The sequence below is a fragment of the Actinacidiphila glaucinigra genome (assembly GCF_900188405.1).
Taxonomy (GTDB): Bacteria; Actinomycetota; Actinomycetes; order Streptomycetales; family Streptomycetaceae; genus Actinacidiphila; species Actinacidiphila glaucinigra.
In genome coordinates, this window is the sequence record NZ_FZOF01000006.1 from 1 (window position 1) to 56,158 (window position 56,158).

Consider the following 56,158-nt stretch of genomic DNA (forward strand, 5'->3'; position numbering starts at 1 on the left):
CGGGGGTGGTGCCGGTGCCGTCCTCGACGTACAGGTGGATCCCGCAGGCCTCGGCCGCGGCCCGGCGTACCGCCTCCAACGGAAGTTCCAGGCCCCGTGACAGACCCTCCAGCGTGGACTGCTGCGGCATCCGGGCCACCCGCGCGGTCGTCGCCAGGTGATGCACCGTCGACCGCGGGACACCACCGCGCCGCGCCACCTCACCGTACGACCAGCCCCGCTGCTCCAGCCGGCGCTTGATCAGTTCCTGCAGTGCGTTCACCACGGGATGGATTCTTCCTGCTAGCACGTCGGTTGACCCGTCCGAGTGAGGTCGAGTCTACAGCGGGCCCACCCACCCGACCCGGACCCACACCCCCCCACCTGCACCTTCACCCCGGTGTGCCACGCCGTACGGAGCGAACTGCCGCGAAATGCTTGCCGCGGGGCGGGCCAGGGGCTAGCGTCCAATGTCATCAGACAACTCGTCCGATGACTATGGACGACGCGGCGCGGACCCGCTTCCGCCCACCCGCCCCACCGGGCTCCCCCGCGAAGGCGGTCCGCATCCCGGAATCCCGGCGGCGATTCCGCGCTCCCCCGGGCGGTTTTGTCCGGCGTCGCCAAAACTGCCCTCCCTTCTCCGAATCCCGTACCTTCAACGCTCCGGGACGCGGCGCGTCACGCCCGGCGCCGGTCACGTCGGACGGAATCTAGAGGTGATCAACGCCCCCGAAACCCGGTTGCCCAAAACTGGCCGCTTTTGCCCCATCCGATCAAGTGATTCAACGTCATGGGCATTGCTCTCAGCACATGCCGACAGCAGATATATGCATGCTGCCTCGGCTCCCCCGGCCGGACCGCCGTCCGCACGCTGATCACTTGCAGCAGAACCCGGGAGTGGTATGTGCGACGAATTCTGCGGGCCCGCCCTCGCGGCATGGCTCGCCCGAGGAGCCGACGGGACAAGGCGCCGCCTCGACGAGTGGGCGCGTGCCAGGAACGGGGTGGCGCTGCTGCCGGTCGGCCACCGGTGGGACGCCGTCAGGATCCCCGAACGGCCCGGCCACCAGGTCCTCGCACGGCTGCGGGACAGCGCCGCGCCCGTCGGGCCCGCCATGTGGGACCGGCGCTGCGGCTTCCTGTACTTCCTGGTGCCGCCCCGTGCCGGGGACGTCTGGTCCCCGCTCGGGCTGCGCTTCCTGACCCGCGGCGGATGGCTGGCCGCCGCCGACCCGCGGCAGCCCGCCCGGCACCCTGCCCTGTGGCTCTGCTCCGGGGGCGACGCCGAACTCACCGGCCCGGCATATCTCTACCTCGCCTGCCTGGAGGTGCTGACCGCCGGCGCCCGCCCCCTGCCGCGGGTGTCCGCGCCCCTGTGAGCCGGCCGCCAGCCGTTCACGTCCGCAGCGCCCGCCCGCCGCGCACGGCGCCCACCGCCCGTGCGGTGCGCACCATCCGGCGCACGGCGGGGTGGCGGCGCAGGGCCCCGGCACGGACCGGGCTGCCCCCGGGCAGCCGCAGGCTGGTGAGCCGGCGCCGCTTGAAGTACTGCGGGTGGCGCGGCAGATGACGGCGGAGCCACTCCTCGGCCTCCGGGCGCAGCGCCGGGTGGAGACGGGCCTGCATGCAGTACCCCACGGTCCGCAGCAGCGGGGCCAGGGTCGCCTCCACCACCTCGACGGTCAGGGCCGGCGCACGGCCGAGGAGCCCGGTGTCCCGCTCCAGGTCGGGAAGGGCGGCGTCGACGAGGGTGAGCGGAACGCGGTCCGCGTTCTCGTACGGGGCCATCCGCTCCAGCAGCCGTCCGGTGCCGACGCGGGCGGCGGGGATGCCGTGCAGGGCCGCGGCGGTGACCAGGGCGGCCGAGGAGCAGCCGACGACCAGCGCGGGACGGAACCGCGTCAGGAGCGCCTCGGCGGCGACGGGGCCCTCCAGGACCGCCAGTTCCACGCCGAGTTCGGCGGCGGTCCGGCCCAGCGAGTGCGCCAGGTCCCGGGGCGCGCCGGGGCCGGGGGCGTACAGCAGCGAGGTGTGACCCGCCGCGACCGCGCCGCGGAGCATGCGCGCGTGGAGCCCGGCCTCCTCGCGTTCGTCCACGAGGCCGCTCGCGCTCAGGTGCTCGCCGAGCAGGAGGGCGGTGTGCCGTTCCGGAACCGGCGGGACGAGATCCGCGTCCGCCATCCCCTCCAGCGTGCGCAGCAGGACGTCCCCGGGGACGGCGACGGGCTCGACCGCGTGCTCGGCGAGCAGCATCGGGCGCAGCCCCGGCAGCAGGTCGACATGGAGCAGCCGCACGATGCGGCAGCTCAGGCCCGCGGGCAGCCGGTCGGCGGTGGGGCCGTAGCCCGTCAGACCGGCGGCGTACACATGGACCGGGCTCTCGGCGAAGATCTCGGCGACCGAGCGGGCCGGCGGGGAGTGCGGCGCCTCGCAGACGAGCTCCACGGGGCCGTCGCCCAGGTCCCAGGCGAGCCGCAGCGCCCGCTCCCACAGGGTGAGGTCCTCCTCGCGGGGCGCCCAGTCCGCCGGATGGTGCGGGGCGATGGCGGCGTTCCAGGAGCGCACGGCGTCGAAATCGGGGCGCAGGGCCGCGAAGCCAGGCGTGCGGTCGAGGGGTGTGGCGAGCTCGGGGACGGCCGAGACGTCGCTCACCACGAGAAGACGGCGGCGGCCCTCACGGGGTCCGAACAACCCCGCCCGGATGGCCGCCGTGACGGTCGCCGCCGCGTACAAGGTGGCGGCGAAGAAGATCTGGGTCATCGACTCGTCCTTCGTGTCACCGCGCGCCCGGCGCGGCTTCCGGTCCGGGGCGCGGCGCTGCCGCTCGGCCATCAGCATCACCGACCGGCTCCCGCCGGTCCAAGCCACGGCGCCGGATGTCACCGGTCCGAGTGAGCGGGGGCCCGGAACGACCCGCAGCGCGTGCGCCGGAAAAAACTTCCGCCGACGTGTCGATCCGCGCGCCGCCCGTTCGACGCGTAGGCAGGAGCGGGGAGGATCCCCTCCGGTACACGAAGAAGGAGAACGCGATGCGTTTCATGTCCCTGATCCGGATCAACGAGGACAACGTTCCCGAGGGCGGTCCCGACGAACGGCTGATGGAGGAGATGGGCACGCTCATCGAGGAGATGTCCAAGGCCGGGGTGCTGCTGGACACGGCCGGTCTGCGGCACACCTCCGAGGGGACGCGGCTGCACTGGGACCACGGGAAGCTGTCCGTCGTCGACGGGCCCTTCACCGAGTCCAAGGAGTTCATCGGCGGCTACGCGATCATCCAGGCGAAGTCGAAGGAGGAGGCCGTCGAGTGGACCAAGCGCTTCCTGCAGATCCACGGCGACGCCTGGGAGATCACCTGCGAGCTGCGGCAGGTCGAGGAGGCCCCGGAGCTCTCCTGAGCGCCGCCGCCGGCCGCCGGTTGCCCTCGCCGGGAGCGGCTGCTCTGATGGGTGGCTGTGACGGCTTCGGCTCCCGCTTCAGGCACCGATGACGCCCGCCGCGCGATCGAGGCGGTGTGGCGGATCGAGTCGGCCCGGGTGATCGCCGGTGTCGCGCGGATCGTGCGCGACATCGGCGTCGCCGAGGAACTCGCCCAGGACGCCCTGGTCGCCGCGCTGGAGCAGTGGCCGGTGGCCGGCGTCCCGGACAACCCGGGCGCCTGGCTGACGGCCACGGCGAAGCACCGCGCGATCGACCTCGTCCGCCGCAAGGAGGTCTTCGCGCGCAAGCTCCGGGAACTGGGCCACACCCTGGAGGAGGACGGGGCGTACGAGCCGGACTTCGCGGCGGCGGAGGCCGCCGCCGACGGCGACATCGAGGACGACCTGCTGCGGCTGGTCTTCACCGCCTGCCACCCGGTGCTGTCCACCGAGGCCCGCGTGGCGCTCACGCTGCGACTGCTCGGCGGTCTGACGACCCCCGAGATCGCGCGCGCCTTCCTGGTCCCGGAGGCGACCGTCGCCCAGCGCATCGTGCGGGCGAAGCGGACGCTGGCGAAGGCGGACGTGCCCTTCGAGCAGCCGCACGGGCCCGAGCGCGTCGAGCGGCTCTCCTCCGTCCTGGAGGTCATCTACCTGGTCTTCAACGAGGGCTACTCGGCGACCGCGGGCGACGACTGGATGCGCCCGGCCTTGTGCGAGGACGCGCTGCGCCTGGCCAGGGTGCTGGCGGGGCTGATGCCCAAGGAGCCCGAGGCGCACGGCCTGGCCGCGCTGCTGGAGATCCAGGCCTCGCGTTCCGCGGCCCGTACCGGCCCCGACGGGCAGCCCGTCCTGCTGGCCGACCAGGACCGGCGGCGCTGGGACCAGCTGCTGATCCGGCGCGGTTTCGCCGCCCTGGCCCGCGCCGAGGCGGCGGGCGGTCCGCCGGGCCCGTACACGCTGCAGGCCGCCATCGCCGCCTGCCACGCCCACGCCCTGCACTCGCGGGACACGGACTGGCGGCGGATCGCGGAGCTGTACGCGGCCCTGGCGCGGCGCACGCCGACCCCCGTGGTGGAACTCAACCGGGCGGTCGCGGTCACCATGGCGTACGGGCCGCGGGAAGGACTCGCGCTCGTGGACCGGCTCATCGACGAGCCGGCGCTGCGCGGTTACCACCTGCTGCCGAGCGTCCGCGGTGATCTGCTGGAGCGCCTCGGCCGGCACGCCGAGGCCCGCGAGGAGTTCCTGCGCGCCGCCTCCCTGACCCGCAACGAGCGCGAACGGGCCCTGCTGGTCGAACGCGCCGCCCGGGCGAGCCTTGCGGCCAAAGGCCGCTAGGCCGTCTCGTGACATGCCCTCCCCCCACCTTCGGCCGGGGGAGTTGTCGAATCGTCCGAGTCAGCCCACTGAGAGGACGACTCTCCGCCTCGCGACGCACCGCACCCGGGGGCACCTCCCAGCGTCGGCTGGGGCAGCCCCTGTTGACGACCCGGCCTAGGGGGTCGGCGGCCGGGCTCCGGACGACGGGCGGCGGGCGCGGCCACCGGTGCTGTCGATGGCCTCGACGACGGGATGGCGGTGGGCCTGGGGCCCGCGCAGGGCGTGCAGCATCACGAACATCATCAGCGGGCCGAACAGGGCCACGGCAAGGATGAAGATCGCGCCGATCGGCACGCCCAGCCCGACCGCGACCACCACCGCCGCCGCCGCGACGAGCCCGAGAAGCCCGTAGTGGCGGCCGGTCACCCTCGTCCTGTCCATCGCGGCCTCCCGCGGTCTCGCCGACGGCCCGCTTCTCATCGTACGGCGGCAGCCGCACGCCGCATCCGCACACCAACGCCCCCTGCCCGCGGCCCGGGTGACGGACGGGCCCGCGGCGACGGCGCGCGCCCCCCGAAGTCACGCGCGGACCACCGCGCGCCCTCACCGAGGGCCGCCGGGCGGGTGGACATACATCCCGCTCATGGGATCATCCTGCGGTGCGCCGCCCGCGGCGCGGCGGGAACCGCGGCCCGCGCGCGGGGCGTCGCCACATGCGGCCGCCGCGTCACCGGAGTCCGGAGCGTCCCTCCGCACGGTCCCCGCCCCACGCGTACGACCGCGCGCAGGACACCCATCGTCGTCGACACACCCGAGAGGGGCAGGGCATGACCGGAACGGCGAGCCGCTACCTCTACCTCACCCGGCACGCCGAGGCGCTGCCGGACCAGAGCGGCCTCACGGAGAACGGCTTCCGGCAGGCCGGACTCCTCGGCGAGCGGCTGCGCGGCTCCCCGATCTCCTCCGTCCACCACGGTCCGCTGCCCGGGGCCGCCCGATCCGCGGCGCTGATCGGCGAGCGGCTGGGAAGCGGGGTGCCCGTGACGGCCGACGATCTCGCGGGGGACTACCCGCCGTACTTCCCCGCGGAGTCCGAGCTGCCGCCGGACAGCGCGTACTACCTCTCCCGCTTCCTCGACCACTTCTCCCCCGAGGAGCGCGCCTGGGGTCCCCAACTGGCCGCCGGGGCGCTGACCCGGTTCGCCGGGCCGATGGCGGCGGGCAAGGCGGCACACGAGCTGCTCGTGACGGGCAACTTCCTGATCGGCTGGCTGGTGTCGGCGGCCCTGGACGCACCCCGCTGGCGCTGGCTCAGCCAGAACCACGCCCACGCCGCCCTGACGGTGATCCGCTACACGCCCGGCCGCCCGAACTCGGTGCTGCTCCTCAACGACATGCGGCACCTCCCCGAGGAACTGCGCTGGACCGGTTTCCCGGCCGAGCTGCACTTCTGAGGGCGGTCGCCCCGATCCCCCGGCCGGCCACCGGGCACGGCCCCGCGGCGAGCGCCGGCGCGCGGGCCCGGCATCCGGTCGGGGGACCTTGTGGCCTATGGCAGCGGCAACCCGGGCAGTGTTAGAAATGTCGACATGGTCGACGTTTTCGACCGATTCGGGGCGTGTCAATGCGGTCACTGACCGAGAAGGGCCCGCGGAGCGTCGCCGGACAGGTTTTCATCCTGCAGGTGGCGGTCGTGGTGCTGCTCGTCGCCTGCGGCGTGTTCGCGCTCGTCCTGCAGTCCCGGCACGACAGCGAGCGCGAGGCCGTCACCCGTTCCACAGCCGCGGCGAGCACCTTCGCGCGCTCCCCCGGCCTGGTCGACGTGCTGAAGGAACCCGACCCCGCCAAGACCCTCCAGCCGATCACCGAACTGGCCCGCAAGGAGGCCGGGGTCGACTTCATCGTGGTGATGGACACCCACGGGATCCGCTACACGCACCCGATCCCCGGCCGGATCGGCGAGCGGTTCGTCGGCACCATCGAGCCGTCGCTGCAGGGCGAGGTGTACACGGAGAGCGTGCACGGACCCCTCGGCCACGAGGTCCAGGCGGTGGTGCCCGTCTTCGACCCCGTCGACGACCCGGACGGGCGGGTCGTGGCCCTGGTGTCGGCCGGTATGAAGGTCGAGAACGTGACCGGTGTGGTCGCCAGGCAGCTGCCGATCATCCTCGGCGCCGGCGCGGCGGCGCTCGCCCTGGCCATGGGCGGCACGGCACTGATCGCCAGGCGGCTGCGCCGGCAGACCCACCGCCTGGACCCGGCCGAGATGGCCCGCATGTACGAGCACCACGACACGGTGCTGCACTCCGTGCGGGAGGGCGTGCTCATCGTCGACGACGAAGGACGGCTGCTGCTCGCCAACGACGAGGCCAGGCGTCTGCTCGACCTCGCCCCCGACGCCGAGGGCCGGCGGATCACCGACCTGCCGGGGCTCGACCCCGGCACGGTGGAGCTGCTGACCTCCCGGCGGGTGGCCACCGACGAGGTGCTCCCGGCCGGCGACCGCCTGCTGGCGGTGAACCAGCGGCCCACCGACGGCCACGGCGGCCCCAAGGGCTCGATCGCGACCCTGCGCGACTCCACCGAACTGCGGGCGCTGTCCGGCCGCGCCGAGGCCGCCAGGGAACGCCTCAAGCTGCTCTACGACGCGGGCCTGGGCATCGGCACCACCCTCGACGTGGTGCGCACCGCCGAGGAGCTGGCCCAGGTCGCCGTGCCGCGCTTCGCCGACTTCGTCACCGTCGACCTGGCCGACCCCGTGCTGCGCGGCGAGGAGCCGAGCGGCGCCGCCGGCTCCGACATGCGCCGTACGGCCGTCAACGGCGTCCGCTCCGACGCCCCGCTCTACCCGCTCGGCAAGCTGATCGACTTCCTGCCCTCCACCCCGCAGGCGCGGGGCTTCGGCAGCGGCCGCTCGGAGATCGTCGCCGACCTCTCCGCCGACCCCGGCTGGCTCGCCCAGGACCCCGAGCGCACCGACCGGGTCGTCGGGTACGGCATCCACTCGCTGATCGCGGCCCCGCTCAAGGCGCGCGGAGTGGTGCTGGGCATCGCCAACTTCTGGCGTTCGGAGAAGCCCGAGCCGTTCGACGAGGACGACCTCTCGCTCGCCGAGGAGCTGGTGGCCCGGGCCGCGGTCAACATCGACAACGCGCGCCGCTACACCCGTGAGCACGCCCTCGCCGTCACCCTGCAGCGCAGCCTGCTGCCGCGCGCGCTGCCCGAGCAGAGCGCCCTGGACGTGGCCCACCGCTACCTGCCCGCGCAGTCCGGCGTCAGCGGCGACTGGTTCGACGTGATCCCGCTGCCGGGCAACCGGGTGGCGCTGGTGGTCGGCGACGTCGTGGGCCACGGGCTGCACGCCGCCGCGACGATGGGGCGGCTGCGTACCGCGGTGCACAACTTCTCCACCCTCGACCTGCCGCCCGACGAACTCCTCGGCCACCTCGACGACCTGGTCGGGCGCATCGACCAGGACGAGTCCGGCACCAACGTCGGGGCCGGCGTCATGGGCGCCACCTGCCTGTACGCGATCTACGACCCCGTCTCGCGGCGCTGCGCGATGGCGCGGGCCGGGCACCATCCGCCCGCCCTGGTCCGCCCCGACGGCGGCGTGGAGTTCCCCGACCTGCCCGCGGGACCGCCGCTGGGCCTCGGCGGCATGCCGTTCCAGACCGCGGAACTGGAGCTGGCGGAGGGCACCCATCTCGTCCTGTACACCGACGGGCTGATCGAGGACCGCACCCGGGACCTCGACGTCGGCATGGAGATGCTGAGGCAGGCCCTGGCCGCGCACCCGGACCGGCCGCCCGAGGAGAGCTGCCAGGCCGTGCTGGAGGCGCTGCTGCCGGGCCGCCCCAAGGACGACGTGGCGCTGCTCATCGCCCGGACCCGCGCCACCCCCGCCGACCACGTCGCCGAGTGGGACGTGCCCGTGGATCCCGCGGCGGTGTCGGGGATGCGGGCGGCCGTCGCGGCGAAGCTGGACGAGTGGGGCCTGTCGGAGCTGGCCTTCGGCATGGAGCTGGTGCTCAGCGAACTGATCACCAACGCGATCCGCTACGGCTCCGCGCCCATCGGGGTGCGGCTGCTGCTGGACCGCACCCTGACCTGCGAGGTGTCCGACGGCAGCAGCACCTCGCCGCACCTGCGCTACGCCGCCACCACCGACGAGGGCGGCCGCGGGCTGTTCCTCGTCGCGCAGGTCGCCGAGCGCTGGGGCACCCGTTACACCCCCGAGGGCAAGGTGATCTGGGCGGAGCAGCCGCTGCCCGCCTGGGCGGACCGCGCCCTGGCGGCGGGCGCGCGTCTGACGGGCGCGGTCGACGCCCCGGCGCGGTGAGACCTCCCGTCCCGGGGTCTCAGACGGGCGTCTCCGCCAGCACACGGGCCCGGCACCGGGCCGGGGTGCCCCAGGCGGAACGCAGCGCGCGGGCCTTGGTCAGCCACAGGGACAGGTCGTACTCGGCGGTGTAGCCGAGGGCGCCGTGCAGTTGCAGCGCGGTGCGCGCGGCCCGGTACGCGGCCTCGCCGCACGCCGCCTTCGCGGCGGCGACGTCGGCGCCGGCGCCGGTCACGGCGGCGCCGTGCAGCAGCGGCCGGGCGAACTCCAGGGCGATCAGGGTGTCGGCCAGCCGGTGCTTGACGGCCTGGAAGGAGCCGACCGGGACGCCGAACTGGTGGCGCCGCCGCACGTGCTCGACGGTACGGGCCAGCAGCGCGAGCCCGACGCCGAGCGCCTGTGCCGCCGTGACGAGGGTGGCCCGGTCGGCGGCGCGGGCGGCCGCGGCCGTGACGGCGGGCCCGGTGGCGAGGACCGCGGCGGTGTCCTCCCGCGGCAGCGCCAGGCGCCGCACGGGGTCGAGGGAGGCCTCGACCGGACCGTGTTCGCGGGCCAGCAGCAGCCGCTCGCCGCTCACGAGCAGGACGCCGTCGGCGGCGTCGGCGTCGAGGGCCCGGCCGCCCTCCGGAGCGGCGAGACCGAGCAGGGCCCGCCCCGCGGCGACGCGGGGCAGCCATTCCTCGGCGGGCCCCGGATCGGGCAGCGCGTCCAGGAGCGCGGCGGCGGCCACCGTCTCCGCGAGCGGCCCGGGCACGGCGTGCCGCCCCAGCTCGACGAAGGCGAGGGCGAGCTCCACGGGACGCGGGCCGAAGCCGTCGTACGCCTCCGGCACGGCCAGCGCGAACAGCCCGGCATCGGCCAGCCGCGCCCACAGCCGCCGCCCCCCGCCGTGCTCCCCCGCCGCCCAGGCGCGAGCCGTCTCCGGCGTCCCGGCGGCCGCGAGCATGCGGTCCAGTGTGCGGACGAAGTCCGCCTGCTCGGCGGTCGGCAGGAACCTCATCGGCGGCGTCCCTTCGGCAGCCCGAGCAGGCGCTCGGCGACGATGTCGCGCTGGATCTCGTTCGTGCCCGCGTACACCGGCCCGGCGAGGGCGAACACCCAGCCCTCCGCCCAGGGGCCGCCGGCGGCCTCCCCGAGGGGACCGAGCAGGTCCAGTGCGGTCTCGTGGAGGGCGATGTCCAGCTCGGACCAGAAGACCTTGGTGAGGCTGGACGCCCCGGCCCGCGGCGCGCCGCCCTCCGCGGCCCGGGCGGCTCCCGCGTAGGCGGCCAGCTGGTACGCGCGGGCGCCGATCAGCGCGTCCGCGACGCGGTCGGCGGCGGCCGGGTCCGCGTCCCCGCCGCGGGCGTGCCACAGGGCCGCCAGGCGCCGGGCGGACGCCGTGAAGCGGCCGGGGCTGCGCAGGGTGAGGCCGCGCTCGTCGGCCGCCGTGCTCATGGCGACCCGCCAGCCGTCGCCGGGGGCGCCGACGACATCGGCGTCGGGCACGAAGACGTCGTCCAGGAAGAGTTCGGCGAAGGCCGGCTTCCCGTCGAGGCGGGCGATCGGCCGCACGGTCACACCGGGCGCGTCGAGCCCGAACATCAGGTAGGTCAGCCCCTGGTGCGGCCGCGGCGCCTCGGGATGGCTGCGGAACAGCCCGAACGCGCGGTCGGCGAAGGCGGCGCGGGAGGACCAGGTCTTCTGGCCGCACAGCAGCCAGCCGCCGTCGGTGCGGGTGGCGGTCGAGCGCAGCGACGCCAGGTCGGAACCCGCCTCCGGCTCGGACCAGGCCTGCGCCCAGATCACCTCGCCGCTCGCCATGGGCGGCAGGACACGGTCGCGCTGCTCCTCGGTGCCGTGTTCCAGGAGGGTGGGGCCGAGCAGGCTGACGCCGTTCTGGCCGACCCGGCCCGGCGCGCCGGCGGCGTGGTACTCCTCCTCGAAGACCAGCCACTGCACGAGCGTCGCGTCGCGCCCCCCGTAGGCGGCGGGCCAGGAGACGACCGACCAGCGGTCCGCCGCCAGCCGGCGCTCCCAGGCGCGGTGGGCGGCGAAGCCCTCGGCCGTCTCCAGGGAGGGCAGCGGGACGGCGGGTACGTGCGCGGCGAGCCACTCCCGGGCCTGGCGCCGGAACAGCCGTTCCTCCGGGGTGAAGTCGAGATCCACCCGCTCCCCCTTCCCTAACAAGTGTTTGGTAGATTAACGTCGGTGGCGTGACTCCACCACCCCCGTACCAGCCGGGCCACGCACTGCTGGCGGACCGCACCGCGGTCGTCACCGCCGCGGCGGGCGCCGGCATCGGCGGCGCGACGGCCCGGCGCCTCCTGGAGGAGGGCGCCCGGGTGGTGGTCGGCGACGCCCACGCGCGGCGGCTGGCGGAGTGCACGGCCGCCCTGACGGCGGAGTTCGGGCCGGAGCGGGTCGCCGGGCTCCCCTGCGACGTCACGGACGAGGCCCAGGTCGCGGCGCTGCTCGACCTCGCGGAACGGCGGCACGGACGGCTGGACGTCGTGGTCAACAACGCCGGCCTCGGCGGCACCGCCGAACTGACCGAGATGACCGACGCGCAGTGGGGGAAGGTCCTGGACGTCACCTTGAACGGCACCTTCCGCTGCACCCGCGCCGCGCTGCGCCGGATGAAGGCCTCCGGTACCGGCGGCGTCATCGTCAACAACGCCTCCGTCGCCGGCTGGCGCGCCCAGGCCGGGCAGGCGCACTACGCCGCGGCCAAGGCCGGCGTCATGGCCCTCACCCGCTGCGCGGCGGTGGAGGCGGCGGCGTACGGAGTGCGGGTCAACGCCGTCTCCCCCAGCCTCGCGATGCACCCGCACCTGGTGAAGGTGACCACGCCCGGCGTGCTGGAGGAACTGACCGCGCGCGAGGCCTTCGGCCGCCCCGCGGAACCCTGGGAGGTCGCCAACGTCATCGTCTTCCTCGCCTCCGGCTACTCCTCGTACATGACCGGGGAGGTCGTCCCGGTGAGCAGCCAGCACGCATGAAGCGAGAATGATCCCCGTGCCGAAGACCACGCCGAAGACCACACCTGGGAAAGCGCCCGGGAACGCGCCGAAGACCGCGCCGAGGACCGCCAGGAGCCCCGCGGGCGGCGGAGCCGCCTCCGACGGGCGCCGCGCGGAACTCCTCGCCATCGCCGCCGGGGTGTTCGCCGCACAGGGCTACGACGCCACCACTGTGCGGCGGATCGCGGACGAGGCGGGGATGCTCGCGGGCAGCCTCTACTACCACTTCGACTCCAAGGAGTCGATGCTGGACGAGATCCTCTCGGCCTTCCTGGACGAGCTGTGGGCCGGGTACGAAGGCGTCATGGCGGCCGGCCTCGGCCCGCGGGAGACCGTCGAGGCCCTGGTCACCGCGTCCTTCCGGGAGATCGACCGGCACCTGGACGCCGTCGCGATCTACCAGCGGGAGGCCAGGCAACTGGCGTCCTCGCAGCCGCGCTTCGGCTATCTCGCCGATTCGCAGCGCAGGTTCGAGCGCCTCTGGCTCGGGACACTGGAACGCGGCGCCGCCGCCGGAGTGTTCCGCACCGACCTCGACCTGAGGCTCGCCTACCGCTTCATCCGCGACACCGTCTGGGTCGCGGCGTCCTGGTACCGGCCGGGCGGGCAGCACAGCCCCGAGGAGATCGCCCGGCAGTACCTGTCCATGGTGCTGGACGGCGTCACCGTCCGGGAGTGACGGAGCCGCCCCCGGTCCACCACCCGGTCCCCACGGAGGAGCAGTCATGGCCGAGGCCTACATCGTCGAAGCGGTCCGCACCCCGGTCGGCCGGCGCGGCGGCGGGCTGTCCGCGGTCCACCCCGCCGACCTCGGCGCCCATGTGCTGAGGGCGCTGGTGGAACGCTGCGGGGTCGACCCGGCCGCGGTCGAGGACGTCGTCTTCGGCTGCCTCGACCAGGTCGGCCCGCAGGCGGGCGACATCGCCCGCACCAGCTGGCTGGCGGCCGGGCTGCCCGAGGAGGTCCCCGGGGTCACCGTCGACCGCCAGTGCGGCTCCTCCCAGCAGGCCGTCCACTTCGCCGCCCAGGGCGTGCTGTCCGGCACCCAGGACCTCGTCGTGGCGGGCGGTGTGCAGAACATGTCGGCCATCCCCATCGGCTACGCCAACCACCGCGCCGTCGAACCGCTCGGCATGACCGGGGGCCCGTTCTCCGGCTCCGAGGGCTGGCGCGCCCGCTACGGGAGCACCCCGGTGAGCCAGTTCCACGGCGCCGAGCTCATCGCCGCGAAGTGGGGCATCGCCCGGGCGGACATGGAGGAGTTCGCGCTGCGCTCCCACCGGCGCGCGATCGACGCGATCGACGGGGGCCGCTTCGACCGCGAGCTCGTCCCGTACGCCGGTGTGACCGCCGACGAGGGCCCGCGCCGGGACACCTCCGCGGAGAAGATGGCCGCCCTCAAACCCCTGGTCGAGGGCGGCCGGCTGACCGCGGCCCTGTCCTCCCAGGTCTCCGACGGGGCCGCCGCCATGCTCATCGCCTCCGAGCGCGCGGTCCGCGAGCACGGCCTCACCCCGCGGGCCCGGGTCCACCACCTGTCGGTGCGCGGCGAGGACCCCGTCCGCATGCTCTCCGCGCCCATTCCGGCGACCGCGCACGCGCTGAAGAAGACCGGGATGACCATCGACGACATCGACCTGGTCGAGATCAACGAGGCCTTCGCCCCCGTCGTCCTGGCCTGGCTGAAGGAGACCGGCGCCGACCCCGCCCGGGTCAACGTCAACGGCGGCGCCATCGCGCTGGGCCATCCGCTCGGCGCCACGGGCGTGAAGCTGATGACCACCCTCCTGCACGAACTGGAGCGCACGGGCGGGCGCTTCGGCCTGCAGACGATGTGCGAGGGTGGCGGCCAGGCCAACGTCACGATCATCGAACGGCTCTAAGGCGCCGGGGCCCGCCCCGACCGCGCGGGGCCGTGGAGGGGACCGCCCGCCATGTGGTCGGGCGGTCGGCGCGGTTGGTGCGTTCGGTGCGGGCCCGCGCCTTGCCGGCCTGGGGTCGATGCCGCGCCGGGGTACGCCGTGCGGCACCACGGGTTGCCGTCGGCGCGGGCGGGACGACCGGGAAGCCGACGACCGCACCGGGCCGGACGCCCACGCACCGGCCCCGGCGGGCGCGCTCAGCGCCGGCGCGGTGGCGTGCGTACCCACCCCGACCCGCCCGGCGCCGACTCCCGGCGCGGCGTCGGACTCCAGCTCACCACCCGCTCGTCACTCCCCCTCCGCCCGCGCCCCGTACACCCGCCCGGGGGGCTCGGCTGCCGCGAGCAGCCGCACGGCGGCCTCCCCCGCCTGCGCGGGCGTCCAGCGGGCACCCCGGTCGGCGGTGGGGCCCGGGCGCCAGCCCTCCATGACCGTGACGCGGCCGCCCTCGGCCTCGAAGACCCGCCCGGTGACACCGGCCGAGGCGGCCGAGCCGAGCCAGACGACGAGCGGCGAGACGTTGTCCGGCGCCATGGCGTCGAAGGCGCCGGCCGCGGGCGCGGCCATGGTCTCGGCGAAGACCGCCTCGGTCATCCGGGTCCGGGCCGCCGGGGCGACGGCGTTGACCCGCACCCCGTAGCGCGCCAGTTCGGCGGCGGCCACCAGGGTCAGGCCGACGATGCCGGCCTTGGCCGCCGCGTAGTTGCCCTGCCCGACGCTGCCCAGCAGCCCGGCTCCGGAGGTGGTGTTGACGATCCGCGCGTCAGGGGCGCGGCCCGCGCGGGTCTCGGCCCGCCAGTGCGCGGCCGCGTACCGCAGCGGCAGGAAGTGGCCGGTGAGATGGACCCGCAGGACGGCGTTCCAGTCGTCCTCGTCCAGGTTGACGAGCATCCGGTCGCGCAGGAAGCCCGCGTTGTTGACCACGGTGTCCAGCCGCCCGAAGGCTTCCAGGGCGGTGGCGACGAGGGACGCCGCGCCCTGCGCGGTGGCGATGTCGCCGTCGTGGACGACGGCCTCACCGCCCCGGGCGCGGATCTCCGCGGCGACCTCGTGGGCGGGCGCGGCCGAACTCCCGGCGCCGTCGGGACCGGCGCCGAGGTCGTTGACCACGACCCGTGCGCCCTCGGCGGCGAACGCCAGCGCGTGCGCCCGCCCCAGACCGCGCCCCGCGCCGGTGACGGCGACCACGCGCCCGCAACAGATGCCCGTCGTGCCGCCGTCCCGCGCCGTCATCCCGCCCATCCCGCTCCCCTTCCGTCCCGGGCCGCGGCGAGGAACGCCGGGGCCTCCCCTCCGCCGTGCAGGTGCAGGCTGGCGCCGCTGATGTACCGGGCCCGGTCGGAGGCGAGGAAGACACAGGCGTCCCCCACCTCGGCCGGCTCGGCGAGCCGGCCCAGCGGCACCGTGCGGCCCACTGCGGCGACGCCGTCCTCGTCGCCGTAGTGCAGGTGCGCCGACTCCGTGCGGACCATGCCGAGCACCAGGGTGTTGACGCGGATCAGCGGGGCCCATTCGACGGCCATGGAGCGGGCCAGGCTCTCCAGACCGGCCTTGGCGGCGCCGTAGGCGGCCGTCCCCGGTGAGGGCCGGCCGCCGCTGACGCTGCCGATCATCACGACCGCGCCGCCCTCGGGCTGACGGGACATCACCCCGTGCACGGCGAGCGTGGCGTTGAGCGGCGCGAGCAGGTTGAGCTCGACCACCCGCGCGTGCCGTTCGGCGCCCGCCTCGCCGAGCAGCCGGTACGGCGTCCCGCCCGCGTTGTTGACCAGCACGTCGATGCGCCCGTACGCCTCCGCCACCGCGCCGAGGACCTCGGCGGCGGCGGCCGGGTCGCGCAGGTCCACGGCCCGGAAGTCGGCCCCGTGGGGGGCCGGCCGGGGCGGCGGGCGGCGCGCGCAGACCACGACGCGGGCACCGGCCTGCGCGAACGCGCCGGCGATGCCGGCGCCGACCCCGCGCGTGCCGCCGGTCACGACGGCGACCCGGTCCGACAGATCGACAGTCATGCTCACGCCGGAGTACCTTTCCCCTAACAAACGTTTGGTGGAAAGGTAGCTGATCCACGGATGACTGTCTCCACCTCGCACCCCGAACCCGGCGTCACCGCCGTCACCGTCGACCACCCGCCCGTCAACGCCCTTCCCGTACGCGGCTGGTACGCGCTGGCCGACGCCCTGCGCGCCGCCGGCCGCGACCCGGGCACCCGCTGCGTCGTCCTGCGCGCGGAGGGCCGCGGGTTCAACGCCGGTGTCGACCTGAAGGAGATGCAGCGCACCGCGGGCCACACGGCCCTCATCGGCGCCAACCGCGGCTGCTACGAGGCCTTCGCGGCCGTCTACGAGTGCGAGGTGCCGGTCGTCGCGGCGGTCCACGGCCACTGCCTCGGCGGCGGCATCGGCCTGGTCGGCAACGCGGACGCCGTCGTGGCCGCGGAGGACGCCGTCTTCGGGCTGCCCGAGCTGGACCGCGGCGCCCTGGGCGCGGCCACCCACCTCGCGCGGCTGGTCCCCCAGCACCTGATGCGCACGCTCTACTTCACCTCCCGCACCGTCACCGCCGCCGAACTCCACCGGCACGGCTCGGTCTGGCGGGTCGTGCCCCGCGGTGAGCTCGACGCCGCGGCCCTGAGCCTCGCCCGGGAGATCGCGGCGAAGGACGGCGAGCTGCTCCGTCTCGCCAAGGCGGCCATCAACGGCATCGACCCCGTCGACGTCCGCCGCAGCTACCGCTTCGAACAGGGCTTCACCTTCGAGGCCAGCCTCACCGGCGTCGCGGACCGGCACCGCGACGCCTTCGTGTCCGGAACCGGCTCCGGCCCCGGGGGGCGGCGATGAGCGACAAGGTCATGACCGCGGACGAGGTGGCCGCCGGGCTCCGCTCCGGAATGACGGTCGGCATCGGCGGCTGGGGCTCGCGCCGCAAGCCGATGGCCCTGGTGAAGGCCGTCCTGCGGTCCGGCGTCACGGACCTGACCGTCGTGTCCTTCGGGGGCCCGGACGTCGGCCTGCTGGCCGCGGCGGGCCGGATCCGCAGGCTGGTCACCGCCTTCGTCACCCTGGACTCGATCCCCCTCGAACCGCACTTCCGCGCCGCCCGGCAGCACGGCGGCCTCGAACTCACCGAGCTGGACGAGGCCATGATGATGTGGGGCCTGACGGCGGCCGCGCACCGGCTGCCCTTCCTGCCGGTGCGCGCCGGCCTCGGCTCCGACGTGATGCGGGTCAACCCCTGGCTGCGGACGGTCGTCTCACCGTACGGCGACGGGGAGGAGCTGCTCGCCGTTCCCGCGCTGCGCCTGGACGCCGCCCTGGTGCACCTCAACCGCGCCGACGCCCGCGGCAACGGCCAGTACCTGGGCCCTGACCCGTACTTCGACGACCTGTTCTGCGAGGCGGCGGACGCCGCCTATGTGTCGTGCGAACGCGTCGTCGACACCGCCGACCTCCTCAAGGCGGCCGGTCCGCAGTCGCTCCTGGTCAAGCGACAGTTCGTCACCGGGGTGGTCGAAGCCCCGCACGGCGCGCACTTCACCTCCTGCGTCCCGGACTACGACCGCGACGAGGCCTTCCAGCGGGAGTACGCCCGGGCCGCCGCCGATCCCGGGACCTGGGCGGCCTTCGCCGAACGCCTGGTGTCCGGCGCGGGAAGGGAGCGGCCGTGAACCCCACCCGCGCCGAATACGCCGTCGTGGCCTGCGCCGAGACGTGGCGGGGCGACGGCGAGGTCCTGGCCGCCCCCATGGGGCTGATCCCCTCCTTGGGCGCGCGCCTGGCCCGGCTGACCTTCGCACCGGATCTGCTGCTCACCGACGGCGAGGCCCTCCTCCTGGACGCGGCGGGCGAGGTGGAGGGCTGGTTGCCCTACCGGCAGCACCTGGCGCTGGTCACCGGCGGACGGCGGCACGTGATGATGGGCGCGAGCCAGCTCGACCGGTACGGCAACCAGAACATCTCGTGCATCGGCGACTGGCACCGCCCGACCCGGCAGCTGCTGGGGGTACGGGGCGCGCCCGTGAACACGCTCAACAACCCCACCAGCTACTGGGTGCCGCGGCACTCGCCCCGGGTCTTCGTCGAACGCGTCGACATGGTGTGCGGCGTCGGCCACGACAGGGCGGCCGCCGCGGGCCCGTCCGCCACGCGGTTCCACGACGTCCGCCGGGTCGTCAGCGACCTCGGCGTCTTCGACTTCGAGACCGCCGACCGCACCATGCGCGTGCGTTCCCTGCACCCCGGGGTGAGCCCGGCCGCCCTCCAGGAGGCCACCGGCTTCCCGCTGCCGGCCCCCGCGGACCCTCCGCGCACCCGCGAGCCCGGTGCGGCGGAGCTGCGGCTGATCCGGACCGTCCTCGACCCGGAGGGGCTGCGCGAGCGGGAGGTGCGGGCCTGATGGAGACCGCGCTGACCCGGCTCGCCGGGGTCCGGCACCCCCTGGTGCAGACCGGCATGGGCTGGGTCGCCGGGCCCCGCCTGGTGTCGGCGACGGCGAACGCCGGCGCGCTCGGCATCCTCGCCTCGGCCACCATGAGCCCCAAGCGGCTGCGCGAAGCCGTACGGGAGGTGCGGGAGCGCACCCAGGGGGCGCCTTTCGGGGTCAACCTGCGGGCGGACGCCGGCGACGCCGCCGAAAGGGTGCGGGTCATCGTCGAGGAGGACGTCCGCGTCGCCTCCTTCGCGCTGGCCCCCTCCCGTGAGCTCATCGCCCGCCTCAAGGACGCGGGAGTCGTGGTCATCCCGTCGGTCGGGGCGCGGCGGCACGCCGAGAAGGTCGCCGCCTGGGGTGCGGACGCCGTGATGGTGCAGGGCGGCGAGGGCGGCGGCCACACCGGGAACGTCGCCACCACGGTGCTGCTGCCGCAGGTCGTGGACGCCGTCGGCATCCCCGTGATCGCGGCGGGCGGCTTCTTCGACGGCCGCGGTCTGGCGGCCGCCCTGGCGTACGGCGCGGCGGGCGTCGGCATGGGCACCCGCTTCCTGCTCACCTCCGACAGCCCGGTGCCCGACGCGGTCAAGGCCCGCTACCTGGCCGCCTCGGTGCGGGACGTCGTCGTCACCGACCGCGTCGACGGCCTGCCGCACCGCATGCTCCGCACCGACCTGGTGGCCGCCCTGGAGCGCTCGGGGAGGGCGGCCGCACTGCTGCGCGCGCTGCGGCACGCGGCGGCCTTCCGCCGCGTCTCGGGGATGAGCCCGCGCGCCATGGTGCGCGACGGCCTGGCGATGCGGCACGGCAGGAAGCTGACCTGGAGTCAGACCCTGCTCGCCGCCAGTACGCCGATGATGCTGAAGTCCGCCATGGTCGACGGGCACCCGGACCTGGGGGTGATGGCCGCCGGGCAGGTCGCGGGCGTGATCGGCGACCTGCCCTCGTGCGCCGAGCTCGTCGCACGCGTCATGGCGGACGCCGAACACGCCCTCGCCCGGCTCGCCGGGCTCGCCACGCCCGCTTGAGGGCCCGTGACGGGCCCTGCCGCGGTCGCCCGGCCGCGGAGGCGGAAGCTCTCTGCCCGCGGCCGGCCACGGCCCCGGCGGATGGGCCCCGTGCCCCTTCCGACCGCCGACCGCAGCCGTCGCGGGAGCGGCAATGCGTCGCCGAGCGGGTGGAGCCGTTCCCGGAGACGAGCGCCGCCGACACCGAGGCGGCCCTCTGCGACGGGCATGCCGCCCCTCACGGCCGAGTGGAGGCGCCCCGCTGACCGTCGTCCCCGGCGACGGCGCCACCCGGGCGAACGGGCCCCGGCGAGGCTCACCCCACCGGTCGAGCCGCCCCCGGGGAGCGGCGCGCCGCCTTGATCACGTGCGTCACGGCTGTTGCCATGACGCACTATGGCGACGACGCATGAGCTGACGTCACCGGATGCCCGGCCCCGCGCGCGCCACGCCGCACCGCCGCGCAGCCGCCCGCACTCCGAGATCCGACTGCTCGCCTGTCTGGCGGCACTCTTCACCGTGGTCCAGCTCCTCCTGGTCGTCGCGCCCGGCATGGGCCTCGGCTGGGACGAGTCGGTCTACGTCAGCCAGGTCTCCCCGGACATCCCCTCGGCCTTCTTCAGCGCGCCCCGCTCCCGGGGCGTACCGGCACTCGTGGCCCCTCTGGCGCTGCTGACCGCGTCGACCCTCGCGCTCCGCGTCTATCTGGCGGTCCTGTCGGGCGCGGCGCTCTTCCTGGCGCTGTGGCTGTGGCGGCCGCTGCTCGGCACGCGGGTGGTGGCGCTGGGCGGGCTGCTCTTCTCCGGGCTGTGGGTGACCCTGCTGTACGGCCCCCAGGCGATGCCCAACCTCTGGGTCGCGCTGGTGGCCCTGATCGCGGTGGGCTGCTACCTGCGCGCGGCGGCGCCGGGCCACACCGGCCGGGCCGCGCTCGCCGGCCTGGGAGCGGCGTTCGCCGCGCTGACCCTGCTGCGGCCGCACGACGCCGCGTGGCTGGCCCTGCCACTGGGCGTCGCCGCGCTCTTCCTGCGCGGCCGGCGCCGCCTGGCGCTGCTCGCGGTCATCGCCGCCGGGGTGCTGCTGGGCGGCGCCCAGTGGGTCGTCGAGGCGTTCACCGCCTACGGCGGCATCCTCGCCCGGATGGACCGCGCGAACGCCATCGAGGGCGGTCTCGGCTGGCACCTGGCCTTCGCCGACCAGCTCAGCACCCTGGATGCCTCCCACACGCTGTGCCGCCCCTGCGACGCCGTCTGGCAGCACAAGGGTGACGCCGTGTGGTGGTTCGCCCTGCCAGCCCTGGTGGCGGCCGGGGTCGCCCTCGCGCCGCGGCGCGAGGGGCAGGCGCCGGGTGCGCGGTTCCTGCCCGCCGCGTGCGGCCTGTCCCTTGCGCTGCCCTATCTGGTGCTCATCGACTACGCCGCGCCGCGCTTCCTGCTCCCGGCGTACGCCCTGCTCGCCCTGCCCGCCGCCCAGTGCCTCCTCCTGCTGCCCGGACGGGTGCGACCGGCGCTGCGGCCGGCCGTCGCCGGCGCCGTGGTCGCCGTCGTGCTCGCGCAGCTCGTCACCCAGCAGATCGTGCTCCACCGCGCGGTGCGCAGCTCGACCATCGGCAACGGCGACTACGCCCGCATGGCCGCCGAGCTGACCCGGCTCGGGGTGCGCCCGCCGTGCCTGGTCACCGGGCCGATGGCGACGCCCGTCGGATACCAGGCGCGCTGCGCCTCCGGCCAGACCGCTGGGCACAACGAGAACCTGACCCCGGACGGCGTCCTGCGGCTCGCACGCACGCAGCCCGTCGCCGTCCTGACCCCGCCGAACGGGCAGCCGCCCGCGTACGCGCGTGACTGGCCCTCCCGGCCGCTGCCGAACCTGCGCTACCACCCGGGCTACCGCGTCCACCTCTCCCCCAGGTGACGGCCACAATGGACGGGTGATCCCGGACGTCCGCCTGCCCTCCCCGCTGGTCGAGCTGCTCGACGACGAGCGCCTGGCCGGGCGCGGCGTACGGATGTTCGTCAAGCGGGACGACCAGATCCACCCCGACCTGCCCGGCAACAAGTGGCGCAAGCTCCACCTGAATCTGCGGGCCGCCCTCGACGGCGGCCACGGCCGTCTGCTGACGTTCGGCGGCGCCTACTCCAACCACCTGCGGGCCACCGCCGCCGCGGGCCGGCTGCTCGGCATCGCGACCACGGGTGTCGTCCGCGGCGACGAGCTGGCCGGGCGCCCGCTCAACCCCTCCCTGGCGCGGGCCGCCGCCGACGGCATGCGGCTGCACTTCGTCGACCGGGCCACCTACCGCCGCAAGGGCGAGCCCGAGGTCCTCGCATCCCTCCTGGACCTCCTGGGCCCCGCCTACGTCGTCCCCGAGGGCGGCAGCAACGCGCTCGCCGCACGGGGGTGCGCGGCCCTCGGCGAGGAGCTGCGCGGCACGGCGGACGTCGTGGGCGTGGCCTGCGGGACGGGCGGCACCCTGGCGGGCCTGGCGGCCGGGCTCGGTCCGGGGCAGCGGGCCATCGGGTTCCCGGTGCTCAAGGGCGGCGGATTCCTGGCCGCGGAGATACGCCGGCTCCAGGAGGAGGCCTTCGGCGGCCCGCGCGGGAACTGGCTGCTGGACGACCGCTTCCACCACGGCGGCTACGCCCGCGTCTCACCCGAGCTGCGGGCGTTCGCGGAGGACTTCGGCGGGCGCCACGGCTTCGTCCCGGACTCCGTCTACGTCGCGAAGATGCTCCACGGCCTGTTCTCACTGGCCCAGGAGGGCGCCTTCGCACCCGGGACGACGGTCGCGGCCGTCGTGACCGGACGGCCGACCGGTTAGCCTTGCTGGCATGATCCGAGCCGCGACCCCCGGCGACGTCCCGGAGATCCACGCGATGGTCCGCGAACTCGCGGACTACGAGCGGGAGCCGGACAGTGCGCGCGCCACCACGCAACAGTTCCACGACGCGCTCTTCGGCCCGGATCCGGCCGTCTTCGCGCTCATCGCCGAGGACGACACCCTCGGCGCGCCCGTGGGCTTCGCGCTGTGGTTCAGGAACTTCTCCACCTGGACCGGGACCCACGGCGTCTACCTGGAGGACCTGTACGTGCGTCCCCATGCGCGCGGCGGCGGCCACGGCAAGGCCCTGCTCGCCGGACTCGCCGCCATATGTGTCGAGCGGGGCTACGAACGTTTCGAATGGTCCGTGCTGGACTGGAACGAGCCGTCCCTCGCCTTCTACCGTGCGATGGGCGCCCGTCCCCAGGACGAATGGACGGTACAACGACTGACCGGCGAACCCCTTCGTGCCCTCGCTGAGCAGGCACGCGTCAACAAAGCGACATCTCTTTCGAATTGAGTCCGCAGACCACTAGGCACGTTGCGTGCTCATGCGCCTACTATGGGTGACAGTCGTGGGGTGCCGGGTCAGGGCTCATTCACGGCGGCGACCGTGCTCCGTCCGGGCGACACCGGGGTACGGATCGCGATAGCGTCGCTGGCGAACCGAACCAGATCAGTGCAATGCCGATGAGGGCAGTGCGTGTGCCACCTTGGAGGTGAGGGTGTCCCAGATCGCAGGCGAGCCCGGGTCGAAGGACTTCGTCGAGGTCCGGCTGCCCGCGGCAGGGGCCTACCTGTCGGTGCTGCGTACGGCGACGGCAGGTCTCGCGGCCCGTTTGGACTTCACCCTCGACGAGATCGAAGACCTGCGCATCGCCGTGGACGAGGCGTGCGCCATCCTGCTGCAGCAGGCCGTCCCGGGATCCGTGCTGAGCTGCGTCTTCCGCCTGGTCGGGGACGCCCTGTGGGTGACTGTGTCGGCACCCACGACCGACGGCCGCGCCCCGGAGCGCGACACCTTCGCCTGGACGGTGCTGTCCGCGCTGGCCGGCGAGGTGGAGTCCAGCGTGGCCGACGACAAGACCGTGAGCATCGCCCTGCACAAGAAGCGCGGTGCCGGACCGGGACAGCTGTAACGGGGGAATCGCCGTGAACGATCTGGAAGGCAGCACCCCGGGGGTGCGGGGTCGCCCCGTACCCGCTCCCGCGGCGCGGCGTCACGAGGCGCGGCCGCATCCCGGTACCGGGCCCGTGGCCGGCCTCGGGAGCAGTGAAGCGGCCGGGCAGGCGGATCAGGCGGATCAGGCGGATCGCATGGCGCAGGAGCAGCAGGAGCAGCACCACGAGCAGGAGCAGGACCACGAGCAGCACGGGCACCACGCGGCCCACGACCGGGCCGGGGCCCGGGCGCTGTTCGTGGAACTCAGCAAGCTCCCGCCGGGGTCCCCGGAGCGCGCCGAGCTGCGCAACCGGCTGGTCCGGATGCACCTGCCGCTGGTCGAGCACCTCGCCCGCCGGTTCCGCAACCGGGGCGAGCCGCTCGACGACCTGACCCAGGTCGCCACGATCGGGCTGATCAAGTCCGTGGACCGCTTCGACGTGGACCGCGGGGTGGAGTTCTCCACCTACGCCACCCCGACCGTCGTCGGCGAGATCAAGCGGCACTTCCGCGACAAGGGCTGGGCGGTGCGCGTCCCGCGCCGTCTGCAGGAGCTGCGGCTCGCCCTGACGACGGCGACCGGCGAGCTCTCGCAGCAGCACGGGCGCGCCCCGACGGTGCACGAGCTGGCCGAACACCTGAAGATCACGGAGGAGGAGGTCCTGGAGGGCCTCGAATCCGCCAACGCGTACAGCACGCTGTCCCTGGACGTGCCCGACACCGACGACGAGTCGCCGGCCGTCGCCGACACCCTCGGCGCCGAGGACGACGCGCTGGAGGGCGTGGAGTACCGGGAGTCGCTCAAGCCGCTGCTGGAGCAGCTGCCGCCGCGCGAGAAGAAGATCCTGCTGCTGCGCTTCTTCGGGAACATGACCCAGTCGCAGATCGCCCAGGAGGTCGGCATCTCCCAGATGCACGTCTCCCGGCTGCTGGCCCGCACGCTCGCCCAGCTGCGCGACAAGCTCCTGGTCGAGGAGTGACGACCGGCAAGGGCAGGTGACGGCGGCGCCCCCGGGCGCCGCGGTTCACTGCTCGGCCGTGCTGCGCCCGATCCCGAGGGCGTCGGTGGCCGCGGGGTGGACGAGGAGCACCAGTTCGGCGACGGCGGCCACACCCAGGACGCCACCCGCGGCGATCATGACGCCGCCCGCCTGCACCATGGTCCAGGCGACGGGGAGCGCGACGAGCTGGATGATCAGCGCGGGGCCGCGGCTCCAGCGGCGCGCGTGCCACAGACCGTAGGCGGCCGCCAGCGGCATGGCCGCCAGGGCGAGGACGGTCACGCCCCCGGCCTCCGCCTGGCGCGGGCTGTCGGGGTCGCCGAGGAGCCCCACGGCCAGCATCGCGATCCCCCAGGCCGCCAGGGCGGCGCCTTCCAGTGCCGCGACCGCGGCGGCCGCCGCGAGGCGGCGCGTACGGCCCGGCCGCGCGGGCTTGTCGTTGCCACTCACCCCAGCAGGGTAGCCGCCGCCTCCGGGCCACCAGGGGTGCGGCCCGGTACCGTCCGGTAGGTACGCTGGCGGGATGCGCGCCCTTCTCGTGGTCAATCCAGCCGCCACCACCACCAGCGCCCGGACGCGTGACGTCCTCGCGCACGCGCTCGCCAGCGACCTGAAGCTGGAGGTCGCCGCGACCGAGTACCGCGGTCACGCCCGTGACCTCGCACGTCAGGCCGCGGAGGGCGGGGAGATCGAGCTGGTCGTCGCCCTCGGCGGGGACGGCACGGTCAACGAGGTGGTCAACGGCCTGCTGCACAACGGCCCCGACCCGGAGGGGCTGCCGAAGCTCGCGGTGGTGCCCGGCGGGTCCACGAACGTGTTCGCGCGCGCCCTGGGGCTGCCCAACGACGCCGTGGAGGCCACCGGCGCGCTGCTGGACGCACTGCGCGAGCGCAGCTCCCGCACGGTCGGCCTGGGACTCGTGAGCGGCACCCCGGGCACTGAGGACGAGGGGGTGCCGGCGCGCTGGTTCACCTTCTGCGCCGGGCTGGGCTTCGACGCGGGTGTCGTCGGACGGGTGGAACAGCAGCGCGAACACGGAAAGCGTTCGACGCACGCGCTCTACATACGCCAGGTGATGCGGCAATTCCTCGCCGAGCCGAACCGGCGCACCGGCACGATCACCCTGGAGCGGCCCGGCGAGGACCCGGTGACCGATCTCGTCCTGACCCTCGTCTGCAACACCTCGCCGTGGACCTACCTGGGCAACCGGCCGATCTACGCCTCCCCCCGGGCCTCGTTCGACACCGCCCTCGACGTGCTCGGACTGTCCCGGCTGTCCACCGCTGCGGTGGCCCGTTACGCCACCCAGCTGCTGCGTTCGACGCCGGAGCGCGGACCCGAGGGCAAGCACGCGACCTCCCTGCACGATCTGACGGACTTCACCTTGCATTCGCAGGCGCCACTGCCGTTCCAGGTGGACGGAGACCACCTGGGACTGCGAATGAGCGCAACCTTCACAGGCGTACGCCGTGCACTGCGTGTGATTGTGTAAGCAGAAGGACATAAAGTCCTTTCACTCGAACGTTTAGGCTGCCCTGCACCCCATGGAAGTACGGCTGTGACGGAGCCGACACCGAGGATTCCAAAAAAACTTTTCGGAAGGGGTTGTATCCGCAGCCCAGGTTTGCGAGGCTCTTCCTGGCGATCGGGACAGCCGCTCATCGGGCGTCCTCGGTAGCCGGAATCCTCACCACACCCCCGCGGGACCGCACCAGGAGACTGGGCGATGTCCCGTGTCGTGTCTGGGGATTCGTGAAAGCGTTCACATTCACAAGCAACTTACATGCAACACAAGGAGATGGAGCAGCCATGGACTGGCGTCACAACGCCGTTTGCCGCGAGGAAGACCCCGAGCTCTTCTTCCCCATCGGCAACACCGGTCCTGCGCTGCTGCAGATCGAGGAAGCCAAGGCCGTCTGCCGCCGCTGCCCCGTGATGGAGCAGTGCCTGCAGTGGGCGCTTGAGACCGGCCAGGACGCCGGCGTGTGGGGTGGCCTCAGCGAGGACGAGCGTCGCGCAATGAAGCGCCGCGCCGCCCGCAACCGCGCCCGCAACGCCAGCGCCTGACGCACTCGCTTACCCCCGAGCCGCAGCGCGCAGCACCTCCGAACCGCGCAGCATCGCGACGCGAAGAGCCCCGGCCGCTCCCAGAGCGGCCGGGGCTTCGGCGTTCCCCGGACCGGCCGGGCCCCTCCGGTGGGCGTCAGCCCTCCAACGGCAGTTCCAGGACGACCTTCGTCCCGCGCTCCTCGGCCGGGACCATGTCGAAGGTTCCGCCCAACTCCCCCACCACCAGGGTCCGTACGATCTGCAGCCCCAGGTTGCCGGCCCGCTGCGGGTCGAACTCCGCGGGCAGGCCGCGCCCGTCGTCCCGCACCGCGATCCCCAGCTTCGGCCCGCGCCGCTCGGCGGCCACCTCGACGGTGCCCTGCTCGCCCGGCCCGAAGCCGTGCTCCAGGGCGTTCTGCAGCAGTTCGGTGAGGACCATCGACAGCGGGGTGGCGACCTCGGCCGTCAGGATCCCGAACCGCCCGCGGCGGCGCGCGGTGACCCTGCCCGGCGAGATCTCGGCGACCATCGCCAGCACGCGGTCGGCGATCTCGTCGAACTCCACGCACTCGTCGAGGTTCTGCGACAGCGTCTCGTGCACGATCGCGATCGAGCCGACCCGGCGCACCGCCTCCTCCAGCGCCTCCCGGCCCTTGTCGGAGTCCATGCGCCGGGCCTGCAGCCGCAGCAGCGCCGCGACCGTCTGCAGGTTGTTCTTCACCCGGTGGTGGATCTCCCGGATGGTGGCGTCCTTGGTGATCAGCTCGCGCTCCCGGCGGCGCAGCTCGGTCACGTCCCGCAGCAGCACCAGGGAGCCGTTGTGCGTGCCCTTGGGGCTCAGCGGGATCGCCCGCAGCTGGATGACGCCGCCGTTGCCCTCGATCTCGGTCTCCCGCGGCGCCTTGCCCCCGGCGACGGTCACCAGCGCCTCGTGGCTCTTGGTCCGTGAGGGCGCCAGTTCGGCGGAGACCGAGCCCAGGTGGTGGCCGACGAGGTCGGCCGCCAGGCCGAGCCGGTGGTAGGCGGAGAGCGCGTTGGGGCTGGCGTACTGGACGACGCCCTCGGCGTCGAGCCGGATCAGGCCGTCGCCGACGCGCGGCGAGGCGTCCATGTCGACCTGCTCGGAGGGGAACGGGAAGCTGCCCGCCGCGATCATCTGCGCCAGGTCGGAGGCGCTCTGCAGGTAGGTGAGCTCCAGACGGCTGGGGGTCCGCACGGTGAGCAGGTTGGTGTTGCGGGCGATGACCCCGAGAACCCGGCCGGCGCGGCGCACCGGGATGGACTCGACCCGGACCGGGACCTCCTCGCGCCACTCCGGGTCACCCTCCCGGACGATCCGGCCCTCGTCGAGTGCGGCGTCCAGCATCGGGCGCCGGCCGCGCGGCACCAGGTGGCCGACCATGTCGTCCTGGTACGAGGTCGGGCCGGTGTTCGGCCGCATCTGGGCGACCGAGACGTAGCGGGTACCGTCACTGGTCGGGACCCACAGCACGAGGTCCGCGAAGGAGAGGTCGGAGAGCAGTTGCCACTCCGATACCAGCAGGTGGAGCCACTCGAGATCGGAATCGTCGAGGTCCGTGTGCTGGCGTACGAGATCGTTCATGGAGGGCACGCAAATGAGCGTACCCGCGCTCATGGCAGGCGCCCGCATCCAGTCCCCACAAAGGTCTTCGACGACCTATGATCTGACTGCACCACCTTATGGACAGGCGTTAGTGGTCTAGTCCAGAATTGACGTACAACCGAACTTCCATCCTTCCCGCACAGAAGGATGGAGCGAGGCCGGGGCGCTCTCTGCCCTGACTGCGCCAGGCCTCATGGTCGGCTCTCACGGGCCGCGGGAACCGCACACCCGCGCGCCACGGGCCGACGGCAGCTCCGGGCTGCGGTGCTGGGCGGGTTGAGGGTCCCGTCCCGGCGCCGCGGCCCGAAGTGTTGTCGGGGGCACTTTCCGGCTCGGCTCCGCCGATCGGCGCCCCGTTCCGCTCAGCGCGTCTCGGTCACCTTCGCCAGCGCGCGCGGCGCGTCCGGATCCTGGCCGCGGGCGATGGTCACCTCGTAGGCCAGCATCTGCAGCGGAAGGATCTCCAGGATCGGCTGCACCTCCTCCGCGACACCCTCGGTGGGGAGGACGAAGCCGGCCGAGGCGGCGTCGACCGACGCCTGGTTGCCGATGACCACCAGGTCGGCCCCGCGGCCGCGGAGCCGGTCCAGCACCGGCTGGAGCGCCTCGCCGCCCTTGCCCTCGGTGACGATCGCGATGACCGGGGAGACGTTGTCGACCATGGCCAGCGGGCCGTGCAGCAGGTCGGCTCCGGAGAAGGACAGGGCCGGGATGTAGCTGGTCTCCATCAGCTTCAGCGCGGCCTCCTTCGCGGTCGGATAGCCGTAGCCGCGCGAGGTGAGCACCAGGCGCTCGGCGAAGCGATAGCGCGCGGCGAGCGCCCTGACCTCGTCCTGGCGGGCGAGGATCTGCTCCGCGAGCTCAGGCAGGATCTTCGCGGCGCCGCCGTCGCCGCCCCGCAGCCCCTCGACGAACAGGTAGAGCGCGAGCAGCTCGGCCGTGTACGTCTTGGTCGCCGGCAGCGCCTTCTCCGGGCCGGCCAGGACGTCGATGTGGAACTCGGAGACCTCCGCCAGCGGCGAGTCGGCGTTGTTGGTGACCGCCAGGGTGATCGCGCCGGCCTCGCGCGCGGCCCGGGTGGATGCCACCAGGTCCGGTGAGCCGCCGGACTGGCTGACGGTGACGACCAGGCAGTCCGTCAGATCCGGACGGGCGCCGTACGCGGTGGTGGTGGACATGGAGGTCAGCCCCGCGGGCTTGCCGAGCACCACCTCCACCAGGTACTTCGCGTACAGGGCGGCGTTGTCGGAGGTGCCGCGCGCGGTGAGCAGGACGAAGCGCGGTCCGCGCGCGGCGATCTCCTCGGCGATCCGCCGGATGCGCGGGGCGCCCTCCTCGAGGATGCGGCGCAGCACGGCGGGTTGCTCGGCCATCTCGCCGGACATGATCCGGCCCGGCATCGGCTGCTGCCCGGTCGGCGTCGGGGCGGACATTCTCTGGGCCTCCAGGTGGGTCCGGAACGGATGAGCCGCGGCGGACCTCAGTCGCCGGCCTCCTTGCCCGCGATGGCCTCCGCGGCCGCCCGCCCGCACACGCGGGCGGCGCCATGGGTCGCGATGTGCAGCGCGCCGGACGGTGCCGCCTGCGGAACGCCCATCTCCACCACCACCGTGTCCGGACGGGCGGCGAGCAGCGAGCCCAGCGCCTCGGCCATCCAGGCGTGGCGGTGCACGTCACGCACCACTGCGACGATCCTACGAGGCCCCGCCGGCCTGAGCACATGTGCGGTCAGGGCGTCACCTTCCCGAAAGCTTCCGGTCACCGTGCCCGGCAGGATCCGGTCGAGCTCGGCGGCGACGCCCCACGGGGTCTCGTCGCCGACGGCGATGTTGGCGACCGGGGTGAAGGCGGCGACGTAGGGCGCCTCGGTCACCGGCAGGTACGCCTCGGTGCGGGTCACGCGCAACGCGCGGCGGGCCGCGACCAGGCCGATCCCGGGGTCCGGTGCCACGGTCGCCCGCGCCGCGGAGTGCTCGGCGGCCCAGGCGGCCAGGGCCCGCACCCGTCCGGCGGCGTCGGCGAGCCGCGCCCGGGGCAGGTCGCCGTCGCGTACGGCGGCGACGATGGCGTCGCGCAGCGCGACCACCGTCTCCTCCTCGGCGAGGCCGCCGCCCACGCAGATGGCGTCGGCGCCGGCGGCGAGCGCCAGGACGGTGCCGCGCTCGATGCCGTACACGTCGGCGATGGCGCGCATCTCGATGCCGTCGGTGACGATCAGGCCGTCGTAGCCCAGTTCGTCGCGGAGCAGTCCGGTCAGCGCGGCGGGGCTGAGGGTGGCGGGGCGGTCGGGGTCGAGGGCGGGCACGAGGATGTGCGCGCTCATCACGGCCTTGCTGCCGGCGGCCAGGGCGGCCCGGAACGGGGCGAGTTCGCGGGCGTGCAGGGTGTCCGGGTCGACGTCCACCCGGGGCAGGGCGTGGTGGGAGTCGACGGAGGTGTCGCCGTGGCCCGGGAAGTGCTTGGTGCAGGCGGCGACCCCGGCGGACTGCAGGCCCTCGACGTACGCCGCGGTGTGCCGGGCGACCAGCAGCGGATCGGAGCCGAAGGAGCGCACGCCGATGACCGGGTTGCGGGGGTCGGAGTTGACGTCCGCGGAGGGCGCCCAGTTGAGATTGACCCCGCACTCGGCCAGCCTGCGGCCGAGTTCGGCGGCGACGTCGCGGGTCAGGGCGGTGTCGTCGACGGCGCCGAGGGCGAGGTTGCCGGGGAAGGAGGAGCCGCTGCGTGCCTCCAGCCGGGTCACGTCGCCGCCCTCCTCGTCGGCGGCGACCAGGACGTCGGGCCGTACGGCGCGCAGTTGCGCGGTGAGCGCGGCCAGTTGCCCGGGCGACTCGATGTTGCGGGCGAACAGGGCGACGGAGCCCAGTCCCTCGGCGAGCCTGCGCAGCAGCCACTCGGGTGCGGTGGTGCCGTGGAAACCCGGCTGCAGGACGGTGAGGGCGTCGCGGACGAGGGCCTCGGTGTCCGCGGCGCCGTCGTGGATCTGGCTCAAGGTCTCGGTCATCCCTTCACCGCGCCGGCGGTCAGTCCGGCGGCGACCCTGCGCTGCACGATCAGGAAGAAGACCACCACGGGCACGCCCATCATGGTCGAACCGGCCATCATCGGCGCGTAGTCCGTGCCCCGCGAGGTGACGAAGTTGCCGAGCCACACCGTGGCCGTCTGGTTCTCCTGGCTCATGATGAGCATCGCGTACAGGTACTCGTTCCAGGCCTGGATCAGCGCGTAGATCGAGGTGGCGACGAGGCCCGGGGCGAGCAGCGGCAGGATGATCCGGAAGAACGCGCCCATGCGGGTGCAGCCGTCGACCATCGCCGACTCCTCCAGCTCCTTGGGGATGTTGACGATGAAGCCGCGCAGCGTCCACACCGTGAAGGGGAGCACGAAGGTCAGATAGGTGACGATGAGCCCGGTGAGCTTGTCGATCTGGTCGATCTGGTTGAGCAGCAGGAAGACCGGGATGATCATCGCCACCAGCGGCACCATCTGCACGGCGAGGATGGCGACGATCACGGCCTTGCGGCCGCGGAAGACGAAGCGGGAGATGGCCAGCGCCGCCAGCAGGCCGATCACCAGGCCGAGGCCGACGGTTGCCCCGGAGACGATGAGGCTGCGGCCGACCGAGCCCCAGAAGTCGCCGACGTCCAGGGCGTCGGAGAAGTTCTGGAAGGACAGGCTGGTCGGGAAGAACTTGGGGTCGGGGTCGATGGCGTCCTTGGCGGGCTTGAACGCCGTGTTGAGCATCCAGTAGACCGGGAAGCCGGAGACCACCACGACCAGCAGGCCGAGCAGGTTGTAGACCGTCCGCCCCTTGCGCCGGGGCCGCCGCAGGGCACGCGCGGCGGGAGCGGCCGCCGGCGTCCTCTCGGCGGGAGCCGTGTCGAGCATGGTCGTCACTCCACCTCTCCGATCTTCAGCATCTGGCGCATGTAGACCGCCATCACCCCGAGCAGGAGCAGCACGGTGACGACGGCGATGGCCGCGCCCGCGTCGTAGTCGTTGGCGACGAAGGCCTGGTCGTAGGAGTAGGTGGTGAGCACCTGGTACGCGGGCTCGGGATGGCCGTCGCGCATGAGGAAGACCTGCGGGAAGACGCCCATGTCCCAGATGACCGACAGCGTCGTCAGCATGACGATGATCGGCTTGAGCACCGGCAGGGTGACGTGCCGGAAGACCTTGACCGGCCCGGCGCCGTCCATACGGGCGGCCTCCTCCAGTTCCTTGGGCACCTGGGTGAGGCCGGCGTGCAGGGTGATGGCGACGAACGGGATCGCGCCCCACACCACCATGAGGGTGATGACGAGGAAGCCCTGCTTGGTGTCGGTGAACCAGTTGTGGCCGCTGAAGTCGGCTCCCGGCAGCCGGCTGAGCAGCCAGTTGAGGACGCCGTAGTCGCTGTCGAACATCCACTTGAAGATGGTGATGGCGACGACCACGGGCATCGCCCAGCTCGCCACCAGCACGATGTTGATCAGCGCCTTGACCCAGGTCGAGACCCGCTGCATCAGCAGCGCCACCCCCATGCCGGCGACGAGCGTCAGCAGCACCGCCGCGAGGGTGAAGAGCAGCGTGCGCAGGACGACGCCCCAGAAGACCGGGTCCCCCAGGACGTGGGTGTAGTTGGCGACGCCCTGCCAGTCGCCGGGCAGCCCCTGCCAGAGCTCGGCCTGGCCGTACTGCTTGAAGGACAGGGTGACCAGCCGGACCAGCGGATAGCCGAGGACCAGCAGCAGGACGCCGATGGTCGGCGCGAGCAGCGTCCACGGGAGCGCGGCTCCGCCGAAGCGGCGCGGCTTCCGGCCCGGTCCCGCCGGCCGCGGGCGCGGCACCTTGTCCAGCGGTGTGTCAACGGCACTCATCATGTGCTCCTCGGGTACTCCAGTCCCTGGCGTCGCGCCGGGGCCGGCCGCCCTGGGGCGGCCGGCCGGCGTCGATCACCGTGTTGCCCGCGTGCCGGTCAGCCGGCGTTGATCACCGCGTTGATCTGCTCGTCCGCGGCCTTGGTCGCGTCCTCGATGGAGGCCTTGCCGACCGCGATGTCGTTCAGCATGTTCTGCAGGATCTGCTTCTTCTCGACCTGCAGCCAGCCCGGGGCGGTCGGGACGAACCAGGTGTTCTCGTTGGCCCGGGCCGATGCGGCCGTCGCCGGGTCGTCCTTGAGCGGGGCGAGCAGCGACTTGGCGTTGGGCAGGTTGCCCTTGGAGATGAGGACCTTCTGGGCGGCGCTGTCGGTGAAGCCGTTGATCCAGTCGGCGGCGAGGTCCTGCGCGGCGGACTTGGCCGGGATGACCAGGTCGGAGCCGCCGATGAAGTTCGGCAGCAGATCGCCGTTGGGGCCGGGCAGCGCGAAGGTCTCCAGGTTGTCCTTCAGCTTGCCGGTCTTGTCGGTCTTCGGGTCGGCCGCGGCGCCGCCCTCCCAGCTGGCGCCGTAGATGAGCGCGGACTTGCCCTGGCCGTAAACAATGTAACGGTCCGACTCGTCCTTGTTCTTGTCGCCGTGGAAGTACGTGTCCAGGACGGACTTCCAGGTCTTCAGGCCCTCGATGGACTTGGGGTCGGAGAGGGTGGCGGTCCACTTGCCGCCGTCCTCCTTGGCGACGTCGCCGCCGGCGTCCTTGACGAAGGCCAGCGCGGTGTACCAGTCGCGGCTGGGCTGGTACCAGGCGGAGAACTTGTCGCCGTTCTTCTTCTGGATCTTGTCGAGCGCGTCGGTCAGCTCGGCCCAGGTGGTGGGGGCCTTGGTGACGCCGGCCGCCTTGGCGACGTCCTTGCGCCAGGTGCCGACCCGCGCACCGGCGTAGTAAGGCACGCCGTAGGTCTTGCCGTTGTACGTCACGGAGCCCTCGAGGGCGTCCAGCCAGTCGCCGGAGTTCTCGAACTTGCTCTTGTCGACCGGGGCGAACGCGCCCTTGACCAGGTAGCCGAGGGTCTCGGTGTTGCCCATCTCGACGACGTCCGGCACCTTCTTGGTGGCGAGGACGGCGTCGAGCTTCTGGTTCTTCGCGGTCCACTCGTAGTACTCGTGGCGGATCTTGACGCCCTTGTGCTTGGCCGTGAAGGCGTCGTCCGCCTGCTTGACCAACTCGGGCCAGTTCTTCTGTGCGTCGACCGTCAGCCAGACGGTGATCTCCTTCGGCGCGGCGGCCTTGCCGGAGCCCTTGTCGTCCGAACCGCAGGCCGCAACGCCGGCGACCATGACGGCGACACCGATCGCCGCGATCAGCTTGCGCTTCACAACACCCTCCCCAGGGCAGTGAGTACCAAGTGGTGTAGACCAGTGACCCGAAGCTTGGCCTAGACCTTTAGGGGTGTCAAGGGTGTATAAGAGCACCGGACGCGTCCGTTACCGGACCGACATCTGGGCTCGTAACGCGACATGAGCCCTGGCCGTGCCACCATGTGAGCCGCGAATGACGGAGGAGCCGGTGACGGCAGCACGACAGCACTCGGGAGCAGAGGCGATGGAGACCGACGGCGAGGCCGGCACTGCGGTGACGGAGACCGCGGAGGCGGCCGGGGCCGCGGCCGGGCGGACCGCGCGGGTGCCCAAGTACTACGGCCTGAAGCGCCATCTGCTCGAACTGACCCAGACGATGCCCCCCGGCTCGCCGGTGCCGCCCGAGCGCACCCTGGCCGCCGAGTTCGACACCTCGCGCACCACCGTGCGGCAGGCGCTGCAGGAGCTGGTGGTCGAGGGCCGGCTGGAGCGCATCCAGGGCAAGGGCACCTTCGTCGCCAAGCCCAAGGTCTCCCAGGCGCTGCAACTCACCTCGTACACCGAGGACATGCGCGCCCAGGGCCTGGAGCCGACCTCCCAGCTGCTCGACATCGGCTACATCACCGCCGACGACCGGCTTGCGGAACTGCTGGACATGAAGGCCGGCGGCCGCGTGCTGCGCATCGAGCGCCTGCGTCTGGCGAACGGCGAGCCGATGGCCATCGAGACCACCCACCTGTCGGCCAAGCGCTTCCCCGCGCTGCGCCGCAGCCTGGCGAAGTACACCTCGCTCTACACCGCGCTCGCCGAGGTCTACGACGTCCGGCTCGCCGAGGCGGAGGAGACCATCGAGACCTCGCTCGCCACCCCGCGCGAGGCGGGCCTGCTGGGCACGGACGTGGGGCTGCCGATGCTGCTGCTGTCCCGGCACTCGATCGACACGGGCGGCGAGCCAGTGGAGTGGGTGCGCTCGGTCTACCGCGGCGACCGCTACAAGTTCGTGGCCCGCCTGCAACGTCCGTAACCCCGGTGCGGTTCCCGGGCCTTGTAGATCGTTTCCATAACGCAATGCAAGCAGGTAGTGACGTGCCGACCGTCCTGACTCTAGATTGCCTGCGCATTACACAGGAGTAAGAGATCAGGACGGAGCCGTAGCAATGTCCGAACCATCCGGAACCTCCGGGCGGCCACCGGTGGTCACCCCCACACGCGTGATCGCCGGTGTCTGCCTCGTCATCCCCTTCGTCGCCATGCTCTGGGTCGGCTCGTACGCGAAGCTGACCCCGGAGTTCATCGGCATCCCCTTCTTCTACTGGTACCAGATGCTGTGGGTGTTCCTGTCCTCCGGACTGACGTACGCCGCGTACGTCATGGTCCGCCGTGAGGAGCGGGCACGGAAGGAGGGGGCGAAGTGAAGGACGGGGTCAACGGCGTCGCACTCGCCGTCTTCATCTTCTTCTTCCTGGTCGTCACGGTCCTGGGCTTCCTGGCCGCGCGCTGGCGCAGGGCCGAGAACGCCCTGCACCTCGACGAGTGGGGCCTGGGCGGCCGCAGCTTCGGCAGCTGGATCACCTGGTTCCTGCTGGGCGGTGACCTCTACACGGCCTACACCTTCGTGGCCGTCCCGGCGGCGGTCTACGCGGCGGGCGCGTCCGGCTTCTTCGCCGTGCCGTACACGATCCTGGTCTACCCCCTGATCTTCACCTTCCTGCCGCGGCTGTGGTCGGTGTCGCACAAGCACGGCTACGTCACCACCTCCGACTTCGTGCGCGGGCGCTTCGGCTCCAAGGGCCTGTCGCTGGCGGTGGCGGTCACCGGCATCCTCGCCACGATGCCGTACATCGCGCTGCAACTGGTGGGCATCCAGGCAGTCCTGGACGTGATGGGCGTGGGCGGCGGCGAGTCGTCCAACTGGTTCATCAAGGACCTGCCACTGCTGATCGCCTTCGGTGTGCTGGCGGCCTACACCTACTCCTCCGGCCTGCGCGCGCCCGCGCTGATCGCGTTCGTCAAGGACACGCTGATCTACATCGTCATCGCGGTGGCGATCATCTACATCCCGATCAAGCTGGGCGGCTTCGACGACATCTTCGCCAAGGCCGGCGACGCCTACGCCCAGGTCAACCCGGCCACGGGCAAGCCCCGCGGATCCCTGGCCCCGGGCGACACCGCCCAGTGGGCCTACGGCACGCTGGCGCTGGGCTCGGCGCTGGCGCTGTTCATGTACCCGCACTCCATCACGGCCGTGCTCTCCAGCCGCAGCCGCGACGTCATCCGCCGCAACACCACCGTGCTGCCGCTGTACTCGCTGATGCTCGGCCTGCTGGCCATGCTCGGCTTCATGGCGCTGGCCAGCGGTGTCGGCGCCGGGGTCACGGGCTACAACGGCCAGCTGGCGATCCCGCAGCTGTTCGAGAACATGTTCCCGTCCTGGTTCGCGGGCGTGGCCTTCGCCGCGATCGGCATCGGCGCGCTGGTGCCGGCGGCGATCATGTCGATCGCCGCGGCCAACCTCTTCACCCGCAACATCTACAAGGACTTCCTCAAGCCGGACGCCACCCCCGCGCAGGAGACCCAGGTCTCCAAGGTGGTCTCGCTGCTGGTCAAGGTCGGCGCCCTGGTCTTCGTCCTCACCATGGACAAGACGGTCGCGATCAACTTCCAGCTGCTGGGCGGCATCTGGATCCTGCAGACCTTCCCGGCCCTGGTCGGCGGTCTGTTCACCCGCTGGTTCCACCGCTGGGCGCTGCTGGCGGGCTGGGCGGTCGGCATGGCCTACGGCACCTGGGTGGCGTACGGCGTGGCCAGCCCGGCCCAGAAGCACTTCGGCGGCTCCTCCGACACCATCCCGGTCATCGGCCAGATCGGCTACATCGGCCTGACCGCCTTCGTGCTCAACGTCGTGGTCACCGTCGTCCTCACCTTCGTCCTGCGGGCCCTCAAGGCCCCCGAGGGCGTGGACGAGACCAGCAAGGCCGACTTCACGGCCGACGCCGGCGACCCGGGCGTGCAGAAGGACCTGCCGGTGGGCGCCGGTCACTGACCGCCGCACCGGCCACGGTCACGGGCCGCCGCCCTGGGACGGGGCGGCGGCCCGTCGTCATGCGGTACGGGCCGGCTCCGGGCAGCGGAAGGTGCGGCGGTACGCCTGGGGGGTGGTGCCCACCCAGCGGGCGAAGTGGTGGCGCAGGGTCGCCGCGTTGCCGAACCCGGCGCGCGCGGCGACGGCGTCCACCGTCTCGTCGGTGCCCTCCAGCAACTCCCGGGCCAGCAGCACCCGCTGGCCCAGCAGCCAGCGGTAGGGCGTCGTGCCGGTCTCCTGCTGGAAGCGGCGCGCGAAGGTGCGCGGCGACATGTGCGCCCGGGCGGCCAGCTCGTCGACGGTGACCTCGCGGTCCAGGTGGCGTTCCATCCACGCCAGGACCTCGCCCACGGTGTCGCAGCGCGTGCGCGGCAGCGGGCGGTCGACGTACTGCGTCTGGCCGCCCTCCCGGTGCGGTGGCACCACCATGCGCCGGGCTATGGCGTTGGCCACCTCGCTGCCCTGCTCCTTGCGGACCAGGTGCAGGCAGGCGTCGATCCCGGCGGCGGTGCCGGCCGAGGTGATCACCGGGTCCTCGTCCACGTACAGCACGTCGGGCTCGACCCGCACGCGGGGGTGACGTCGCGCCAGCTCCTCCGCGTGCCGCCAGTGGACGGCGCAGCGGCGGCCGTCCAGCAGTCCGGCGGCGGCCAGCACGAAGACCCCCGAGCAGACGCTGAGCACCCGGGCCCCGCGCCCGACGGCGCGGTTCAGCGCCTCCAGCAGCTCGGCTGGGTACTCCCGGTGCACATAGGAGTCGCCCGCGGGCACCGCGATCAGGTCGGCCTCCTCCAGCCGCTCCAGTCCGTACCGGGTGCCGATGGTGAACCCGGCGGGGGACGTCAGCGTGGGGCCCTCCGCGGAGGCCACGGCGAAGTCGTACGCCGGCAGGCCGTCGTCCGACCTGTCGATTCCGAACACCTCGCAGACCACCCCGAGTTCGAAGGGGTGGACACCGTCGAGCAGGACAACGGCCACGTTCTGCAGCATGACTCCAGGATGTCAGAGCGGCCGCCCGGACGTGGCAGGATTTCGAGGTGGTCCGTCAGTCCTGCCACTCCCGGTGGGGCCGCGCGAGGAGCACAGTCGAAGGCATGGAAACCTTCCTCGCCACCCTCACCGCACTGGTCTTCTTCCTGGCCCTGGCGCTCGCCGCGCTGACCGGGCGCGTCCACGACTCCCGCGACGGCCACGACTGGCACCGCTGAACCCCTCGCTCTGTAACCGCATCGACACAACATCTGGTGGTGTCACGGGCGGGCGCCACTAGATGTATGCTCAACTCCGCTGTCGCCGCAGGGGAAGCCGGTGGGAATCCGGGACTGCCCCGCAACGGTGTGCGGACGCCTGGAGGCGTGCCCGCGAGTCCGAGTACCTGCCGACGGCACCGTCCGGCGCGCCGTCCGGACGGTGAAGTGTCCGGGCCTCGCGGGTTGGGCCGGCGGACGCGCCGCGGCATGCCCTGCCCTGCGTGCGCCCCGTCGCTCCTCCGCGTCGCCGCCGTACGAGGGAGAGAGCACACGTGACCATCGCGCCCGCCGCACCCGCCACCGCATCGGACCCCGCCTCAACCGGAGCCGAACTGCTGCGCGTCCTGACGGAACTGACCGCAGACCTCACCGACACCGACCCCGGCCGGGTCGCCGCCGCCGCGCTGCGCGGCCGCAGCGCCACGGCGGACGAGGCGGAACTGCGGGCGCTGGCCACCGAGGCCGCCGCCGGGCTGATCGCGGAGGACCCGCAGTACTCGCGGCTCGCCGCCCGTCTGCTCACCCTGGCCATCGCCGACGAGGCCGCGGGCGAGGGCGCGGTCTCGTTCTCCGCGTCCATCGCGGTCGGCCACCGCGAGGGCCTGATCGCCGACGGCACCGCGGCCTTCGTCGCCGAGCACGCCGGTCGGCTGGACGCGCTGGTCGACGCCGCGCTCGCCGACGGCGCCGACGACCGCTTCGGCTACTTCGGCCTGCGCACCCTGCACAGCCGCTACCTGCTGCGCCACCCGATCACCCGCCAGGTCATCGAGACCCCGCAGCACTTCATGCTGCGCGTCGCCTCCGGCCTGGCCGAGGACGGCACCAGCCGCTCGGTGGACGAGGTCGCGGCGCTCTACGGCCTGATGAGCCGGCTGGACTACCTGCCCAGCTCCCCCACCCTCTTCAACTCCGGCACCCGGCACCCGCAGATGTCCTCCTGCTACCTGCTGGACTCCCCGCTGGACGAGCTGGACTCCATCTACGACCGCTACCACCAGGTGGCCCGGCTGTCGAAGCACGCCGGCGGCATCGGCCTGTCCTACTCCCGCATCCGCTCGCGCGGTTCGCTGATCCGCGGCACCAACGGCCACTCCAACGGCATCGTCCCGTTCCTGCGCACCCTCGACGCCTCCGTCGCCGCCGTGAACCAGGGCGGCCGCCGCAAGGGCGCGGCCTGCGTCTACCTGGAGACCTGGCACGCGGACATCGAGGAGTTCCTGGAACTGCGCGACAACACCGGCGAGGAGGCGCGCCGCACCCACAACCTCAACCTGGCGCACTGGATCCCGGACGAGTTCATGCGCCGCGTCGACACCGACGGCACCTGGTCGCTGTTCTCCCCCGCCGACGTGCCCGAGCTGGTCGACCTGTGGGGCGAGGAGTTCGACGCCGCCTACCGCAAGGCCGAGGCCGCGGGCCTGGCCCGCAAGACGCTCCCGGCGCGCGAGCTGTACGGCCGCATGATGCGCACCCTGGCGCAGACCGGCAACGGCTGGATGACCTTCAAGGACGCCTCCAACCGCACCGCCAACCAGACCGCCGAGCCCGGCCGCGTGATCCACTCCTCCAACCTCTGCACGGAGATCCTGGAGGTCACGAACGACGGCGAGACCGCGGTCTGCAACCTCGGCTCGATCAACCTGGGCTCCTTCGTCGGCGAGGACGGCGGCGCCGGGCAGGAGGTCATCGACTGGGAGCGGCTGGACGCCACCGTCCGCACCGCCGTGACCTTCCTCGACCGCGTGGTGGACATCAACTTCTACCCGACCCGCGAGGCGGCCTCCTCCAACGAGCGCTGGCGCCCGGTGGGCCTGGGCGCGATGGGCCTGCAGGACGTCTTCTTCAAGCTGCGGCTGCCCTTCGACTCCGCCGAGGCCAAGGCGCTGTCCACAAAGATCGCCGAGCGCATCATGCTCGCCGCGTACGAGGCCTCCTGCGACCTGGCCGAGCGCCACGGCCCGCACCCCGCCTGGTCGCAGACCCGCGCCGCCCGCGGCGTGCTGCACCCCGACCACTACACGACCGAGGCGAACTGGCCCGAGCGCTGGGAGGCGCTGCGCGCCCGCGTCGCCGCCACCGGCATGCGCAACTCGCTGCTGCTGGCCATCGCCCCGACCGCGACGATCGCCTCGATCGCCGGTGTGTACGAGTGCATCGAGCCGCAGGTCTCCAACCTCTTCAAGCGCGAGACGCTCAGCGGTGAGTTCCTGCAGGTCAACTCCTACCTCGTGGCCGACCTGAAGAAGCTCGGCGTCTGGGACGCGCAGACCCGTGACGCGCTGCGCGAGTCCAACGGCTCCGTCGAGGGCTTCAACTGGATCCCCGCGGAGGTCCGCGAGCTGTACCGCACGGCCTGGGAGCTCCCGCAGCGCGCCCTGATCGACATGGCGGCGGCCCGCACCCCGTACCTCGACCAGAGCCAGTCGCTCAACCTCTTCATGGCCTCGCCCACCATCGGCAAGCTCAGCTCGATGTACGCGTACGCCTGGAAGCAGGGCCTGAAGACGACGTACTACCTGCGCTCCCGCCCGGCCACGCGCATCGCGCAGTCCGCCCGCGCGGCCGCCCCCGTCCCGCTCCAGCAGACGACGCCCGACGCCGACGCGATCGCCTGCTCCCTTGAGAACCCCGAGTCCTGCGAGGCCTGCCAGTAATGAGCTCCACCAAGAACCTGCTCGACCCGGGCTTCGAACTGACCCTGCGTCCGATGCGCTACCCGGACTTCTACGAGCGCTACCGCGACGCCATCAAGAACACCTGGACCGTGGAGGAGGTCGACCTCCACTCCGACGTCGCCGACCTCGCCAAGCTCTCCCCCGGCGAGCAGCACATGATCGGCCGGCTGGTGGCCTTCTTCGCCACCGGCGACTCGATCGTGGCCAACAACCTCGTGCTGACCCTGTACAAGCACATCAACTCCCCCGAGGCGCGGCTGTACCTGTCGCGGCAGCTCTTCGAGGAGGCCGTGCACGTCCAGTTCTACCTGACGCTGCTCGACACCTACCTGCCCGATCCCGAGGAGCGCACCGCCGCGTTCGCGGCCGTGGAGAACATCCCGTCCATCCGTGAGAAGGCGCAGTTCTGCTTCCGCTGGATGGACTCGGTGGAGTCCATCGACCGCCTGGAGACCAGGGAGGACCGCCGACGCTTCCTCCTCAACCTGATCTGCTTCGCGGCCTGCATCGAAGGCCTGTTCTTCTACGGCGCCTTCGCCTACGTCTACTGGTTCCGCTCGCGCGGCCTGCTGCACGGGCTCGCCACCGGCACCAACTGGGTTTTCCGCGACGAGTCGATGCACATGGACTTCGCGTTCCATGTGGTCGACACGGTCCGCGCGGAGGAGCCCGACCTCTTCGACGAGGAGATGGTCAAGCAGGTCACCGCGATGCTGGAGGAGGCCGTCGAGGCGGAGCTCCAGTTCGCCCGCGACCTGTGCGGCGACGGCCTGCCCGGCATGAACACCGACTCCATGCGCGAGTACCTGCAGTGCGTCGCCGACCAGCGCCTGGTCCGCCTCGGCCTGCCGGTCCGCTACGGCTCGGAGAACCCGTTCTCCTTCATGGAGCTGCAGAACGTCCAGGAGCTGACCAACTTCTTCGAGCGCCGCGCCTCCGCGTACCAGGTGGCGGTCGAGGGCACGGTCTCCTTCGACGACGACTTCTGATCCGCTCCGCGGGGTGGGGTTGCGGGCGGCGACGACCGCCCGCAACCCCACCCGTCCGCCGGGCGATCAGAACGCGGTGACCTGGAGGACGTAGACCCGTTCGTGCCGAGGAACGACGAGGTAGAGGAAGAGGCCGTCCATCACGGCTGCCGTCCTCGTCCCCTCCCCGACGCCTTGGAAAGCGGGCCCGTCGAGGTACCGGGCCTCGGCGGCGCGAACCAGTTCCCCGGCCTTCTCCTCCACCTGCGCGACAAGTGTCACGGGAGCGGGGTTCTCCCCGCCGACCACGTACTCCTCACTGGGCTCGTACTCCCAGGCCCAGCTCACTCACCCACCGCCACGCGGGCCTGGTCGAAGATCGCGCGGATCTCGGCCATCGCCGCCTTCCATGCGGGGTCGCGCCTGTCGAGAGTCTGGGCCGTGTGCTCGGCCGAGCGCAGACGTCCTGCGGTGTCGAGATCGCGGGCGATCTCGACATGGACGGCCCATGCGGTGAGGAATCCGCGCAGCGGCTCGATCGAGCCCGAATCGACGGAGTGGGCGATCGCCTCGTTCTTCTGCTGCTCCATCTCCGCAAGGCGGTGAGGGGCCACCTGCGCGAGCGCCGCGCGGAGTGCCTCGGGCGTCCTCGCCGGCCGTGCGATGAGCTCTTCCCCGTGGTGCTCGGGCTGGGTGGTCATGGTGCGGTCCTCCTCCGGGTACCGCAGCTCAGCCTAGCCACTCCGGTCGTGCCACGACGCTTGTCTCGCACCAGCCCGCCGTGGGCGCGAGGTCACATGGGGGGTGCGGTGGGAGGTGCTGCGGGGACGTGCGGTCGCCGGGCACCGCGGACCCGGCAACGCCGGTCAGCGGTGCCGGGCGCTCGCGATCAGTCGTTCGGGACGGTCTCGTACTTCGGGGTGGACTCCGCCATCTGCTTCAGCGCGTCCCTGCGGTCCCGCTTGGAGAGCCGGTCGATGTAGAGGTAGCCGTTGAGGTGGTCGGTCTCGTGCTGCAGGCAGCGCGCGAAGAAGCCCTTGCCCTCGACGACGACGTCGTTGCCGTGCATGTCCTGGCCCCGGCACACCGCGTAGTCGGGGCGCGGCAGTTCGGCGTAGGCACCCGGTACGGACAGGCAGCCCTCGTTGCCGTCGTCCAGGACGCGGCGCTCGGCGGGGAGGTCGTCGACGACGGGGTTGACCACGTGCCCGACGTGGCGGACGCCGTCGTCGTCGGGGCAGTCGTACACGAAGACCCTCAGCGGCACGCCGATCTGGTTGGCGGCGAGGCCCACGCCCTCGGCGGCGCGCTGGCTGGCGAACATGTCGTCGATCAGCGCTGCCAGCTCGTCGTCGAAGGACGTGACCGTCTTGCACGGGTGGTGCAGCACCGGGTTGCCGACGACCGTGATCGGGCGGGCCGTGCCGCGCTCGCGGTGGGCGGCCTCGCGCTCCTCCGCGTCCGTCACGTCGTCGGTGAATACGGTCTGCTCGGTCTCCTGCTGCGACATGGTCCGTCGTACGCCTTCCTGGGGCCTGCTCCAAAGCTCAATAGCCCATCAAGGGTACGTGCCCGCGGAGGTGTCAGCAGACCTCTTCGAGATCGCGCCAGTCCCTGGTGTCCGGGCTGTCGGCGACCCAGCTGTCCAGCAGGCCCCGCACCAGCCCCACGGGGGCCGCGATGCCGCACTCCCGCTCGGGGGCCCACAGGGCGCCGGGGGTGCGGTGGCTGAGGTGGCCCGGGTGGCCGGGTTCGCCCTGGTCGTGGGGGTCGCGTGAGCCGTCGGAGCCGTCGTCGGTCGGCATCCGGCTCTCGGAGCAGGTGCGGCACAGCAGCCGGACGGAGGACGACCAGTCCTCGGCGGCGTAGCCCGCGTCGGCGGCGAGCTGCTCCAGGGCGTCGCGGTCCGACTCGGTCGCCGCCTCCAGCAGGACCAGCCAGGTCGGCACGGGCGAGGGCGCCCACAGCTCGATCTCGTCGAAGACGGGGTACGTGGCGCCGTCGGCGGTGCGCCGCTCGCCGTGCGGGACGCCGTCGTGGAGCACGACCTCGCCCCAGCGGCGGCCGGAGGACGGCAGCGGGATGCTCAGCACCTCGATGCGGGCCGGGTCGATACGGCGGCCCCAGACCACCTCGGCCTCGCCTTCCGGGGAGAGCCGCACCGCGGAGCTGCCCAGCTCCATCTCGACGACGCCGGTCCCGGCGGCGTCGGGGCGCAGCCCGTACGCCTGCCAGGCGCGGCGGGCGAGCGGCCAGTCCTGCAGGGCGGTGGCGGCGATGCCGACGTTCCACCAGTCGGGGGCGCCGGGCGCGCGGTCCAGCAGGGCGACGGCCCGCAGGCCGGTGGTGCGGGCCTGCTCCCAGTCGTGCCGGAACTTGTGCAGCAGTGCGAGGTTGTACCAGGACTCCGAACGCCAGGGCTCGAGGTCGGCCGCACGGATGAGCAGCGCGCCGGCGTCCTCGTACCGCCCGTCGCTGATCAACGTGAACGCCCGGTCGGTCGCCTGCCGCCACGTGGCGGAGGGCCGGTGCCGTGCCCTGCCGAAGATCCTCAAGGTGTCCCGCCTGCCGTTCGCTTTCGCTGGTGCCCCACGGTGCCCCGTCCGTTCCCCCACGTCCCGTGCTCAGCGGTGCTCATCAGTCCTCCTTGCCATCGGCGGGGCCTGTCACACACGGCCGGGCTCGTCGGTTTGGCAGCATCGGCGCCATGGTGCGCCTCTTGAGTGCTCTGCGCCTCTGCGGGCATCCAACCATGCCCCTTGGTGCGCCCGCTCATTACCGGTGGGTTCACTGCCCGGCACGGGCAACGACCCTGGTCAGCGCCTCAACCACGCGAGGGTCGTATTCGTGCGCGGTATCGAGGCGTAACCGCTCCAGCGCCTGCAGCCCCCGGCCCACGGCCGTACCGCTCCCGGCCAGGTCCTCGTAGGCGTTGGCCGTACGCACGATGCGTCCCGCGAGCGCTTGGTCCCGGTACGGATCGGCCTGTCCCTCCACGATCCGCGCGACTTCCTCGGGGGCACCCGTCCGGCGTACGACCTCCGCCCCGAGCAGGGCGATGCGCCGGCGTTCCACCTGATCGAGGGACGAGGTGGCACCGCCGGGCACCGGGTCGACGAGGGAGAGCTGGCCGATGTCGTGCATCAGCGCGGCGTGCTCCAGGGCCGCCAGCGCCTTTCCGCCCAGGCCGAGTTCGCGACCCATGGCGTGGCTGAGCGCGCTGACCCGGCGGGCGTGCCCCACCGGGGTGTAGCCGGCCACCTCGGTGGCCCGGGCCAGCGAGGCGATGGTCTCCCGGTGGGTGGACCGGATCGCCGCGTGCCGCCGGAAGGCCGTCTGGGTCAGCAGCAGCGGCACCCCGCACACGGGCAGCGCCCACAGTCCGGCCGCCTGCTCGGCCTGCGCCAGCACGACCCCGCCGGCGCACACGGCCGAGCCGACGCCCGGCAGGACGGCCAGTTCGTCGCGCAGGACGGAGGCGAAGGGATGCCCGGTGCGTGCGGTGCCCAGTACGGCGGCCAGCACCGCGTCGCAGAGGATCGTGCTGGCCAGCAGCAGGACCGCGTACCCCGGATGGCCGCCGCTGCCGCCGTACAGCGGCTGCGCGGTGGCGGCGGCGAACGCCACCGTGAGCACGCGCCGTGCCGCCGCGTCGCGGGGCGCTCCCCTCAGCTGCCCGGCGACCACCGCTGCGGCGGAGACCGCCACCACGACCGCCACCGCCTCGGCCGCGAGCAGCGCGTACGCCAGGGCACCGGCGAAGGCGACGGGGGCGGCCTCCCGGCCCTCGGGTTCCGGGATCCGGAAGGCCTCGCCGACAACGACCAGCGCCCCGAAGGCGGCGGCCGCCGCGGGATCGGCGACGCCGTGCACCGCCGTCCACACCGACGCGGCGCCGCCCACGGCGAGCGCGAGCCCATGGACGGCGAACACGACGGACGGCGTGCGCCTGCGGTGACGCCGGTGGTCCCCGCCGCCGCGGCGTCCGGGGGCGCTCACGGGCGCGGCTCGGGGGTGCGGCGCGCAGGTGCCTCGCGGCGGGCGTGGCGCCGGGCCTGGGCGGGGGCGAAGGATTCGGGCTCGTCGGCGGTGACCGCCGGGTTCCAGCCCTCGCGGCGGACGGCGCGGATCAGCGCCTGCACCATGAGCGGGTCGAAGTGGCTGCCGGCGCAGCGGCGCAGCTCGCCCAGCGCGTCGTCGACACCTCGGGTGGCCTGGTAGGCGCGGGTGGAGGTCATCGCGTCGAACGCGTCCGCCACAGCCACCAGCCGCGCGGAGGACGGGATGGCCTCGCCCGCCAGTCCGTACGGGTAGCCGGATCCGTCGAGGCGCTCGTGGTGGTGGAGGATCGCGGTGCGGGCGTCGTCGAGGAAGGCGATGCCGCGCACCATCTCGTGGCCGTAGCCGGGGTGCAGCTCGATGATCCGCCGCTCCTCGGGGGTGAGCGGGCTGTCCTTGCGCAGCACGCGGGTGGGCACGCCGAGCTTGCCGATGTCGTGCAGGATGCCGGCCAGCCGCAGGGCCTCCACCCGCTCGGGCGGCAGTCCGATCTCGCGGGCGATCAGCGCCGACGCCCGGCCGACGCGCTCGCTGTGGCCCCGGGTGTAGCGGTCCTTGATCTCCACGGCCTGCACCAGCGCCCGGACCGTCGCCTGGTGCGCGGCCCGCTCGCGGCGGGCCTGGCCGACGACCCAGCGCGCGATGTGCGTCGGCAGCAGGGCGAGGACCGCGGCCACCGCCCCGTACGGGCCCTGCCAGAGCACCGCGGCCATGAGCCCCACCAGGCCGTAGGTCAGGTGCGGGGCGAGCGGCTCCAGCAGTGCCTCGCGCCAGGCCGCCGACGGGGCGGTGCGCTCGGCGGTGACCAGCACGCCGGCGGTGAGGGCGGCGGAGAACAGGCAGAAGGCGAGGACGGCCGCGAGCGCGGGCACCAGCAGCCCCGGCAGCCGCGCGAAGGGCCCGTCCCCGAAGGCGGTGCGCACCTGGGCCGCGGCGGCCGTCGCCAGGGCGAGCTGCGCGGCGTGCCACACGCGGCGCACCGGGCGCGGCTCGCCCCGGACGGGCGCGAGCAGGCCACCGGGCACGGCGACGAGTGCGGCCGCGCCCGGGGGAAGCAGGAGCGCGGCCGCGAAGAGCACCGGGGGCAGTGACGCCCCCGTGCGTTCCCCCGCCGCGTAGAGCACCGCCAGCACCGCGGCGGTCGCCCAGGGCGTGCCCTCGCGGGGGCCCGTGACGAGGGCGCCGCAAGCCGACACGACGACGACCGGGATGTAGACCCGCGCCGCCGCGGGGAGCATCCGGACCGCCCGCTTCGCACGCACCCCACCGAGGCTAGGGGCGCGGCCGCCGCCCGGTGGGCGAGCGGCCGCGATTCCCGCCTTCGGGTGATCCCGGGTGACCTGCCGGCGCGGTGGGCGTCAGACGGTCGGCGAACCGGTCGGCGCGCTGCCGCCGTCGGCCGGCTCCGGTACCGGCGCCACCTCGCCGGCGCGGATCAGCTCGATCCGCGTGAGCACCTTGGAGCGCAGGTCCGTGGGCACGTCGTCGTGCCCGCAGCAGCGCTTGACCAGCTTCTTGACGGCCTGCTCGAGGCCGTACTTCTCCAAGCAGGGGTGGCACTCGTCGAAGTGCTGCTTGAACTTGGCGCAGGCGTCGTCGGACATCTCGTTGTCCAGGTACTCGTAAAGGTGTTCGAGTACCTCGGAACAGTCCGTCTCATGCGGGTTGCCGCAGCTCATGTGCCCGAGCCCTTCTCGTCTCCCGCGCCCGCCGGGACGAGCCCGCGCTCCCGCGCGTAGTCCTCCAGCAGCGAACGCAGCTGCCGCCGCCCACGGTGCAGACGGGACATCACCGTACCGATGGGGGTTCCCATGATGTCGGCGATCTCCTTGTAGGCAAAGCCCTCGACGTCGGCAAGATAGACCGCGATCCGGAATTCCTCCGGGATCGCCTGCAGAGCCTGCTTCACGTCCGAGTCGGGCAGGTGGTCCAGGGCCTGGGACTCGGCGGAGCGCAGACCCGTGGACATGTGCGACTCGGCGCGTGCCAGCTGCCAGTCCTCGATCTCCTCCGTGCCGCTGCGCTGGGGCTCGCGCTGCTTCTTGCGGTAGGAGTTGATGAAGCTGTTGGTGAGGATGCGGTACAGCCACGCCTTCAGGTTGGTGCCCTCACGGAACTGGTGGAACGACGCGTACGCCTTCGCGTACGTCTCCTGCACCAGGTCCTCGGCATCGGCCGGGTTGCGGGTCATGCGCAGCGCCGCCGAGTACATCTGGTCCAGGTACTCCAGGGCGTCCCGCTCGAAGCGCGCACTGCGCTCGACGTCGGACTCCGGAGTCACCTGCACCTCAGGCACCTCGGACGGGCTGTCGTCGTTGCCGCTGACCGGACCCACCTCCTCCACGACGGTCACGGGGCCGTAAGCGGACCCCACGCCATCGGAGGATATCCCGGGCGGGATCGGCGCGCTGTTCCTGTTCGCCCCACCCGTCGACGGCCACTCCGGCCACGACAGGTACGGCGCCTCGGCACGCGCGCGGCACTCGGCTCTGACCATCCGGCTGCCTTCCTCACTGTGCGTACGTTCTTTCGTGCGGACGCCTGGCACAACACGGGCCGCGCACCGCTCATTCCCGAAGCGGGGGCAGTTCCTCCAGCCAGCCCAGCACCGCGTCGGTGATGACGCTCAGTGCTGCCTCCTGGGTGAGATCCGCCGACTTCGGGACGGCGAACCCGTGATCGCCGAAGGGCACCCCGACCGGCTCGTATCCCTCGGGAAACTCCTCGGGACGGCCGAAGGGGTCGCGCCCGCCCTGGACGACCAGGAGGTGCACACCCTTGAGCGCCGCCCCGAAGAGCTCGTCCTTGCGGGACTTCTCCGGCTTCCCCGGCGGGTGCAGCGGGAAGGACAGCGCCAGCACCGCCACCGCGCCCAGTTCCGCCGCCGTACGGCAGGCCACCCGGGCGCCCGCGCTGCGGCCGCCGGCGACCACCGGCAGACCGGGCCGGACGAGCGCCGGCCACAGCGCCGTCCACGCGGTGTCCAGGGTCTTCGGCGCGGGGGCCAGCTTCCTGCCCGCCACCCGCCAGGGCTGCTCCACCAGCGCGACCGTCCAGCCGTGCGACGGCAGCGCCGCGGCCAGGGCCTGCAGGTCGCGTGCCTCGACACCGCCTCCCGCGCCGTGGCCCAGCGCCACCACGGCGCGGGGGCGACGGGCCCGGTACCAGGTGACGCGGGCGTTCCCGACGGGCGTCGGCACGGTCTCCATGATCTCGCTCACAGCGGCCAGTCTGGCACCGCGGGCGGTCAGAACAGCGTCGCCTCCTCGGGCGCCTCGATCGGCTCGACCAGCTCCGGCCCGTTGTTGCGGACGTTGCTCACCTCGGTGCGCACAGGGTGCACGCGCAGCAGGCCGGGCCGCGGCGGCGCGAGCAGCCCGCGCAGGTCCTCGGCCTCGGTGCGCGTGGGATCGAGCCAGTCGCCCCAGTGGTCCGGGGTGATCCACAGCGGCATGCGCGGGTGGATCTCGGCCAGGGAGCGGGGACCGCCGGGGCGCTCGTCGGCGTCGGCGAAGGGCTCGCTCCAGGCCTCCGTGGTGATGACGGTGCAGGTGACCCACCAGGCGCGCGGGTGCTCGTCGGGCAGGGTGCGGTCGCGCCAGAACTCGTACAGCCCGGCCATCGCGAAGACCGAGCCGTCGACGGGGGTGACGAAGTACGGCTGCTTGCGGGGCCGCTTCCTCTTCCCCTGCTCCTCCAGCTGCCGCTCGTCCTTGCCGGTGACCCACTCGAAGTAGCCGTCGGCGGGCAGCAGGCAGCGGCGCGAGGCGAAGGGGCGGCGGTAGGAGGCCTTCTCGTGCACGGTCTCGGCCCGCGCGTTGATCATCTTGACGCCGACGTCCGGAGTCTTCGCCCAGCTCGGCACCAGCCCCCAGCGCAGGGCGCGCAACTGGCGCACGATCTCGCCCGTCTCCTTGTCCGGCCGCTCCAGCACCGCGTAGGTGGTGTCGGTGGGCGCGACATTCCAGTTGGGGTCCAGCGCCTCCGTGGGATCCCATTTCTGCACGTCGAACACCTCGACGAGATCCTCTGGCCTCCGGCTCGCTGCATATCGACCGCACATGAGTGCCACATTGCCACGGCGCGGACACAGCCGGGCACCGTATGGTGCGCAACCGTGCAGCTCATCGACTCGATCCTCGGCACCCAGCCCGCGCCCTCGTCCTGGCTGGTGGGCGTCACCGCGGCCGTCGCCCTGGCCGCGGTCCTGCCGCACGCCCTGTGGCGGCTGTCCCGCAACGCGATCACGATCGCCCACGAAGGAGGCCACGGCCTGGTCGCCCTGCTGTCCGGACGCCGCCTGCAGGGCATCCGGCTCCACTCGGACACCTCGGGCCTGACCGTCTCCCGGGGCAAGCCGTACGGCCTCGGCATGATCCTCACCGCGGCGGCCGGATACACAGCGCCGTCCCTGCTGGGCCTCGGCGGGGCCCTGCTCCTCGCCGCGGGCCACATCACGGCGCTGCTGTGGGGGGCGACGGCCCTGCTGCTGGTGATGCTGGTGATGATCAGGAACGCGTACGGGGTGCTGACGGTGTTCCTGACCGGCGGCCTCTTCCTGCTGGTGTCCTGGCTGACCGAGCCCGCCGTCCAGGCGGCGTTCGCCTACCTCGTGGTCTGGTTCCTGCTGTTCGGGGGCGTACGGCCGGTGCTGGAACTCCAGCGCAAGCGGCACGGCGGTGCGGCCCCGGGCTCGGACGCCGACCAGCTGGCGCGGCTGACCCACACCCCGGCGGCGCTGTGGATGCTGTTGTTCTACGCGGTGGCGCTGCTGTCGCTGTTCGGCGGCGGCCGCTGGCTGGTGGGGCTGTAGCCCTTGCGGGCGGGTTACTGTTTCCTTGAGGTTTCGTCCGCTTTGTGAGCGATTCGCCTTCTCCTTGAGCCACTACGCTTGGGGCCATGACCGGTAACCCCGCGCACACCGCCCTGTGGCCCGCGCCGCTCGCGTCCGCCCCCGTCCACGCGACGGTCACCGTGCCCGGATCCAAGTCGGTCACCAATCGCGCCCTGGTGCTCGCCGCGCTCGCCTCCGAGCCGGGCTGGCTGCGCCGTCCGCTGCGCAGTCGCGACACCGTGCTGATGGCCGACGCGCTGCGCGCCATGGGCGTGCAGATCGACGAGGTCGTCAACCCCTACGGCGGTGAGGCCTGGCGGGTCATCCCGGCCGGGCTGCACGGGCCGGCAACGGTCGACGTCGGCAACGCCGGCACGGTGATGCGGTTCCTGCCGCCGGTCGCCGCGCTCGCCGACGGCGCGGTGCACTTCGACGGCGACCCGCGCAGCCATGAGCGCCCGCTCAATGGGGTCATCGACGCACTGCGCACCCTGGGCGCCCGCATCGACGACGAGGGCCGCGGCGCGCTGCCGCTGACCGTGCACGGCGGCGGGGCGCTGGACGGCGGTCCGGTGTCGGTCGACGCGTCCTCCTCCTCCCAGTTCGTCAGCGCCCTGCTGCTGTCCGGCCCCCGCTTCAACCAGGGCGTCGAGGTACGGCACACCGGCCCGACACTGCCGTCGCTGCCGCACATCAAGATGACGGTGGAGATGCTGCGGCGCGCGGGCGCCAAGGTCGACACCCCGGAGAACGGCGGCGAGCCGAATGTGTGGCGGGTCGACGCCGGCGCGCTGCTCGGCGTCGACCTCACCGTCGAGCCGGACCTCTCCAACGCCCAGCCCTTCCTCGCCGCCGCGCTGGTCACCGGCGGCCGCGTGGTCATCCCCGACTGGCCGCGCCGCACCACGCAGCCCGGTGACGCGCTGCGCGAGCTGTTCACCCGGATGGGCGGTTCGTGCGAGCTGACGGACACGGGCCTGGTCTTCACCGGCTCCGGCCGCATCCACGGCATCGACGCCGACCTGTCGGAGGTCGGCGAGCTCACCCCCGGCATCGCGGCGGTCGCCGCGCTGGCCGACTCCGAGTCCGTGCTGCGCGGCGTGGGCCACCTGCGGCTGCACGAGACCGACCGGCTGGCCGCGCTGAGCAAGGAGATCAACGAACTCGGCGGCGACGTCACCGAGACCGAGGACGGACTGCGCATCCGCCCGCGGACGCTGCGCGGCGGCGTCTTCCACACCTACGACGACCACCGGCTGGCCACCGCGGGCGCCGTCCTGGGCCTGGCCGTCGACGGCGTCCTGGTCGAGAACGTCGCGACCACCGGCAAGACGCTCCCCGACTTCACCGAGATGTGGACGGCCATGCTGGGTGCGGCGCCGGCGGCCCCCGCGTCCCCGGTCCGGGCCTGAACCATGCGGCGCTACGGCAAGCACACCGACGAGGACGACGTCCGGGTCCGCCCGAACCGCAAGGGGAACCGTCCCCGCACCAGCATCCGGCCCAAGCACGAGGACGCCGAGGAGGGCTTCGTCCTCACCGTCGACCGGGGCCGCGTGACCTGCCTCGTCGAGGACCGCACGATCACCGCGATGAAGGCCCGCGAGCTGGGCCGCAAGGGCATCGTGGTCGGCGACCGGGTGGGCATCGTCGGCGACCTGACCGGGGAGAAGGACACCCTGGCGCGGATCGTGCGCGTCGAGGAGCGCAGCTCGGTGCTGCGCCGCACCGCGGATGACACCGACCCCTACGAGCGGGTGGTCGTCGCCAACGCGGACCGGCTCGCCATCGTGACCGCCCTCGCCGACCCAGAGCCCCGGCCCAGGCTCATCGACCGCTGCCTGGTGGCCGCCTACGACGCCGGGCTCGAACCGCTGCTGGTGCTCACCAAGTCCGACCTCGCGTCCGCCGGACCCCTGCTGGAGACGTACGCCCCGCTGGGCGTCCCCTATGTGGTGACCAGTCACGAGAACTTCGACGCCGACGCGACGGAGGCCGTACGCGAGCACCTCAAGGGCCGCATCACCGCCTTCGTCGGGCACAGCGGCGTCGGGAAGACCACCCTGGTCAACGCGCTGGTGGAGCGGCAGCGCGCGACCGGCCACGTCAACGCGGTCACCGGCCGCGGCCGGCACACCACGACCTCCGCGCTGGCGCTGCCGCTGCAGGCCGAGGAGGGCTGGGTCATCGACACCCCCGGTGTGCGTTCCTTTGGTCTGGCCCACATCGACCCGTCCCGGGTCATCCACGCCTTCCCCGACCTGGAGCCGGGCACAGAGGACTGTCCGCGGGCCTGCAGCCACGACGAACCCGACTGCGCGCTGGACGCCTGGGTGGCCGACGGGCACGCCGAACCGGCCCGGTTGTTCTCGCTGCGGCGGCTGCTCGCGACGCGAGAGCGCAAGGAAGGGGACTGAGGCGCCATTTCCGGGCATGCTGTGTGATGATCGCTCATCGACAGACGGAAACGGGAGGGCGCTCGATGGCCTGGCTCCTCGTGGTGGTCGCCGGACTCCTCGAAACCGGCTTCGCGGTCTGCCTCAAACTCTCCCACGGGTTCACCCGCCTGTGGCCGACCATCGCGTTCTGCGCCTTCGCGCTCGGCAGTTTCGGCCTGCTCACGCTCGCCCTGAAGAAGCTCGACGTCGGGGCCGCGTACGCGGTGTGGACGGGCATCGGGGCGTCCGGGACGGCGATCTACGGCATGGCCTTCCTCGGCGACGTCGTCTCGACCCTGAAGCTGATCTCCATCGGCCTGGTCGTCATGGGCGTCATCGGGCTCCAACTCTCCGGCTCCACCCACTGATCCGTCTCCCCCGCCCCCTCGCCCGCCGGCCCCGGTGCCGGTCCGCGCCCGTCACCAGCCCCGCTGGAGAAGTCCCCGGACCAGCCGGGCGACCCGCCGGCACGCCTCCTCGTCGGAGGCCGCGGGGGCGAGGACGTAGGAGACGGTGACGCGCACCGCGGTCCCGCAGGCCCAGTCGGCCTCGGCCTGGTCCAGCTTGGGGAAGCGCCGCCCCAGCACGGTCACGGCGCGCGCCCGGAAGGCGTCGAGGAGCTCGGCCGGGGCGAGCGGGGCGTCGTCCTTGCGCAGCCGCCCGCCCGGCAGCCGTGGCAGCGGCACCGGCACGACGGCCGCCGCCGGGACCCGGTCCCCGCGGCAGCCGGTGAGCACCGCGCGCACCAGGGGGCTGCGGCGGGCGCTGTGCAGGGTCCAGGCGGCCGCCGCGGCGAAGCAGTCGCCGGCGTCGGCGCCCTGCCGCCCGGCGGTGTCCAGGGCGCGTTCCACGCCCGCCAGGAAGGCCTCGGCCTCCCGCCGCGCCAGGGCCCGCGCGAGCCCCTCCTTGGTGCCGAACTCGTTGTAGAGGGTCTGCCGTGACACCCCGGCGGTGGCCGCGACGTCCACCATCCTGACCGTCGCCCACGACCGGCCGCCCAGTGCGGACAGCGCGGCGTCCAGAAGTGATTCACGCGCTGTCGGCACGATCGCCTCCAAGGTCTCGAGCGGTCTCGAACGGTACCGAGCGGCCTCAGGGAGCTGTGCGGCCAGAATTGACGCGCCGTCGGCCGGTGTCAACCCTCCCCGCGCTCCGTGCGTGACCTCGACCTCCCACGATCGATACTGTTCGCTCCATGCCGGACTTCAACGACGATCTGCGCCTTGCGCACATCCTTGCCGACGCCGCCGACGCCGCCACCATGGAGCGCTTCAAGTCCCTGGACCTCAAGGTCGAGACCAAGCCCGACATGACGCCGGTCAGCGAGGCGGACAAGCGCGCCGAGGAGCTGATCCGCAGTCAGCTCGGCCGGGCCAGGCCGCGCGACGCCGTGCTCGGCGAGGAGTACGGCACGGAGGGCAGCGGCCCGCGGCGCTGGATCGTCGACCCGATCGACGGCACCAAGAACTACGTCCGCGGGGTGCCCGTGTGGGCCACCCTGATCGCGCTGATGGTGCGCGGGGAGGGGGGCGACGAGGGCGTGGTCGGCCTGGTGTCCGCGCCCGCACTGGGGCGTCGCTGGTGGGCGGTGAAGGGCGGCGGGGCGTACACCGGTCGCAGCCTGACCTCCGCCACGCGGCTGCGGGTGTCGCAGGTGAGCCGGCTGGCGGACGCCTCGTTCGCGTACTCCTCGCTGAGCGGCTGGGAGGAGCAGGGCCGCCTGGACGGCTTCCTCGACCTGACCCGGTCCTGCTGGCGCACGCGCGCCTACGGTGACTTCTGGCCGTACATGATGGTCGCCGAGGGCGCGGTGGACATCTGCGCCGAGCCCGAACTGAGCCTGTGGGACATGGCGGCGAACGAGGTGATCGTGCGCGAGGCCGGAGGGCGCTTCACCAGCCTGGACGGGACGCCGGGGCCCTACGGCGGGAACGCGGCGGCGTCCAACGGGCTGCTGCACGAGGAGACGCTCGCCTTCCTGAACCGTCCGTAGTCGACCTCGCGACCGATCGCCCGCAATCGACCGCCCCCTCACACTACCGATCACCCTCCGCACGCCCCTTGCTGCGGACCGCGGCGCATGTGAACATGAGAATGCGTGAGCTTGTGCATTTGTGAAACTGTTCTCAAGACGGCCACGACGCAGCCCGAGGGGTATCCCATGCTCGTACGCGACGCCATGAGCACGGTCGTTCTCACGGTCGGTCCCGCCCACACCCTCCGCCAGGCCGCCCGGCTGATGTCCGCCCGACGGGTGGGCGCGGCGGTGGTGCTCGATCCCGACACCTGCGGTCTCGGCATCCTGACCGAGCGCGACATCCTCAACGCCATCGGTGCGGGGCTCGACCCCGACCACGAACTCGCCGCCGCCCACACCACCACCGACGTGGTCTTCGCCGCGCCCCGGTGGACCCTCGAAGAGGCGGCCGCCGCCATGGTGCGCGGCGGCTTCCGGCACCTTGTGGTGCTGGACGACCGCAACCCGGTCGGCATGGTCTCCGTACGCGACATCGTGCGCTGCTGGCAGCCCGCGCACGCGGCCCTCACCGGGTGACG

The 56,158-nt window shown here is 73.0% G+C and carries 56 protein-coding genes and 1 riboswitch; of the genes, 30 read left to right on the forward strand and 26 right to left on the reverse strand.

The window, feature by feature from the left end; all coding sequences use genetic code 11:
• On the reverse strand, positions 1-265 hold a 265-nt coding region (locus tag CHF15_RS13485; RefSeq protein ID WP_143681560.1), incomplete at its 3' end, for a helix-turn-helix domain-containing protein.
• Between the two features lie 619 nt (positions 266-884).
• Between CHF15_RS13485 and CHF15_RS13490 the strand changes: the two genes are divergently transcribed.
• Positions 885-1,361: a hypothetical protein gene (locus tag CHF15_RS13490; RefSeq protein WP_143681561.1), complete on the forward strand. Its 477-nt coding sequence runs from the start codon at positions 885-887 to the stop codon at positions 1,359-1,361.
• Between the two features lie 16 nt (positions 1,362-1,377).
• Here the strand turns inward: CHF15_RS13490 and CHF15_RS13495 are convergent, their stop codons facing one another.
• Positions 1,378-2,850 (reverse strand): polysialyltransferase family glycosyltransferase, encoded by a 1,473-nt coding sequence (locus CHF15_RS13495; RefSeq protein ID WP_322975680.1) that lies wholly within the window; start codon positions 2,848-2,850, stop codon positions 1,378-1,380.
• 161 nt (positions 2,851-3,011) lie between these two features.
• Between CHF15_RS13495 and CHF15_RS13500 the strand changes: the two genes are divergently transcribed.
• Entirely contained in the window at positions 3,012-3,377 is a 366-nt protein-coding gene (locus CHF15_RS13500; RefSeq protein ID WP_089224014.1) for a YciI family protein, read from the forward strand.
• A gap of 57 nt (positions 3,378-3,434) precedes the next feature.
• Positions 3,435-4,739, forward strand: a complete 1,305-nt coding sequence (locus tag CHF15_RS13505; protein WP_089224015.1) for an RNA polymerase sigma factor — start codon at positions 3,435-3,437, stop codon at positions 4,737-4,739.
• A 156-nt stretch (positions 4,740-4,895) separates the two neighbouring features.
• Here the strand turns inward: CHF15_RS13505 and CHF15_RS13510 are convergent, their stop codons facing one another.
• On the reverse strand, positions 4,896-5,162 hold the full coding sequence (locus CHF15_RS13510; protein WP_143681562.1) for a hypothetical protein: 267 nt from the start codon (positions 5,160-5,162) through the stop codon (positions 4,896-4,898).
• A 386-nt stretch (positions 5,163-5,548) separates the two neighbouring features.
• On the opposite strand from CHF15_RS13510, the gene CHF15_RS13515 reads away from it, so the two are divergent.
• Both CHF15_RS13515 and CHF15_RS13520 read left to right on the forward strand, forming a co-directional pair.
• Positions 5,549-6,175, forward strand: a complete 627-nt coding sequence (locus tag CHF15_RS13515; RefSeq protein WP_089224017.1) for a histidine phosphatase family protein — start codon at positions 5,549-5,551, stop codon at positions 6,173-6,175.
• Positions 6,176-6,345: 170 nt separating this feature from the next.
• Entirely contained in the window at positions 6,346-9,063 is a 2,718-nt protein-coding gene (locus CHF15_RS13520) for a SpoIIE family protein phosphatase/ATP-binding protein (protein WP_089224018.1), read from the forward strand.
• 19 nt (positions 9,064-9,082) lie between these two features.
• On the opposite strand, the gene CHF15_RS13525 is transcribed toward CHF15_RS13520, so the two are convergent.
• Complete coding sequence (locus CHF15_RS13525; protein WP_089224019.1) at positions 9,083-10,063, reverse strand: acyl-CoA dehydrogenase family protein; 981 nt, start codon at positions 10,061-10,063, stop codon at positions 9,083-9,085.
• Entirely contained in the window at positions 10,060-11,211 is a 1,152-nt protein-coding gene (locus CHF15_RS13530; RefSeq protein WP_089224020.1) for an acyl-CoA dehydrogenase family protein, read from the reverse strand. Before CHF15_RS13530 ends, CHF15_RS13525 begins: the two co-directional genes overlap by 4 nt.
• A 47-nt stretch (positions 11,212-11,258) precedes the next feature.
• Between CHF15_RS13530 and CHF15_RS13535 the strand changes: the two genes are divergently transcribed.
• The 3 genes from CHF15_RS13535 (at position 11,259) to CHF15_RS13545 (ending at position 13,948) form a co-directional block, all read left to right on the forward strand.
• Positions 11,259-12,044 carry an SDR family oxidoreductase gene (locus tag CHF15_RS13535; protein ID WP_089224021.1) on the forward strand — a complete coding sequence of 262 codons (786 nt, stop codon included), beginning with the start codon at positions 11,259-11,261 and terminating at the stop codon, positions 12,042-12,044.
• Between the two features lie 148 nt (positions 12,045-12,192).
• Positions 12,193-12,744 (forward strand): TetR/AcrR family transcriptional regulator, encoded by a 552-nt coding sequence (locus CHF15_RS13540; RefSeq protein ID WP_245938845.1) that lies wholly within the window; start codon positions 12,193-12,195, stop codon positions 12,742-12,744.
• Between the two features lie 46 nt (positions 12,745-12,790).
• Positions 12,791-13,948: an acetyl-CoA C-acetyltransferase gene (locus CHF15_RS13545; RefSeq protein WP_089224023.1), complete on the forward strand. Its 1,158-nt coding sequence runs from the start codon at positions 12,791-12,793 to the stop codon at positions 13,946-13,948.
• A gap of 327 nt (positions 13,949-14,275) precedes the next feature.
• On the opposite strand, the gene CHF15_RS13550 is transcribed toward CHF15_RS13545, so the two are convergent.
• Together CHF15_RS13550 and CHF15_RS13555 are read right to left on the reverse strand one after the other, a co-directional pair.
• Entirely contained in the window at positions 14,276-15,220 is a 945-nt protein-coding gene (locus CHF15_RS13550; protein WP_089224430.1) for an SDR family oxidoreductase, read from the reverse strand.
• On the reverse strand, positions 15,217-16,002 hold the full coding sequence (locus tag CHF15_RS13555) for an SDR family oxidoreductase (RefSeq protein WP_089224024.1): 786 nt from the start codon (positions 16,000-16,002) through the stop codon (positions 15,217-15,219). The genes CHF15_RS13550 and CHF15_RS13555 overlap by 4 nt, the downstream gene beginning before the upstream one ends.
• 54 nt (positions 16,003-16,056) lie before the next feature.
• Here CHF15_RS13555 and CHF15_RS13560 point away from each other — a divergent pair, with 54 nt between their 5' ends.
• The 9 genes from CHF15_RS13560 to CHF15_RS13600 all read left to right on the forward strand — a co-directional run bounded on the left by CHF15_RS13560 (position 16,057) and on the right by CHF15_RS13600 (position 24,382).
• Positions 16,057-16,824 carry an enoyl-CoA hydratase family protein gene (locus CHF15_RS13560; protein WP_089224025.1) on the forward strand — a complete coding sequence of 256 codons (768 nt, stop codon included), beginning with the start codon at positions 16,057-16,059 and terminating at the stop codon, positions 16,822-16,824.
• Positions 16,821-17,651 carry a CoA transferase subunit A gene (locus tag CHF15_RS13565; RefSeq protein WP_089224026.1) on the forward strand — a complete coding sequence of 277 codons (831 nt, stop codon included), beginning with the start codon at positions 16,821-16,823 and terminating at the stop codon, positions 17,649-17,651. The genes CHF15_RS13560 and CHF15_RS13565 overlap by 4 nt, the downstream gene beginning before the upstream one ends.
• Positions 17,648-18,379, forward strand: a complete 732-nt coding sequence (locus CHF15_RS13570; RefSeq protein WP_089224027.1) for a CoA-transferase subunit beta — start codon at positions 17,648-17,650, stop codon at positions 18,377-18,379. The genes CHF15_RS13565 and CHF15_RS13570 overlap by 4 nt, the downstream gene beginning before the upstream one ends.
• A complete protein-coding gene (locus CHF15_RS13575; RefSeq protein ID WP_089224028.1) occupies positions 18,379-19,440 on the forward strand; it encodes an NAD(P)H-dependent flavin oxidoreductase in 1,062 nt (353 codons plus the stop codon). The genes CHF15_RS13570 and CHF15_RS13575 overlap by 1 nt, the downstream gene beginning before the upstream one ends.
• Positions 19,441-19,815: 375 nt before the next feature.
• A complete protein-coding gene (locus tag CHF15_RS13580; protein ID WP_089224029.1) occupies positions 19,816-21,333 on the forward strand; it encodes a hypothetical protein in 1,518 nt (505 codons plus the stop codon).
• Positions 21,334-21,349: 16 nt separating this feature from the next.
• Complete coding sequence (locus CHF15_RS13585) at positions 21,350-22,240, forward strand: 1-aminocyclopropane-1-carboxylate deaminase/D-cysteine desulfhydrase (protein ID WP_089224030.1); 891 nt, start codon at positions 21,350-21,352, stop codon at positions 22,238-22,240.
• A 10-nt stretch (positions 22,241-22,250) separates the two neighbouring features.
• Positions 22,251-22,760 (forward strand): GNAT family N-acetyltransferase, encoded by a 510-nt coding sequence (locus CHF15_RS13590; protein WP_089224031.1) that lies wholly within the window; start codon positions 22,251-22,253, stop codon positions 22,758-22,760.
• Between the two features lie 205 nt (positions 22,761-22,965).
• Complete coding sequence (locus CHF15_RS13595) at positions 22,966-23,379, forward strand: ATP-binding protein (protein ID WP_026251777.1); 414 nt, start codon at positions 22,966-22,968, stop codon at positions 23,377-23,379.
• Between the two features lie 43 nt (positions 23,380-23,422).
• Positions 23,423-24,382, forward strand: coding sequence for an RNA polymerase sigma factor SigF (locus CHF15_RS13600; RefSeq protein ID WP_375819610.1), 960 nt, complete (start codon positions 23,423-23,425; stop codon positions 24,380-24,382).
• 45 nt (positions 24,383-24,427) lie between these two features.
• On the opposite strand, the gene CHF15_RS13605 is transcribed toward CHF15_RS13600, so the two are convergent.
• Positions 24,428-24,853 carry a hypothetical protein gene (locus CHF15_RS13605; protein ID WP_089224033.1) on the reverse strand — a complete coding sequence of 142 codons (426 nt, stop codon included), beginning with the start codon at positions 24,851-24,853 and terminating at the stop codon, positions 24,428-24,430.
• 73 nt (positions 24,854-24,926) lie between these two features.
• Here CHF15_RS13605 and CHF15_RS13610 point away from each other — a divergent pair, with 73 nt between their 5' ends.
• Positions 24,927-25,895, forward strand: a complete 969-nt coding sequence (locus CHF15_RS13610) for a diacylglycerol/lipid kinase family protein (protein ID WP_089224034.1) — start codon at positions 24,927-24,929, stop codon at positions 25,893-25,895.
• Positions 25,896-26,212: 317 nt separating this feature from the next.
• Positions 26,213-26,470 carry a WhiB family transcriptional regulator gene (locus CHF15_RS13615; protein ID WP_018563321.1) on the forward strand — a complete coding sequence of 86 codons (258 nt, stop codon included), beginning with the start codon at positions 26,213-26,215 and terminating at the stop codon, positions 26,468-26,470.
• Between the two features lie 136 nt (positions 26,471-26,606).
• On the opposite strand, the gene CHF15_RS13620 is transcribed toward CHF15_RS13615, so the two are convergent.
• The 6 genes from CHF15_RS13620 to CHF15_RS13645 all read right to left on the reverse strand — a co-directional run bounded on the left by CHF15_RS13620 (position 26,607) and on the right by CHF15_RS13645 (position 34,311).
• Positions 26,607-28,055 (reverse strand): sensor histidine kinase, encoded by a 1,449-nt coding sequence (locus CHF15_RS13620; protein ID WP_018563320.1) that lies wholly within the window; start codon positions 28,053-28,055, stop codon positions 26,607-26,609.
• Positions 28,056-28,438: 383 nt separating this feature from the next.
• Positions 28,439-29,509 (reverse strand): SIS domain-containing protein, encoded by a 1,071-nt coding sequence (locus CHF15_RS13625; RefSeq protein ID WP_089224036.1) that lies wholly within the window; start codon positions 29,507-29,509, stop codon positions 28,439-28,441.
• A 47-nt stretch (positions 29,510-29,556) separates the two neighbouring features.
• Positions 29,557-31,080 carry a glycoside hydrolase family 3 protein gene (locus CHF15_RS13630; protein ID WP_089224037.1) on the reverse strand — a complete coding sequence of 508 codons (1,524 nt, stop codon included), beginning with the start codon at positions 31,078-31,080 and terminating at the stop codon, positions 29,557-29,559.
• Positions 31,077-31,964 (reverse strand): carbohydrate ABC transporter permease, encoded by an 888-nt coding sequence (locus CHF15_RS13635; RefSeq protein ID WP_026251775.1) that lies wholly within the window; start codon positions 31,962-31,964, stop codon positions 31,077-31,079. The genes CHF15_RS13630 and CHF15_RS13635 overlap by 4 nt, the downstream gene beginning before the upstream one ends.
• Before the next feature lie 5 nt (positions 31,965-31,969).
• A complete protein-coding gene (locus CHF15_RS13640; RefSeq protein ID WP_089224038.1) occupies positions 31,970-32,935 on the reverse strand; it encodes a carbohydrate ABC transporter permease in 966 nt (321 codons plus the stop codon).
• Positions 32,936-33,033: 98 nt separating this feature from the next.
• Complete coding sequence (locus CHF15_RS13645; protein ID WP_089224039.1) at positions 33,034-34,311, reverse strand: extracellular solute-binding protein; 1,278 nt, start codon at positions 34,309-34,311, stop codon at positions 33,034-33,036.
• Between the two features lie 226 nt (positions 34,312-34,537).
• Between CHF15_RS13645 and CHF15_RS13650 the strand changes: the two genes are divergently transcribed.
• The 3 genes from CHF15_RS13650 to mctP all read left to right on the forward strand — a co-directional run bounded on the left by CHF15_RS13650 (position 34,538) and on the right by mctP (position 37,336).
• Positions 34,538-35,317, forward strand: coding sequence for a GntR family transcriptional regulator (locus CHF15_RS13650; protein WP_018563314.1), 780 nt, complete (start codon positions 34,538-34,540; stop codon positions 35,315-35,317).
• 133 nt (positions 35,318-35,450) lie between these two features.
• Positions 35,451-35,708, forward strand: a complete 258-nt coding sequence (locus tag CHF15_RS13655; RefSeq protein ID WP_089224040.1) for a DUF3311 domain-containing protein — start codon at positions 35,451-35,453, stop codon at positions 35,706-35,708.
• Complete coding sequence (gene mctP / locus CHF15_RS13660; protein ID WP_089224041.1) at positions 35,705-37,336, forward strand: monocarboxylate uptake permease MctP; 1,632 nt, start codon at positions 35,705-35,707, stop codon at positions 37,334-37,336. Before CHF15_RS13655 ends, mctP begins: the two co-directional genes overlap by 4 nt.
• Before the next feature lie 57 nt (positions 37,337-37,393).
• Here mctP and CHF15_RS13665 read toward each other — a convergent pair whose 3' ends face one another.
• Positions 37,394-38,365, reverse strand: coding sequence for a helix-turn-helix domain-containing protein (locus CHF15_RS13665; RefSeq protein WP_089224042.1), 972 nt, complete (start codon positions 38,363-38,365; stop codon positions 37,394-37,396).
• 247 nt (positions 38,366-38,612) lie between these two features.
• Positions 38,613-38,772, forward strand: a riboswitch (cobalamin riboswitch).
• A gap of 125 nt (positions 38,773-38,897) precedes the next feature.
• Here CHF15_RS13665 and CHF15_RS13670 point away from each other — a divergent pair.
• A complete protein-coding gene (locus tag CHF15_RS13670) occupies positions 38,898-41,282 on the forward strand; it encodes a ribonucleoside-diphosphate reductase subunit alpha (protein WP_089224043.1) in 2,385 nt (794 codons plus the stop codon).
• Entirely contained in the window at positions 41,282-42,292 is a 1,011-nt protein-coding gene (locus tag CHF15_RS13675; RefSeq protein ID WP_018561564.1) for a ribonucleotide-diphosphate reductase subunit beta, read from the forward strand. Before CHF15_RS13670 ends, CHF15_RS13675 begins: the two co-directional genes overlap by 1 nt.
• A 66-nt stretch (positions 42,293-42,358) precedes the next feature.
• Here CHF15_RS13675 and CHF15_RS13680 read toward each other — a convergent pair whose 3' ends face one another.
• The 10 genes from CHF15_RS13680 to CHF15_RS13725 form a co-directional block, all read right to left on the reverse strand.
• Positions 42,359-42,619: a hypothetical protein gene (locus CHF15_RS13680; protein ID WP_089224044.1), complete on the reverse strand. Its 261-nt coding sequence runs from the start codon at positions 42,617-42,619 to the stop codon at positions 42,359-42,361.
• Entirely contained in the window at positions 42,616-42,972 is a 357-nt protein-coding gene (locus tag CHF15_RS13685) for a hypothetical protein (RefSeq protein WP_089224045.1), read from the reverse strand. The genes CHF15_RS13680 and CHF15_RS13685 overlap by 4 nt, the downstream gene beginning before the upstream one ends.
• A gap of 188 nt (positions 42,973-43,160) precedes the next feature.
• Positions 43,161-43,781: a peptide deformylase gene (gene def, locus CHF15_RS13690; protein ID WP_089224046.1), complete on the reverse strand. Its 621-nt coding sequence runs from the start codon at positions 43,779-43,781 to the stop codon at positions 43,161-43,163.
• Between the two features lie 73 nt (positions 43,782-43,854).
• Positions 43,855-44,826 (reverse strand): tetratricopeptide repeat protein, encoded by a 972-nt coding sequence (locus CHF15_RS13695; protein ID WP_089224047.1) that lies wholly within the window; start codon positions 44,824-44,826, stop codon positions 43,855-43,857.
• A gap of 232 nt (positions 44,827-45,058) precedes the next feature.
• Positions 45,059-46,270: an HD-GYP domain-containing protein gene (locus tag CHF15_RS13700; RefSeq protein WP_179279781.1), complete on the reverse strand. Its 1,212-nt coding sequence runs from the start codon at positions 46,268-46,270 to the stop codon at positions 45,059-45,061.
• Positions 46,267-47,568: an HD-GYP domain-containing protein gene (locus tag CHF15_RS13705; RefSeq protein WP_089224048.1), complete on the reverse strand. Its 1,302-nt coding sequence runs from the start codon at positions 47,566-47,568 to the stop codon at positions 46,267-46,269. Before CHF15_RS13705 ends, CHF15_RS13700 begins: the two co-directional genes overlap by 4 nt.
• 120 nt (positions 47,569-47,688) lie before the next feature.
• Entirely contained in the window at positions 47,689-48,009 is a 321-nt protein-coding gene (rsrA, locus tag CHF15_RS13710; protein ID WP_018561558.1) for a mycothiol system anti-sigma-R factor, read from the reverse strand.
• Positions 48,006-48,665, reverse strand: a complete 660-nt coding sequence (locus CHF15_RS13715; protein WP_026251453.1) for a sigma-70 family RNA polymerase sigma factor — start codon at positions 48,663-48,665, stop codon at positions 48,006-48,008. The genes rsrA and CHF15_RS13715 overlap by 4 nt, the downstream gene beginning before the upstream one ends.
• A 232-nt stretch (positions 48,666-48,897) precedes the next feature.
• A complete protein-coding gene (locus CHF15_RS13720) occupies positions 48,898-49,539 on the reverse strand; it encodes an alpha/beta hydrolase family protein (protein ID WP_089224432.1) in 642 nt (213 codons plus the stop codon).
• A 38-nt stretch (positions 49,540-49,577) separates the two neighbouring features.
• On the reverse strand, positions 49,578-50,393 hold the full coding sequence (locus CHF15_RS13725; RefSeq protein ID WP_089224050.1) for an SOS response-associated peptidase: 816 nt from the start codon (positions 50,391-50,393) through the stop codon (positions 49,578-49,580).
• Positions 50,394-50,447: 54 nt separating this feature from the next.
• On the opposite strand from CHF15_RS13725, the gene CHF15_RS13730 reads away from it, so the two are divergent.
• The 4 genes from CHF15_RS13730 to CHF15_RS13745 all read left to right on the forward strand — a co-directional run bounded on the left by CHF15_RS13730 (position 50,448) and on the right by CHF15_RS13745 (position 53,970).
• Positions 50,448-51,143 (forward strand): M50 family metallopeptidase, encoded by a 696-nt coding sequence (locus CHF15_RS13730; RefSeq protein WP_089224051.1) that lies wholly within the window; start codon positions 50,448-50,450, stop codon positions 51,141-51,143.
• A gap of 86 nt (positions 51,144-51,229) precedes the next feature.
• Positions 51,230-52,576: a 3-phosphoshikimate 1-carboxyvinyltransferase gene (gene aroA / locus CHF15_RS13735; RefSeq protein ID WP_089224052.1), complete on the forward strand. Its 1,347-nt coding sequence runs from the start codon at positions 51,230-51,232 to the stop codon at positions 52,574-52,576.
• A 3-nt stretch (positions 52,577-52,579) separates the two neighbouring features.
• Entirely contained in the window at positions 52,580-53,581 is a 1,002-nt protein-coding gene (gene rsgA, locus CHF15_RS13740) for a ribosome small subunit-dependent GTPase A (protein ID WP_089224053.1), read from the forward strand.
• A 65-nt stretch (positions 53,582-53,646) separates the two neighbouring features.
• The gene (locus tag CHF15_RS13745; RefSeq protein ID WP_018561551.1) at positions 53,647-53,970 is read left to right on the forward strand and encodes a DMT family transporter; all 324 of its coding nucleotides are present in this window, start codon (positions 53,647-53,649) and stop codon (positions 53,968-53,970) included.
• 51 nt (positions 53,971-54,021) lie between these two features.
• Here the strand turns inward: CHF15_RS13745 and CHF15_RS13750 are convergent, their stop codons facing one another.
• Complete coding sequence (locus CHF15_RS13750; RefSeq protein ID WP_089224433.1) at positions 54,022-54,648, reverse strand: TetR/AcrR family transcriptional regulator; 627 nt, start codon at positions 54,646-54,648, stop codon at positions 54,022-54,024.
• 149 nt (positions 54,649-54,797) lie between these two features.
• On the opposite strand from CHF15_RS13750, the gene hisN reads away from it, so the two are divergent.
• Both hisN and CHF15_RS13760 read left to right on the forward strand, forming a co-directional pair.
• A complete protein-coding gene (gene hisN / locus CHF15_RS13755) occupies positions 54,798-55,595 on the forward strand; it encodes a histidinol-phosphatase (protein WP_089224054.1) in 798 nt (265 codons plus the stop codon).
• A gap of 168 nt (positions 55,596-55,763) precedes the next feature.
• Positions 55,764-56,156, forward strand: a complete 393-nt coding sequence (locus tag CHF15_RS13760; RefSeq protein WP_089224055.1) for a CBS domain-containing protein — start codon at positions 55,764-55,766, stop codon at positions 56,154-56,156.
• Positions 56,157-56,158: the final 2 nt, after the last annotated feature.

Coding starts and splice junctions, on each gene's coding strand:
- CHF15_RS13490 (WP_143681561.1), top strand. CDS start 885: ATGTGCGACGAATTCTGCGGGCCCGCCCTCGCGGCATGGCTCGCCCGA.
- CHF15_RS13500 (WP_089224014.1), top strand. CDS start 3,012: ATGCGTTTCATGTCCCTGATCCGGATCAACGAGGACAACGTTCCCGAG.
- CHF15_RS13510 (WP_143681562.1), bottom strand. CDS start 5,162: ATGGACAGGACGAGGGTGACCGGCCGCCACTACGGGCTTCTCGGGCTC.
- CHF15_RS13515 (WP_089224017.1), top strand. CDS start 5,549: ATGACCGGAACGGCGAGCCGCTACCTCTACCTCACCCGGCACGCCGAG.
- CHF15_RS13520 (WP_089224018.1), top strand. CDS start 6,346: ATGCGGTCACTGACCGAGAAGGGCCCGCGGAGCGTCGCCGGACAGGTT.
- CHF15_RS13525 (WP_089224019.1), bottom strand. CDS start 10,063: ATGAGGTTCCTGCCGACCGCCGAGCAGGCGGACTTCGTCCGCACACTG.
- CHF15_RS13545 (WP_089224023.1), top strand. CDS start 12,791: ATGGCCGAGGCCTACATCGTCGAAGCGGTCCGCACCCCGGTCGGCCGG.
- CHF15_RS13550 (WP_089224430.1), bottom strand. CDS start 15,220: ATGACGGCGCGGGACGGCGGCACGACGGGCATCTGTTGCGGGCGCGTG.
- CHF15_RS13560 (WP_089224025.1), top strand. CDS start 16,057: ATGACTGTCTCCACCTCGCACCCCGAACCCGGCGTCACCGCCGTCACC.
- CHF15_RS13565 (WP_089224026.1), top strand. CDS start 16,821: ATGAGCGACAAGGTCATGACCGCGGACGAGGTGGCCGCCGGGCTCCGC.
- CHF15_RS13575 (WP_089224028.1), top strand. CDS start 18,379: ATGGAGACCGCGCTGACCCGGCTCGCCGGGGTCCGGCACCCCCTGGTG.
- CHF15_RS13580 (WP_089224029.1), top strand. CDS start 19,816: ATGGCGACGACGCATGAGCTGACGTCACCGGATGCCCGGCCCCGCGCG.
- CHF15_RS13590 (WP_089224031.1), top strand. CDS start 22,251: ATGATCCGAGCCGCGACCCCCGGCGACGTCCCGGAGATCCACGCGATG.
- CHF15_RS13610 (WP_089224034.1), top strand. CDS start 24,927: ATGCGCGCCCTTCTCGTGGTCAATCCAGCCGCCACCACCACCAGCGCC.
- CHF15_RS13615 (WP_018563321.1), top strand. CDS start 26,213: ATGGACTGGCGTCACAACGCCGTTTGCCGCGAGGAAGACCCCGAGCTC.
- CHF15_RS13620 (WP_018563320.1), bottom strand. CDS start 28,055: ATGAACGATCTCGTACGCCAGCACACGGACCTCGACGATTCCGATCTC.
- CHF15_RS13625 (WP_089224036.1), bottom strand. CDS start 29,509: ATGTCCGCCCCGACGCCGACCGGGCAGCAGCCGATGCCGGGCCGGATC.
- CHF15_RS13630 (WP_089224037.1), bottom strand. CDS start 31,080: ATGACCGAGACCTTGAGCCAGATCCACGACGGCGCCGCGGACACCGAG.
- CHF15_RS13635 (WP_026251775.1), bottom strand. CDS start 31,964: ATGCTCGACACGGCTCCCGCCGAGAGGACGCCGGCGGCCGCTCCCGCC.
- CHF15_RS13640 (WP_089224038.1), bottom strand. CDS start 32,935: ATGAGTGCCGTTGACACACCGCTGGACAAGGTGCCGCGCCCGCGGCCG.
- CHF15_RS13650 (WP_018563314.1), top strand. CDS start 34,538: ATGGAGACCGACGGCGAGGCCGGCACTGCGGTGACGGAGACCGCGGAG.
- CHF15_RS13655 (WP_089224040.1), top strand. CDS start 35,451: ATGTCCGAACCATCCGGAACCTCCGGGCGGCCACCGGTGGTCACCCCC.
- CHF15_RS13665 (WP_089224042.1), bottom strand. CDS start 38,365: ATGCTGCAGAACGTGGCCGTTGTCCTGCTCGACGGTGTCCACCCCTTC.
- CHF15_RS13675 (WP_018561564.1), top strand. CDS start 41,282: ATGAGCTCCACCAAGAACCTGCTCGACCCGGGCTTCGAACTGACCCTG.
- CHF15_RS13685 (WP_089224045.1), bottom strand. CDS start 42,972: ATGACCACCCAGCCCGAGCACCACGGGGAAGAGCTCATCGCACGGCCG.
- def (WP_089224046.1), bottom strand. CDS start 43,781: ATGTCGCAGCAGGAGACCGAGCAGACCGTATTCACCGACGACGTGACG.
- CHF15_RS13705 (WP_089224048.1), bottom strand. CDS start 47,568: ATGCTCCCCGCGGCGGCGCGGGTCTACATCCCGGTCGTCGTCGTGTCG.
- rsrA (WP_018561558.1), bottom strand. CDS start 48,009: ATGAGCTGCGGCAACCCGCATGAGACGGACTGTTCCGAGGTACTCGAA.
- CHF15_RS13720 (WP_089224432.1), bottom strand. CDS start 49,539: ATGGAGACCGTGCCGACGCCCGTCGGGAACGCCCGCGTCACCTGGTAC.
- CHF15_RS13725 (WP_089224050.1), bottom strand. CDS start 50,393: ATGTGCGGTCGATATGCAGCGAGCCGGAGGCCAGAGGATCTCGTCGAG.
- aroA (WP_089224052.1), top strand. CDS start 51,230: ATGACCGGTAACCCCGCGCACACCGCCCTGTGGCCCGCGCCGCTCGCG.
- rsgA (WP_089224053.1), top strand. CDS start 52,580: ATGCGGCGCTACGGCAAGCACACCGACGAGGACGACGTCCGGGTCCGC.
- CHF15_RS13745 (WP_018561551.1), top strand. CDS start 53,647: ATGGCCTGGCTCCTCGTGGTGGTCGCCGGACTCCTCGAAACCGGCTTC.
- hisN (WP_089224054.1), top strand. CDS start 54,798: ATGCCGGACTTCAACGACGATCTGCGCCTTGCGCACATCCTTGCCGAC.
- CHF15_RS13760 (WP_089224055.1), top strand. CDS start 55,764: ATGCTCGTACGCGACGCCATGAGCACGGTCGTTCTCACGGTCGGTCCC.